Origin of the sequence: Pseudoxanthomonas wuyuanensis (assembly GCF_900215535.1) — a bacterium.
In the GTDB taxonomy this organism is placed as follows: domain Bacteria; phylum Pseudomonadota; class Gammaproteobacteria; order Xanthomonadales; family Xanthomonadaceae; genus Pseudoxanthomonas_A; species Pseudoxanthomonas_A wuyuanensis.
Genome location: NZ_OCND01000005.1, coordinates 56,862 through 107,500 on the forward strand (window position 1 = coordinate 56,862; position 50,639 = coordinate 107,500).

45 protein-coding genes, 1 tRNA gene and 2 rRNA genes (1 of these 48 only partly in view) are annotated in these 50,639 nt (G+C 67.1%); 23 read left to right on the forward strand and 25 right to left on the reverse strand.

The window, feature by feature from the left end; genetic code table 11:
* Positions 1-3 precede the first annotated feature (3 nt).
* The 6 genes from CRO39_RS11330 to dtd form a co-directional block, all read right to left on the reverse strand.
* Positions 4-79 (reverse strand) — tRNA-Ile (locus CRO39_RS11330).
* A gap of 65 nt (positions 80-144) precedes the next feature.
* Positions 145-2,046 carry a glucans biosynthesis glucosyltransferase MdoH gene (mdoH, locus tag CRO39_RS11335; RefSeq protein WP_097122073.1) on the reverse strand — a complete coding sequence of 634 codons (1,902 nt, stop codon included), beginning with the start codon at positions 2,044-2,046 and terminating at the stop codon, positions 145-147.
* Positions 2,043-3,554 carry an OpgD/OpgG family glucan biosynthesis protein gene (locus CRO39_RS11340; RefSeq protein WP_097122074.1) on the reverse strand — a complete coding sequence of 504 codons (1,512 nt, stop codon included), beginning with the start codon at positions 3,552-3,554 and terminating at the stop codon, positions 2,043-2,045. Before CRO39_RS11340 ends, mdoH begins: the two co-directional genes overlap by 4 nt.
* A gap of 108 nt (positions 3,555-3,662) precedes the next feature.
* A complete protein-coding gene (locus tag CRO39_RS11345; RefSeq protein WP_141400779.1) occupies positions 3,663-4,211 on the reverse strand; it encodes a hypothetical protein in 549 nt (182 codons plus the stop codon).
* A gap of 22 nt (positions 4,212-4,233) precedes the next feature.
* A complete protein-coding gene (gene rpoD / locus CRO39_RS11350; protein ID WP_097122076.1) occupies positions 4,234-6,087 on the reverse strand; it encodes an RNA polymerase sigma factor RpoD in 1,854 nt (617 codons plus the stop codon).
* Positions 6,088-6,234: 147 nt separating this feature from the next.
* The gene (gene dtd / locus CRO39_RS11355; protein WP_097122077.1) at positions 6,235-6,675 is read right to left on the reverse strand and encodes a D-aminoacyl-tRNA deacylase; all 441 of its coding nucleotides are present in this window, start codon (positions 6,673-6,675) and stop codon (positions 6,235-6,237) included.
* 149 nt (positions 6,676-6,824) lie between these two features.
* Here dtd and CRO39_RS11360 point away from each other — a divergent pair, with 149 nt between their 5' ends.
* The 6 genes from CRO39_RS11360 to CRO39_RS11385 all read left to right on the forward strand — a co-directional run bounded on the left by CRO39_RS11360 (position 6,825) and on the right by CRO39_RS11385 (position 13,208).
* Complete coding sequence (locus CRO39_RS11360; protein WP_097122078.1) at positions 6,825-7,724, forward strand: lauroyl acyltransferase; 900 nt, start codon at positions 6,825-6,827, stop codon at positions 7,722-7,724.
* A 26-nt stretch (positions 7,725-7,750) separates the two neighbouring features.
* Positions 7,751-9,199, forward strand: a complete 1,449-nt coding sequence (locus CRO39_RS11365) for an SEL1-like repeat protein (protein ID WP_097122079.1) — start codon at positions 7,751-7,753, stop codon at positions 9,197-9,199.
* Positions 9,199-9,738, forward strand: coding sequence for a PH domain-containing protein (locus CRO39_RS11370; RefSeq protein ID WP_097122080.1), 540 nt, complete (start codon positions 9,199-9,201; stop codon positions 9,736-9,738). The genes CRO39_RS11365 and CRO39_RS11370 overlap by 1 nt, the downstream gene beginning before the upstream one ends.
* 8 nt (positions 9,739-9,746) lie before the next feature.
* The gene (locus CRO39_RS11375; protein WP_097122081.1) at positions 9,747-11,246 is read left to right on the forward strand and encodes a PH domain-containing protein; all 1,500 of its coding nucleotides are present in this window, start codon (positions 9,747-9,749) and stop codon (positions 11,244-11,246) included.
* Between the two features lie 86 nt (positions 11,247-11,332).
* Positions 11,333-12,097, forward strand: coding sequence for a glycosyltransferase family 2 protein (locus tag CRO39_RS11380; RefSeq protein ID WP_097122082.1), 765 nt, complete (start codon positions 11,333-11,335; stop codon positions 12,095-12,097).
* Between the two features lie 40 nt (positions 12,098-12,137).
* Entirely contained in the window at positions 12,138-13,208 is a 1,071-nt protein-coding gene (locus tag CRO39_RS11385) for a glycosyltransferase family 9 protein (protein ID WP_162125830.1), read from the forward strand.
* Here the strand turns inward: CRO39_RS11385 and CRO39_RS11390 are convergent.
* The 6 genes from CRO39_RS11390 to def form a co-directional block, all read right to left on the reverse strand.
* Positions 13,184-13,999 (reverse strand): glycosyltransferase family 2 protein, encoded by an 816-nt coding sequence (locus CRO39_RS11390; protein WP_097122084.1) that lies wholly within the window; start codon positions 13,997-13,999, stop codon positions 13,184-13,186. The genes CRO39_RS11385 and CRO39_RS11390 overlap by 25 nt on opposite strands.
* A gap of 175 nt (positions 14,000-14,174) precedes the next feature.
* Complete coding sequence (locus CRO39_RS11395; protein WP_097122085.1) at positions 14,175-15,176, reverse strand: glycosyltransferase; 1,002 nt, start codon at positions 15,174-15,176, stop codon at positions 14,175-14,177.
* Between the two features lie 259 nt (positions 15,177-15,435).
* The gene (locus tag CRO39_RS11400; RefSeq protein ID WP_141400780.1) at positions 15,436-16,731 is read right to left on the reverse strand and encodes an O-antigen ligase family protein; all 1,296 of its coding nucleotides are present in this window, start codon (positions 16,729-16,731) and stop codon (positions 15,436-15,438) included.
* A gap of 220 nt (positions 16,732-16,951) precedes the next feature.
* Positions 16,952-18,244: a 16S rRNA (cytosine(967)-C(5))-methyltransferase RsmB gene (gene rsmB, locus CRO39_RS11405; RefSeq protein WP_097122087.1), complete on the reverse strand. Its 1,293-nt coding sequence runs from the start codon at positions 18,242-18,244 to the stop codon at positions 16,952-16,954.
* A complete protein-coding gene (gene fmt / locus CRO39_RS11410) occupies positions 18,244-19,161 on the reverse strand; it encodes a methionyl-tRNA formyltransferase (RefSeq protein ID WP_097122088.1) in 918 nt (305 codons plus the stop codon). Before fmt ends, rsmB begins: the two co-directional genes overlap by 1 nt.
* 97 nt (positions 19,162-19,258) lie before the next feature.
* Entirely contained in the window at positions 19,259-19,771 is a 513-nt protein-coding gene (def, locus tag CRO39_RS11415) for a peptide deformylase (protein WP_097122089.1), read from the reverse strand.
* 131 nt (positions 19,772-19,902) lie between these two features.
* On the opposite strand from def, the gene CRO39_RS11420 reads away from it, so the two are divergent.
* The 10 genes from CRO39_RS11420 to CRO39_RS11465 all read left to right on the forward strand — a co-directional run bounded on the left by CRO39_RS11420 (position 19,903) and on the right by CRO39_RS11465 (position 30,276).
* Complete coding sequence (locus CRO39_RS11420; protein ID WP_097122090.1) at positions 19,903-21,030, forward strand: LysM peptidoglycan-binding domain-containing protein; 1,128 nt, start codon at positions 19,903-19,905, stop codon at positions 21,028-21,030.
* Positions 21,031-21,116: 86 nt separating this feature from the next.
* On the forward strand, positions 21,117-22,283 hold the full coding sequence (gene dprA, locus CRO39_RS11425; protein ID WP_097122091.1) for a DNA-processing protein DprA: 1,167 nt from the start codon (positions 21,117-21,119) through the stop codon (positions 22,281-22,283).
* Between the two features lie 16 nt (positions 22,284-22,299).
* A complete protein-coding gene (locus CRO39_RS11430; protein ID WP_097122092.1) occupies positions 22,300-22,773 on the forward strand; it encodes a DUF494 family protein in 474 nt (157 codons plus the stop codon).
* Between the two features lie 26 nt (positions 22,774-22,799).
* On the forward strand, positions 22,800-23,516 hold the full coding sequence (locus tag CRO39_RS11435) for a pilin (RefSeq protein ID WP_097122093.1): 717 nt from the start codon (positions 22,800-22,802) through the stop codon (positions 23,514-23,516).
* Between the two features lie 50 nt (positions 23,517-23,566).
* The gene (locus tag CRO39_RS11440) at positions 23,567-24,454 is read left to right on the forward strand and encodes an RDD family protein (RefSeq protein WP_097122094.1); all 888 of its coding nucleotides are present in this window, start codon (positions 23,567-23,569) and stop codon (positions 24,452-24,454) included.
* A gap of 15 nt (positions 24,455-24,469) precedes the next feature.
* On the forward strand, positions 24,470-25,504 hold the full coding sequence (locus CRO39_RS11445; RefSeq protein WP_097122095.1) for an RDD family protein: 1,035 nt from the start codon (positions 24,470-24,472) through the stop codon (positions 25,502-25,504).
* A gap of 189 nt (positions 25,505-25,693) precedes the next feature.
* Complete coding sequence (locus CRO39_RS11450; protein WP_097122096.1) at positions 25,694-28,192, forward strand: DNA topoisomerase I; 2,499 nt, start codon at positions 25,694-25,696, stop codon at positions 28,190-28,192.
* 125 nt (positions 28,193-28,317) lie between these two features.
* Entirely contained in the window at positions 28,318-28,881 is a 564-nt protein-coding gene (gene tsaC, locus CRO39_RS11455) for an L-threonylcarbamoyladenylate synthase type 1 TsaC (RefSeq protein WP_097122097.1), read from the forward strand.
* Between the two features lie 52 nt (positions 28,882-28,933).
* Entirely contained in the window at positions 28,934-29,665 is a 732-nt protein-coding gene (locus CRO39_RS11460) for a DUF4124 domain-containing protein (protein ID WP_238394642.1), read from the forward strand.
* On the forward strand, positions 29,662-30,276 hold the full coding sequence (locus tag CRO39_RS11465) for a DUF4124 domain-containing protein (RefSeq protein WP_238394641.1): 615 nt from the start codon (positions 29,662-29,664) through the stop codon (positions 30,274-30,276). Before CRO39_RS11460 ends, CRO39_RS11465 begins: the two co-directional genes overlap by 4 nt.
* Positions 30,277-30,299: 23 nt before the next feature.
* Here the strand turns inward: CRO39_RS11465 and CRO39_RS11470 are convergent, their stop codons facing one another.
* From CRO39_RS11470 to CRO39_RS11485, 4 genes are all read right to left on the reverse strand, one after another.
* Positions 30,300-31,469 carry a sensor histidine kinase gene (locus CRO39_RS11470; RefSeq protein ID WP_097122098.1) on the reverse strand — a complete coding sequence of 390 codons (1,170 nt, stop codon included), beginning with the start codon at positions 31,467-31,469 and terminating at the stop codon, positions 30,300-30,302.
* Between the two features lie 28 nt (positions 31,470-31,497).
* Positions 31,498-32,208 (reverse strand): response regulator transcription factor, encoded by a 711-nt coding sequence (locus CRO39_RS11475; RefSeq protein WP_162125828.1) that lies wholly within the window; start codon positions 32,206-32,208, stop codon positions 31,498-31,500.
* Between the two features lie 162 nt (positions 32,209-32,370).
* Positions 32,371-33,420: a type 1 glutamine amidotransferase domain-containing protein gene (locus CRO39_RS11480; RefSeq protein WP_097122100.1), complete on the reverse strand. Its 1,050-nt coding sequence runs from the start codon at positions 33,418-33,420 to the stop codon at positions 32,371-32,373.
* Between the two features lie 128 nt (positions 33,421-33,548).
* A complete protein-coding gene (locus tag CRO39_RS11485; RefSeq protein WP_097122101.1) occupies positions 33,549-34,325 on the reverse strand; it encodes an SDR family oxidoreductase in 777 nt (258 codons plus the stop codon).
* Positions 34,326-34,384: 59 nt separating this feature from the next.
* Here CRO39_RS11485 and CRO39_RS11490 point away from each other — a divergent pair, with 59 nt between their 5' ends.
* Positions 34,385-34,618 carry a hypothetical protein gene (locus CRO39_RS11490; RefSeq protein WP_097122102.1) on the forward strand — a complete coding sequence of 78 codons (234 nt, stop codon included), beginning with the start codon at positions 34,385-34,387 and terminating at the stop codon, positions 34,616-34,618.
* A gap of 116 nt (positions 34,619-34,734) precedes the next feature.
* Here CRO39_RS11490 and sppA read toward each other — a convergent pair whose 3' ends face one another.
* Together sppA and CRO39_RS11500 are read right to left on the reverse strand one after the other, a co-directional pair.
* Positions 34,735-36,633 carry a signal peptide peptidase SppA gene (gene sppA / locus CRO39_RS11495; RefSeq protein WP_097122103.1) on the reverse strand — a complete coding sequence of 633 codons (1,899 nt, stop codon included), beginning with the start codon at positions 36,631-36,633 and terminating at the stop codon, positions 34,735-34,737.
* 96 nt (positions 36,634-36,729) lie between these two features.
* Positions 36,730-38,103, reverse strand: a complete 1,374-nt coding sequence (locus tag CRO39_RS11500) for an MATE family efflux transporter (RefSeq protein WP_097122104.1) — start codon at positions 38,101-38,103, stop codon at positions 36,730-36,732.
* Positions 38,104-38,205: 102 nt separating this feature from the next.
* Here CRO39_RS11500 and CRO39_RS11505 point away from each other — a divergent pair, with 102 nt between their 5' ends.
* Complete coding sequence (locus CRO39_RS11505) at positions 38,206-39,426, forward strand: DUF3667 domain-containing protein (RefSeq protein ID WP_097122105.1); 1,221 nt, start codon at positions 38,206-38,208, stop codon at positions 39,424-39,426.
* Between the two features lie 9 nt (positions 39,427-39,435).
* A complete protein-coding gene (locus CRO39_RS11510) occupies positions 39,436-39,750 on the forward strand; it encodes a DUF4286 family protein (RefSeq protein WP_097122106.1) in 315 nt (104 codons plus the stop codon).
* Here CRO39_RS11510 and CRO39_RS11515 read toward each other — a convergent pair.
* Positions 39,744-40,373, reverse strand: coding sequence for a DUF3106 domain-containing protein (locus CRO39_RS11515; protein WP_097122107.1), 630 nt, complete (start codon positions 40,371-40,373; stop codon positions 39,744-39,746). The two genes, CRO39_RS11510 and CRO39_RS11515, sit on opposite strands and share 7 nt — an antisense overlap.
* On the reverse strand, positions 40,360-41,391 hold the full coding sequence (locus tag CRO39_RS11520; RefSeq protein ID WP_097122108.1) for a hypothetical protein: 1,032 nt from the start codon (positions 41,389-41,391) through the stop codon (positions 40,360-40,362). Before CRO39_RS11520 ends, CRO39_RS11515 begins: the two co-directional genes overlap by 14 nt.
* A 27-nt stretch (positions 41,392-41,418) precedes the next feature.
* Here CRO39_RS11520 and CRO39_RS20930 point away from each other — a divergent pair, with 27 nt between their 5' ends.
* From CRO39_RS20930 to CRO39_RS11530, 3 genes are all read left to right on the forward strand, one after another.
* A complete protein-coding gene (locus tag CRO39_RS20930; RefSeq protein ID WP_162125827.1) occupies positions 41,419-41,586 on the forward strand; it encodes a hypothetical protein in 168 nt (55 codons plus the stop codon).
* A gap of 221 nt (positions 41,587-41,807) precedes the next feature.
* The gene (locus CRO39_RS11525) at positions 41,808-43,994 is read left to right on the forward strand and encodes a primosomal protein N' (protein ID WP_097122290.1); all 2,187 of its coding nucleotides are present in this window, start codon (positions 41,808-41,810) and stop codon (positions 43,992-43,994) included.
* 11 nt (positions 43,995-44,005) lie between these two features.
* Positions 44,006-45,307: an NAD(P)/FAD-dependent oxidoreductase gene (locus CRO39_RS11530; RefSeq protein ID WP_097122109.1), complete on the forward strand. Its 1,302-nt coding sequence runs from the start codon at positions 44,006-44,008 to the stop codon at positions 45,305-45,307.
* Here CRO39_RS11530 and CRO39_RS11535 read toward each other — a convergent pair.
* On the reverse strand, positions 45,280-45,747 hold the full coding sequence (locus CRO39_RS11535) for a DUF1203 domain-containing protein (RefSeq protein ID WP_097122110.1): 468 nt from the start codon (positions 45,745-45,747) through the stop codon (positions 45,280-45,282). The two genes, CRO39_RS11530 and CRO39_RS11535, sit on opposite strands and share 28 nt — an antisense overlap.
* A gap of 274 nt (positions 45,748-46,021) precedes the next feature.
* On the opposite strand from CRO39_RS11535, the gene CRO39_RS20935 reads away from it, so the two are divergent.
* A complete protein-coding gene (locus tag CRO39_RS20935; protein ID WP_162125826.1) occupies positions 46,022-46,171 on the forward strand; it encodes a hypothetical protein in 150 nt (49 codons plus the stop codon).
* Between the two features lie 198 nt (positions 46,172-46,369).
* Here the strand turns inward: CRO39_RS20935 and rpoH are convergent, their stop codons facing one another.
* The 4 genes from rpoH to CRO39_RS11555 all read right to left on the reverse strand — a co-directional run.
* Positions 46,370-47,248 (reverse strand): RNA polymerase sigma factor RpoH, encoded by an 879-nt coding sequence (gene rpoH / locus CRO39_RS11540; RefSeq protein WP_097122111.1) that lies wholly within the window; start codon positions 47,246-47,248, stop codon positions 46,370-46,372.
* 108 nt (positions 47,249-47,356) lie between these two features.
* Entirely contained in the window at positions 47,357-48,604 is a 1,248-nt protein-coding gene (locus CRO39_RS11545; RefSeq protein ID WP_097122112.1) for a dipeptidase, read from the reverse strand.
* A 103-nt stretch (positions 48,605-48,707) separates the two neighbouring features.
* A 5S ribosomal RNA gene (gene rrf, locus CRO39_RS11550) occupies positions 48,708-48,822 on the reverse strand.
* 127 nt (positions 48,823-48,949) lie between these two features.
* Positions 48,950-50,639 (reverse strand): 23S ribosomal RNA (locus CRO39_RS11555) (it continues 1,190 nt past the right edge of the window).

The window sequence follows — 50,639 nt, forward strand, 5'->3', positions numbered from 1 at the left end:
TTTTGGTGGGCCCACCAGGACTCGAACCTGGAACCAAAGGATTATGAGTCCTCTGCTCTAACCATTGAGCTATAGGCCCGCGGGTGGGCATTGTAGCGGCAACGCGGGGTTGCCGCTCCCTGGTTGGCCTGCGGTGCGGGACTGTCAGGCCAGGCCGGCGCGCAGTTCGCGGGCGCGGGCCAGTACCGGCGGCGGCGCGGTTTCTTCGGGAATGCGTAGCAGACCGATGCGCTGCAGGAACTGGCCTGCGCGTTGCGAAGAGGTCAGCAGCGTGACCGGAATGGACAGCATCATGCCCAGCGTGACCGGCGCCATCCACGCCGCCAGCGTCGGCGATACCGCGTAGGCGGTGACGGCCATCAGCGCGCCGAACAGGCTCAACCCACCATAGCTGCGGATCAGCCCGCTCAACGGCACGCTGCCGTCGTCGCGGCGCTGGGTTTCCCAGCCCGAATCCTTGCCGGACAACACCTCGGCCACGCCGCGCGACTGCACGTACATGGTCACCGGCGCCATCAACGCGGCCAGCAGCGTCTCCAGCAGCATGCTGGCCAGCGACCGTATGGCCCCGCCGCAGCCGCGGCGGGTGTCGCGGTCGGTCAGCATGGCCAGGAAGCCCATCACCTTGGGCGCCAGCAGCACCGACATGGTGAAGAAGAAAACCCACAGGAAGCGTTCGGGATCGCCGCCGCGCCAGTAGGTGGCCGGCGAAAAATCCTCCAGGCGAAGACTGCTGGGCGAAAGGCCGGCCTCGTGCAGCGGAATGGCCAGGCCAACCAGCATCAACATGCCCCACATGGGCGCGGTGAAATAGTGGCCAATGCCAATCATCAGGTGCACACGGCTGATCCAGTGCAGCCCTTTGGCCATCACCACGCCGCCATGCTGCAGGTTGCCCTGGCACCAGCGGCGGTCGCGCACCAGCATGTCGGTCAGCGAAGGCGGGCCTTCCTCGTAGCTGCCGCCCAGTCCCGGCACCATGTGCAGCGCCCAGCCGCCGCGCCGGAGCAGCGCGGCCTCGACGAAATCATGGCTCAGCACGGTGCCCGCGAACGGCTTGCGTCCGCGCAATTCCGGCAGGCCGGCATAAGCGGCGAAAGCGGCCGTACGGATGATTGCGTTGTGCCCCCAGTAGTTGCTTTCGGCGCCATGCCACCAGGCCACGCCATAGGCGGCCACCGGCCCGTACACGCGGTTGGCGAACTGCTGCATCCGCGCGAACAACGTGCGGCCGTTGACGATCACCGGCAGCGTCTGGATCAGCGCCACATCCGGGTGGCGTTCCATCGCCGCCGCCAGCCGCACGATGGTGGCGCCACTCATCAGGCTGTCGGCATCCAGGATCAGCATCTGCGGATAGGCGGCGCCGAAACGGCGCACCCATTCGCCGATGTTGCCGGCCTTGCGCTCGCTGTTGTCGCTGCGGCGGCGGTAGAAGATGCGCTGGGTGTCGCCAAGCCGTTCGCGCAAGGCATGGAAGGCACGCTCTTCGGCCGCCAGCAGCGGCGCGCGATTGGTGTCGCTTAGCACGAAGAAATCGAACTGCGCCAGTTGCCCGGTGGCGGCAACCGATTCGTAGATCGCCTGCAGCCCGGCCAACAGGCGTTCGGGCTCTTCGTTGTAGGTCGGCATCAGCAGCGCGGTACGCGAACGCAACCGCGGCAGCTCGCCTTTGCTGTTGACGTCGAGGCGGCCATTGCCGCGCGCCACCACCAGCACGAAACCGGCCACGGCACTGATGAAGGAAAACGCAATCCAGCCGAACAACGCAATGAACAGCACCAGCAGCACGCCTTCCAGCACGGAGGTGCCGTTGCCGCGCAGCACCCACCAGATCTGGTAGGCGGCCAGCAGCGTCAGCACCGCGGTGCCGCCGAATACGCAGGCACGCCGCAACGCCATGGCCTGCGGCGAACTGGGCAGTGGCGTCTTTGCCGCACTGGCCGCATGCAGCGGCTGCACCGGCATCGGCAACGGCGATTCGGCCGGCAGCAGGGGGGCCGAATGCTCCAACGGCACGGTAGCCGCCCGTTCGACAGGACTCATGGGGTCCACCGGTACAGCCAGGTTTCCGACAGCGGCCCGCGCGCGTCCTGCGCGCGCGCATGCAGTTCCACGTCGCGCTCGCCTGCCGGCGTGAACTCGAAGCTCAGCCGCCAGCCGCCGGTTTCCGGATTGGCATAGATCACCGGGTTGGCGATGCGGCCGTTGGATGCCCAGACGTCCGCATCCACCTTGGCGGTAGGCGGCAGCTTGGCCAGCCTGCCGCCGGCCAGTTCCATCACCACCAGCCGCGTACCCGGTTGCGGCGCCGCGCCGATACGGGTCATCGCCACGACCGCCAGCTCGGGTTGCCAGCTGTGGTCGCGGCACCAGTGCAGGCGGTAGTCGAAACGGTATTCGCGGCCGGCGGCCAGCGGCGCGGCCGGGCGCCAGAACGCCACGATGTTGTCGTGGTATTCGTCGGCGGTGGGAATCTCCACCAGCGTCACCGCGCCCGCGCCCCAGTCGCCGCGCGGCTCCACCCACAGGCTGGGGCGGTTCTGGTAGCGCGCTTCGGTGTCGGCATAGTCGGTGTAGCTGCGCTTGCGCTGCATCAGCCCGAAACCGCGCGGGTTGCGATCTTCGAAACCGCTGATCTGCACGCCGGCCGGATTGCGCAGCGGCCGCCACAGTTGTTCATCGCGGCCGTTGAGCATGGCCAGGCCATCGGAATCGTGCACCGCGGGGCGGTAGTCGTCCACGCCGACCCGGTCGCCGGCGTCGAACTCGAACATGCTGGTCAGCGGCGCAATGCCGGCGCGGCTCAGCGTCACTCGCGGGTACAGCCGCATGCGCACGTCGAACACGGTTTCCACGCCGGGCGTTATCGCAAAGCGGAACGCCGCCGCCGCGCTGGGACTGTCGAGCAGCGCATGCACGACGATATGGCTGGCGCCGGCGGCCGGCCTTTCAATCCAGAACCGCTTGAACAGCGGAAATTCCTCCGGCCCCGGATCGCCGCTGCCCAGCGCCAGTCCGCGCGCCGACAGGCCGTAACCCAGTCCCTTGGCCACCGCGCGGAAGTAGCTTGCGCCCAGGAAGGCGCACAGTTCGTCGTAGTAGTCCGGCCGGTTCAACGGCGTGTGGATGCGGAAACCGGCAAAGCCCAGGTCGCCGCCTTCCGGCGCCGGCATGTTCTTGAAATCGAACAGCTGCGGCGAATACGCCAGCGCGGTCGCGGCGCCGTTCTCCACCAGCGACACGTCGACACGGTTGGGAAACAGGAAACCGCGATGGAAGAACTGCAACTGGAACGGCAACCCGTCGCCGCGCCAGAGCGCTTGCGCCGGGTCGAAGCGGATGTCGCGGTACTGGTCGTAGCCGACCTGCAGCGTCTCCGGCAACGAGGTGTCCGGCGGCTGGTAGGCGCGGGCCGCCAGCTGCCGCGCCAGCGCCGCAACGGTGTCCGCATCGAAACCTTTGGCGGTTGCGGCCGCAGCGGCGCCCAGCGTTCCCAACCCCCCCAGCAGGGGCAGCGATAAGCCCGCCTTCAGCAGTTCTCGGCGTTCCACAGTCTCTCCGGCAACAGTTCCCCGGGCGAGTCTAGAAAACCGCTTGTGAGCGCCGCGCATACGCCGGAACGGGCGGCCACCCGCCGGCAGACGGATTTACGCCAGGCGTCAGTCCGCGGCCAGAATGGACTGGAAAACGCCCACGCCAAGGGCTTCCCATCCCAGGAACGCGGCGATCGCCAATAGCATCAGCGCCAGGAACACCAGCAGCGAGATGCCGGCTGCGGCCCAGTTGGAGCGCGTGGGGATTCCGCGCATCCTGCGCTCGTTGATCTGCGATTGCTGATACTGCTTGGCCAACTGCACCATCGCCACAACCTGCGGAATGAGGAAAACCACGCCCGGGATCGATTCGGGCAAAACGAACATCACCACGATTACCCCGGCAAAAGCCGCGATCGAATAGAGAATCGTCTTGCGCGCCTTCTCGGGTTGGCCCAGCGCGCGAAAGTTCATGGCCATCAATAACCCGCCCGCCAACAGCGAACCGAGAAAGGTCGCCAGGCCGATGCCCGAGACCTTGAACAACCTGGCCTCCGGGTTTTCCAGGCTGGCCGAACCCAGGCCCGATGCGGGCATCTGGTAAGGGTTTTGCTCGTCCATGCCGATGTTCTCCTCTGCTGGCAAACAAGACAGGCCCCTTTCGGGGCCTGCCAATTCGTTGCATTGCGGCGCAGGTTTACTCGATATCGAGGAAGCTGCGCAGCTGTTCCGAGCGGCTGGGGTGACGCAGCTTGCGCAACGCCTTGGCCTCTATCTGGCGGATGCGCTCGCGGGTGACGTCGAACTGCTTGCCCACTTCTTCCAGCGTGTGGTCGGTGTTCATGTCGATGCCAAAGCGCATGCGCAGCACCTTGGCCTCGCGCGGGGTCAGGCCGGCCAGCACGTCGCGCACGGTTTCGGACAGGTTGATGTTGACCGTGTTCTCGATCGGGGACTCCACGTTGGTGTCCTCGATGAAGTCGCCCAGGTGGGAATCCTCGTCGTCGCCGATCGGGGTTTCCATCGAGATCGGCTCCTTGGCGATCTTCATCACCTTGCGGATCTTGTCCTCGGGCATGTCCATTTCCTTGGCCAGTTCCTCCGGCGTGGCCTCGCGGCCGTACTGCTGGAGCATCTGCCGGGAAATGCGGTTGAGCTTGTTGATGGTCTCGATCATGTGCACCGGGATGCGGATGGTGCGCGCCTGGTCGGCGATCGAGCGGGTGATGGCCTGGCGGATCCACCAGGTGGCGTAGGTCGAGAACTTGTAGCCGCGGCGGTATTCGAACTTGTCCACCGCCTTCATCAGGCCGATGTTGCCTTCCTGGATCAGGTCCAGGAACTGCAGGCCGCGGTTGGTGTACTTCTTGGCGATGGAGATCACCAGGCGCAGGTTGGCCTCGACCATTTCCTTCTTGGCCTTGCGCGCCTTGGCCTCGCCATAGGCCATCGCGCGGCTGATTTCCTTGATGTCGGCCAGGCTCAGGTACATCGCCTGTTCGATGGCGATGGTGGCTTCCTGTTCGGCGATGATCTGATCCTTGACGTCGCGCAGCGCCGAGGACCACTTCTGCTTGCGCTTGAGCACTTCATCGACCCAGCCCAGATTGGTCTGGTTGCCTTCCCAGGCACGGATGAAATCCTTGCGCGGCATCTTGGCCGAGTTGGTCGACAGGTACAGCACGCGGCGCTCGTGATCCTTGATCTGGGCGACCACCTCGCGCAGCTTGCGCACCAGCGTGTCGGTCAGCGCCAGCGGCAGCTTGAGGGTGACGAAGATTTCGCCCAGATCGGTGCGCAACTTGGCCACGGCCTTGTTGTCGGCGCCGTTCTTGGCGTAGGACTTCTTGAACTTGGCGTAGCCGTCGGCCAGCGCCTGCATGCGGCGCGCGACCTCTTCCGGATCCGGGCCGGTCGGGCCGGCTTCTTCGGCAACATCGTCCTCGGCGTCGTCATCGTCGGTTTCGGCGTCGCTGTCGTCGTCCGCCACCGCCGCCACCGGCACTTCCTCGACCGGCTCTTCAATATCGTTGAAACCGACCACGATTTCGGCCAGGCGCTTCTTGCCGGCCTTGTGCAGTTCGTAGTCTTCCAGCAGCAGTTCGATCGACCACGGGAAGTTGCCCAGCGAGGCTTGCACCTGGCCCAGGCCTTCCTCGATGCGCTTGGCGATGGCGATTTCGCCTTCGCGGGTCAGCAGCTCCACCGTGCCCATCTCGCGCATGTACATGCGCACCGGGTCGGTGGTGCGGCCGCCTTCGGTATCGAGCGCGGTCAGCGCGGCGGCGGCTTCTTCGGCGGCGGTATCGTCGACTTCGCGGCCACCGTCGCTGGTACCGGCCAGCAGCAGGGTTTCGGCATCGGGCGCGACTTCGTGCACGTCGATACCCATGCCATTGATCATGCCGATGATGTCTTCGATCTGCTCCGGATCGACGATGTCGTCGGGCAGATGGTCATTGACTTCGGCGTAGGTCAGGTAGCCCTGCTCAAGGCCCTTGCTGATCAGTAGCTTGATGTCGGATTGTTGGGCAGGACGTTCGTTCGCCATGGGGTTTGGGCCACCGGCAGGAATGGAAGAAGGAACCTAGCATTATACCGTGCCACGGGGCTTTTGACCCGCGGCAAGTGCTGAACGCGCCGCGGCGCGCCAGCAAACCGGAGCTTCCATGCCGCCACCGTGGCGGCATTGCGCGCCTCAGGGGCGCAGCAGGAAGGTCACCGGCCCGTCATTGACCAGGCTGACCACCATATGGGCACCGAAACGGCCGGTTTCCACCCCTGGGGCATGTTTTTGCCGGCAGATCTCGAGCAGACGGTTGAAGCCGCGTTCAGCCTCGGCCGGCGCGGCCGCCGAGCTGAAACTGGGCCGCATGCCCGAGGCGGTGTCCGCAGCCAGGGTGAACTGGCTGACCAGCAACAGGCCGCCGCCGGTATCAGTCAAAGATCGATTCATCTTGCCGGCATCGTCGGCGAACACCCGGTAACCCAGCAGCCGCTGCGCCATCCGCTGGAACTGGGCCTCGCCGTCGCCGGGCTCCACCGCCACCAGCGCCAGCAGGCCGGGACCGATGGCGCCGATGGTCCGGTTGTCGACGGCCACCGAAGCCTGGGTCACGCGTTGGATTAGGGCGAGCATGGGGGAGTGAGGAGTGAGGAGTGAGGAGTGAGGAGTGAGGAGTGAGGAGTGAGGAACGAGGAACAGCATCGGGCTTTCGGTGCCGGCTGGGAAGGCCAGGCAACCCAGCGCAAGAGCCCGCTGCGGATTTGGCGGCTAGACTTGATGGCATGAATCCGAAATTTCTTGCTGCCCTGCTCTACCGTTGCGTGTGGCTGGTCGGCCGTCTGCCCTGGTCCTGGCTCAACCGGTTGGGGGATGGGCTGGCCTGGCTGTGGCGCCGCCGCGATGCCCGCGAAAGCCGGGTGGCGCGGCGCAACCTGCAGATCGTCTACCCGGAATGGTTGCCCAGCCAGCGCGAGGATCTGCACCGCGCCATCCTGCGTACCACCGCGCAGCAGGCGCTGGAAACGCTGCGTTTCTGGACCCGGCCGCCGGCCGAAAACCTGGCCCGCCTGCGCGAACGCCACGGCGAGGCGCTGTACGACCAGGCCCTGGCCTCGGGCAAGGGCGTCATCGTCGCCGCGCCGCATTTCGGCAACTGGGAACTGCTGAACCAGTGGCTGGCCTCGCGCGGGCCCATCGCCATCGTCTACGCGCCGCCGAAATCGCCGGTGGGCGATGCCTTCCTACTGCGCGTGCGCGGCGCCGACAACATCCGCCAGGTGCGCGCCGAAGGCCCGGCGGTGCGCCAGTTGTGGAAGGTGCTGAAGGACGGCGGCGCGGTCGGCATCCTGCCCGATCAGCAACCCAAGCTGGGCGATGGCGAATTCGCGCCGTTCTTCGGCAAACCGGCGCTGACGATGACGCTGGTGTCGCGCCTGGCCGAGCGCACCGGCGCCATCGTGCTGCTGGCCTGGTGCGAACGCATCGGCCCCGGCCCGGATTTCGCGCTGCATGTGCAGCCGGCCCCGGCCGCCATTGCCGATCCGGATCCGGCGATCGCCACCGCCACGCTCAATGCCGAGGTCGAACGCATCGCCCGCCGCGATCCGGCCCAGTACCAGTGGACCTACAAACGCTATACCCTGCGTCCTCCGGGCAGCGGCGAGGACAATCCCTACCTCTGACCGAAATGGACATCAGGGGAAACCGAATGCGTGTATGGATATTGCTGGCGGCGCTGGTCGCAGCGCCAGCCTTTGCCGGCGAAGAGCTGGCCGAGATGAACGCGGTCAGCCGCGTATGGGATCGCTATGCGAACCTGAGCAGCCACACCGACTCCATCAGCGTGGATCTGTTCGCCGACTCGAGCGTGAAGCACTTCGGCTTCCTGCGCGATGCGGCCCTGTATGCCTCGCCCGAGCAGCTGCGGCGCATTCCCGCGGCCGACCGGCTGCTGGTGTATCTGCTGCGCTCCAGCCAGAGCGCCGAGGCGTTGCAGGCAATGGAACCGGCCGCGGTCGCGCGGCTGCTGGTGCAGCAAGGTTGGGTCGGCGTCAATTCGCAGGGTTCGGGTCAGCCGCTACCTACGCTGACCCAGGTCACCGTGCTCGATGGGCTGGCAGTTGGCGAGTTTGCGACACCCACCGAATCCCAGTTCCAGTTCGGCCCGGACTTCGTCAAGCAGGAAGACGGCTGGAAATTCCGCTACGAATCGCTGGTGCCCGACGCATCGCTGGGAATCGAGCAGGCCATCCGCAGCTCCGGCCTGGACAGCACGCGCCTGCTCGAAATCACCCTGGCGCGAATGCTCGACGCCGGCGACAACCCGCCCGCGCTGGCGGTCCTGGACCGGCCGTTGCGCGACGACCCCGCGTCGCGCACCCGTCTCAACGAAATCTGGCCCGACTACGATCTGACCTACCGCCATCGCTATGCGGCCGTGCGCCGCAAGGCCGGCGCTGGCGACGGACTGTCCCAGTATGTGATCGGCATGCTGATGGTCAGCGGCAGCCAGCCGCGCTACATCGAACAGGATGAGGCGGCCGGCATCGCCTTGCTGGAGCAGGCCAGCGACAACGGCAACGCCGATGCCGCGGAAGTTCTGGCGAGGTCCCTGTTCTCCGATCCCTCGCAGCTCGACGACGCGCGGTTGCGGCGGATACTGCCGCATGTGCGCCGCGCCGCCGAAGCCGGCAGAGCCGAAGCCATGACCCTGCTGGGCCTGTTCTATCTGGAAGGCGCCGGCGGACTGACCGCCGATTGCCGGCAGGCGGCGGAGTGGCAGGCGCGCGGCGAGGAAGCCGGCATCGCCCATGCCCGCAACGAGCAGGTGTGGACCTGGGCGACCTGCCCGGTGGCCGGACAGCGCGATCCCGGCAAGGCACTGGCGCTGGTCCAGCACATGGTTGCCCAGCGCGACCAGCTGACCGGCGGCGAACTGGACACCATTGCCGCCGCCTTCGCCGCCAATGGCGATTTCGCCCAGGCCATCGACTTTCAGCAACAGGCCATCGCCAAGCTGGGCGCCGAACAGATGGAGAAAAAGGCCCGCACCGCCACACTCAAGCGCATGCGCGCACGTCTGGCCGGTTACCGGCGCGGCCGCGACTACGTGCAGGATTACGACACCTTCGCCGAAATCAGAGCCGGAACCTACTGATGTCCGACACCGCCGCGCCGCCCCCGCTTCCGCCTGCATGGAGCAGCCCCGCCGCACCGGCGGCCGCCAATGCGGACTGGCAGCCGCTGCCGCCGCGCGGCGCCTGGCTGGCCGCACTGGGCGGCGCGCTGGCGACGGCGTTCCCGTTCGGCTTCGGGTTCGGCTTCCTGGCGCTGGTTTCGAAACTGGCTTCGCCGTGGTGGGTCGCGCCGGCGGCGGCGCTGATCGGCGCCGGCCTGGGCGCGCGGCTGGCGGTGAAGCGGCACCGCCGCACGTTCTGGAAACTCGATGAGGAAGGCTTCGCGTTGCGGCGCGGCCGCTGGTGGCAGGTCGAGAGCCGGGTGCCGATTTCGCGCGTACAGCATCTGGATCTGAAACGCGGTCCGCTGGAACGCAGCGCGCGCCTGTCCACGCTGGTCATCCATACCGCCGGCACCAAGCTGGCGGCGGTCTCGGTGTCCGGCCTGGACGTCGACGATGCCGAGCGCCTGCGCGACCTGCTGGCGCGCCAGCTCGACCGCAACGACGACGCGCTGTGAACGCATCGATGCCCGACGCCGGTGCCGCCGCGCCGCAGGAGCGCCGCCTGCATCCGTGGTCGTGGCTGTTCGTGTTGCTGCAGCAGCTCAAGCAGTTCATTTTCCCGCTGGTGGCGCTGCTGGTATTCGGCGGCCGCGGCAGCCGCGGCGGGGAATGGGCGGCACTGGGGCCGGCCATCGCCATCGGCGTGCTGGTCGTCATTTCGGTCGTGCAGTACTTCACCTATCGCTACCGCGTCGGCCGGGACAGCCTGAGCGTGCGCGATGGCCTGTTGCACCGGACCCTGCGCGAAATCCCGTTCGCGCGCATCCACAACGTGGTGGTGCACCAGTCGCTGCTGCACCGGGTGTTCGGGGTGGCCGAAGTGCGGCTGGAGTCGGCCGGCGGACAGAAGCCCGAAGCGCAGATGCGCGTGCTCAGCCTGGCCGATGCGTTGGCGCTGGAGAACCTGGTCAAGCACCGCGGCCGCGCCGCCGAGGCCGGGCAGGCGCAAGCGGCCGACAGCCTGCTGACGCTGCCGCTGCGCGAAGTCGTCCGCCTGGGCCTGATATCCAACCGCGGCATGATCCTGGTCGCGGCGGCCTTCGGCGCCGCCTGGCAGATCCTGCCCGAAGACCGGATGGCGTCGATATTCCGCGACGGCTTCCGCCAGGCCTTCGGCTATGCCAGCCATCTGCAACTGGGCTGGCTGAGCACCGCCGTATCCGTTGCCAGCCTGATCGTTGTCGCGGTGGTGCTGTTGCGCGGGCTGTCGGTACTGCTGGCGCTGCTGCAGTACTCCGGCTTCCGGCTCAGCGAGGAGCAACGCCGGCTGATGGTCGAACGTGGGCTGCTGACGCGACTGCGCACCAGCGTCGCCCGGCGCAGGATCCAGGCCTGGACCCTGCAGGAGGGGCTGCTGCACCGCTGGTTCAAGCGGCGCAGCCTGCGCATCGACACCGCCGTGGCCGAGCAGCAGAACCAGGGCGAACAGCGCGCGTTGAAGGAACTGGCGCCGATCGCCACGCCGGCGGCCTGCGACCAGCTGGTGCAGCATCTGTTGCCGCAGGCGCAGTGGCCGCGCGAAGACTGGCGGCCGCTGCCGGTCGGCGCCTGGTGGCGGCTGTTCCTGCCTACCGCAGCGGTCGTAGCGTTGCTGGCGGGCGTGCTGAGCTGGCGTTTCGGCGCTTGGGGCCTGCTGGCGCTGGCGTGGCTGCCGTGGGGCGTCTACGAATCGCGCCAGCACGCGCGCCGGGCCGGTTATGCGCTGGACACGCAGCTGATCGCGGTGCGCGGCGGCTGGTGGGCGCGCTACTGGCGCTTTGCCGAAATCGACAAGCTGCAGGCGCTGCGCCTGAGCCGTTCGCCTATCGACCGCCGCTGCGGCACCGCCTCGCTGTGGCTGGACACCGCCGGCGCCACCGGCATGGCGCCACCGCTGCGCATCCGTTTCCTGCCCGAGGCCGAAGCGCGGGCGCTGTACGAACAGCTGGGCCGCGCGCTGGCGCGGCGGCGGCTGCGGTGGTGAGCGAAGCGTTCAGCGGCAGCGCCGCTCCTTCTCGTCACCGCACGGCCGGATAGGCGAAAATACCGCCTCTTTCCCCGGTGCCCCGCATGCCGACTCCCCTCCCGCTTTCCGGCGTAGTCATCAGCAAGAACGAAGCCGACCGCATCGGCCGCTGCCTGCAATCGATGCGCAGCGTCTGCAGCGAGATGCTGGTGCTGGACTGCGGCTCCGACGACGATACCGTGGCCATCGCCAGGCAGGCCGGCGCACGCGTCGAGCACCAGGACTGGCTGGGCTTTGCCGGACAGAAGAACGAAGCGATCTCGCGCGCGACCCAGCCCTGGCTGCTGCTGCTGGACGCCGACGAGTGGCTGGCCGACGGCGCCGAACAGCAACTGCGCGAGCTGTTCGCCAGCGGCCGCGTCGAACAGGCCGACGTCTGGCGGCTGCGCCGCAGCAACTGGTTCCTGGGCCGGCGCCTGCACGGCTACGAAAGAACCGAACGCCTGGTGCGCCCGGACCACCGCTACCTGCCGATGCGCGTGCACGAGCGCCCGGATCTGGCCGGCAAACGCGTGCTGGACTGCGATGCCATCATCGAGCACAACACCGCAAGGTCGCTGCAAGCCCACCGCGCCAAGAACGACCGCTATGCGCAGCTGTGGGCCGAGCAGCGCCACGCCGACGGCAAGCGCTGTTCGGCGCTCAGCCCGTGGACGCACGCCGCCGCCTACTGGCTCAAGCAGTACCTGCTGCGCGGCGCCTGGCGCGATGGCCGCCAGGGCTGGCAGTTCCACGCCAGCCACGCGCGCGCGGTGGTGCGCAAGTACCGGCATCTGCACGCCTTGGGCAAGGCCGGAGCCCCGGTATGAACGGCGTGTCCGGCGCATCGTTTCCGTCGGCGGAGGGCCCTTGCCCGTAAGTCCGCGCCCGCTGGTGGTGCGTTGCGGCGCATTCGGCGATGTGGTGATGGTCACCACATTGATCCGGCTGCTGCACGCCCGCTACGGCGCCCCGGTCGATGTGGTCGGCTCCGGCGGCTGGACCGCGCCGTTGCTGCGCAACGAGCCTGCGCTGGGCCACCTGCAGATCGTCAACAGCCGTAACGCGCCGTACCTGCTCTGCCCCAGCCAATGGGCGCTGGTGCGCTGGCTGCGCCGGCGTGGCCGCGGTCCGGTCTATCTCTGCGACAGCGATGAAGCTACCACGCGCCTGATCGCGCGCGCCGGGCTTCCGGAAGAAGACATCGTCCGCCGCACGCTCCAGGATGACGAATCCGACGGCCTCACCCGGTTATGGCCGGACCGCTGGCTGCGGATGGGCATGCGCAATCCCTCCCGGGCCTACCCGGTTTGCGCGGATGTCGATCCCGCCGCTTATCGCTTGCCGGTACTGACCGTCACCGATGCCGACCGCCAGGATCTGGCGCAATGGCGGACGGCCCGCAATATCGCCGGCCCCTGCGTGCTGTTCCAACCCGGCAACAAGCGCACGCACAAGCGCGGCTCGGTGGCGACCCGCTCGCATCCCAAGTACTGGCCGCCGCAGGCCTGGGCGGAAGTCGCCGCGGCGATTTGGCAGACGCTGCCGCAGGCGCAGGTGCTGTTGTGCGGTTCGCCGGCCGAACGCGGTGTGCTGGAAGAGATCCGCCGCGCCACCGGCGATGACCCGCGCATGCGCAATCTCGCCGACGAGTTGCCGGTGCCGCGGCTGTTGGCATTGCTGGAGCGGGCGCACAGCCTGGTCTCGGTCGATACCGGTCCGGCGCATGCGGCGGCGGCGCTGGGTTGCCCGCTGGTGGTGCTGTTCGGTTCCGCCTCACCGGCCAAGTGGCGGCCGATAGGCCCAGGCAGCATCCTGGTCCTGGGCGGCGAGAACGGTGAGGACAGCCGTGTGCGCGATATCGCCGCCGCCGACGTCATCGCCGCCTGGCGGTCGCTGCCGGCGCGGCAGCAAGATCAGGCCAGCTTGTCGATGCCGTAAGGCGTGCGGACGATTTTCTCGTCGCGGGTCTTGGCGCGGATGTCCAGATTGGCCTGCACCGACTCCTGGGTCTTGTAGCCGCGCGCGTGATCCAGATGCACGCAGACCGCGCGATGGCGGATCTGCTTGCCCATCACGCCGTAGTTCTCCAGCCGCTCGCCCAGCTCGCGATCCGGGCCGCCGTATTTCATGCGCTCGTCGTAGCCGTTGATGGCCAGCAGGTCGGCCTTCCAGGCCGACGAATTGCAGTTGTTGAAGCTGGCCCGCGCGGTGGTGATGGAATCGAGCAGGCGGGCGCTGAACTCGCCCGCCCCCAGCTTCAGCGTATTGGACAGCCCCAGTTTGTCCTGCGACTTCAGCCAGGAAAGATCGAAGCAACGGCCGCTGCGGATGTCTTCGGCCGCTATCGCCTTGCTCAGCTTCATGCTCAGCTTGCAGTAGCCGCCGGACAGGAAACGGCCCTTCTCGGCATGGCGGGCATGGACCTCGACGAAATCCTTGCGCGGGATGCAATCGCCATCGGTGAACAGGATGTAGTCGTGCTCGGCGATCAGGATGGCCTGGTTGAGGATCTCCTGGCGGCGGTAGCCCTGGTCCTCATGCCAGATGTGCCGCAACGGCACCGGGTAGTCGGCGGCAAAACGCTCGACCAGCTCCTTGGTGCTGGGTCGGGAGCCGTCGTCGGCGACGATGACCTCGAAGTCCCGCCAGGTCTGGTGCTGGTAACCCAGCAGGACCTTGGTCAGCCACTCCTCGGCGTTGTAGGTGCTGATAATGACCGAAATTTTCATCGTTGCTTCAGGCCGTTTCCTGTCGTTTCCGCCGCCAAGCGCGGCCCGGTGCCGCATTATCGCCGCCAGCGGGCATCATAACGCGACAGCAGCCCCGCTTTGCCCAACGGCAGGACCGTCTGATCCCGCACCAGGGTTATAAATCCGCCGGACTGAACGGCATTTCGCGGAGCTGTCAGCCAGCGATACCGCGGCCCGATGCCTCGCGCACTGCCTGCACCAGGCGGTGGCGGAAGGTCGCATCGTTGTCGATGAAGAACTCGCGCGCCGCGCGTGAGCGGGCCAAGATCTCTTCCGCGGACAGATCCAACGCCGCCTGCACCGCCGCTTCGATCGCCCCGGCGTCCACTTGGTAGCGCGTGGCCAACTGTTGCGAAGCGGTGCGGGCGAAGGGGATCAACAGCCCGCGTTCCGGCGTGACCAATTCGTTCATCGGCGCAGCATCGGTGGTCAACGTCACCGCGCCCACGCTGAGCGCCTCCATCAGGTAATGCCCGAAACCTTCCGTTTCCGACGGACACAGGTGGAAGAGGCTTTCGTTCTGCAGCCGGCGCAGTTCGGCATCGTCCAGGTAGTCGATGCGATGGGCGATGTTGTCCGCCTGCGGCCGGAACTTGGCGCTGCGCGGGTGCTGCACCACGGTCAGGAGCGGCCACTCGGGGTGGCGCGCCCAGGTTTCCAACACCAGTTGCGTCTGCTTGGCACTGCTGCGTCCGGCGAGGTGGAAGAAGGTGCGCAGGCGCGGCACCTCCGGGTCGTGGCGATCCATGCTGGTGAAGCCGATCCGCATCACCGCGCATTCGCGCTGCCGGAAAATGTCGACTGCGTGCCCGGTCTTGGCCAGTACGTGATCCATGCGATGCAGGCGCTTCACGTCCGCCGGCTGGCACCATTCGGGATTAGGAATGAAGGCATTGCGGCGCGCGGCGCCCAGGAGCTCGGGGCGGACGTGCTCCAGCATCAGGTTGAGATCGTAGGCGGGCCCGCTGCGCCAACGCCGCCACTGCACGCGCGCGCGCCGCCACCAGGGGCCCAGCCACTTGCGCAGCTTGCCGCGGCCGCGCGCGGGCTGAATGTCCACGCCGATGCCCGCATCCCGCAGCGTGTCGGCGATCAGTTTCAGGTCGCGGCTCAGCCCCACGCCGTTGTCCCAGGCAATCAGATTGACGCGCAGCATGGGGCGGGGGGTTCCTGGCGACGTTGGGCGGCGATTCTATTGACCGCCGCCCTATGGATCCATGAATTCCGCACACCCTTCCTTTTTTGCATTGTGTGCCGATTCACATTGCATCGATATCCGCCCCGGACGGGGCAATTGCGCATGGATTCGGATGAAGCCGCCCGCACCGGGCGTGTCTGCGCCGTGGCCGCGGCGCAAGCGAACCGGCGCAGTCGGCCATGCGGGCATGCTCAGCTGGCGTTTGCCCCGCTGCGATTCATGAATGTCCGCGATCGGGCAACGGGGATCGTCCTGCCGCTTCGGCCTCCCGCATCGCGATGCCAGAGAGCAGACCGACGAAGACGGCATAGGCGCTGCTGGTCAACGCATGCGCAAACATCGACTGGGTCATGCCCGACAGCGCGTACATGACGATCAGCATCAGTCCGGCCCAGGCCGCGCCTACCGGCGGTCCTGCGCCGGCGCGCCGCAGCAGCCGTACGAACAACAACGCTGGCAGCAGATAGAGCAGCACAATCGCCGCCAGCCCGGGCAGCCCCATCGTGGCCGCCCACTCCGCCAGATCGTTGTGGGCATGGCCGAGCTTGCAGAACGCCAGGTCCTGCTGCCGGCAGACGGGGATCTGCCGGATTTCGCCGCCGAACCGATCGATGCCCACCCCGGTCAACGGATGCCGGGCGAACGCCCTGCCCGCCACGGCCAGGAATTCGATGCGGGCGCCCACCGGGGTGTCGACGTGGCCACGCGAGTAGGCCTGCAGATCGGCGCTTACGTGTTGCAACCGGGATTGCTCGGCCAGCTTCGGCACGCTCCAGAGCACCAACAGTGCCGCCGCCGCCACGGCTGCCGCCGCACCCAGCCGCAGCCAGCCCCGGCGACCGCCTCTGAACATCGCTGCCAGCAGCAACAGGCCCAGCCCCGGCAGCACTCCGCGGCTGCCGGACAACACGATAGCCGTCGTACCCAACGCAAACGCCAGCGTCACCGGCAGCAGCACCTGCCACCGCCGGCTCGCGGGCCGGCAATAGACCGCCAACACCAGCAGCGCCAGCACCGCGTTGGCGAACACCAACGGGTTGCTGCCCGCCCCTGCGCGGTGCAACCCGGACGACGCCTGCGCCAGCGCAAGCAGGAAAGCCAGCACGACGCCGGCCATGGCCCCGCGCCACAGCCACAGCCGCGAGGGCGCCGCAGCGTAGGCGACCAGTGCGCACCATGGCAGCAGCAACTGGCGCGCGATATTGTCGATGGTGCGCCAGCCCTGTCCGGACAGCTGCATCGAAAGCATCGACACGCCCAGCACCAGTGCGGCAAGCAGCAGCAACAGCCGCAACGTGCCACCCGCTTCGCGCCAGGCCGATGGAAACCGGCGCATCAGCAGCAGCGTCATCACCAACAGCAGCGCGCCGAACAATGCCAGGCCCTTCGGCAGCACCAGCAATGCCGGCGCCGCAATAAGCGCCAAAGCGCTGACCGCGGCAATCAATGCATGCCGGTCCAGACGCTCCGGCTCGAGAATTCCCTCTCTCACTTCAGACAGCTTCGTATTCAAGCTCAAGATTTCCTGCGGACGTCGCGATGCCGGCACGAGCAACGTAGCGCAGCGACGGTGGACGGCATCTGCGCCGATTCTGCATGAAGTATCCGCAAAAGCCGGTTCGGCTGCAGTGAACACGGTTGCAACCCGGTTGTCCCGCGTTCACTGCGATGAAGAAGACGCGATGATCTGGCGGGTCCCCGGACTCGCAGGAAAGCCCAGGCACGCGTCGCGCCTAATGTTTGCCCAGGCGCGCATAGAAGAAGCCATCGCCTCCGTCCTCCCCCGGCAGGCGTTGCCGTCCCGGTCCGCTGGCGTGGCCAAAGCCTGCCGCCAGCGGTTGCGCCTGCGCATCCGGCGTTCGCGCCAGGAAGGATTCCATCTGGCGCTGGTTTTCGTCCTTCAGCAGGGAACAGGTCGCATAGACCAGCACTCCTCCCGGCAGCAGTGCCGGCCACAGCGCATCCAGCAATCGCGCCTGCAACGCCACCAGCGCGTCGATGTCGCTGGCACGGCGGTGCAGCAGCACATCGGGCTGCCGGCGCACGATGCCGGTGGCTGAACAGGGCGCGTCCAGCAGGATTGCGTCGAAGCCCTGGCCATCCCACCAGTCCGCGGTCCGGGTGGCATCGCCGACCCGGGTTTGCGCGCGGGCGCCGACCCGCTGCAGGGTCTGGCTGACCCGCGCCAGCCGGCGCTGGTCGACATCCAGCGCCAGCAGCGACAGCGACGGATCGCGTTCCAGCAGGTGCGCGGCCTTGCCGCCAGGGGCAGCGCAGGCGTCCAGCACCCGCGCTCCGGCCGCGGGTGCCAGCGCATCGGCCACCTGCTGCGCGGATATGTCCTGTACGGAAACATCGCCTTCGGCGAAGCCGGGCAACAGCGCAACCGGCACCGGCGCAGCAATGCACAACGCATCGGCGAAGGAAGCCGGCGCCAGCGAATCGATTCCCGCCTCCTGCAGCCGCTGCTGATAGGCCTGACGCGAACCCCGTTGCCGGTTGACCCGCAGCCACAGCGGCGCGGCGTCAGCGCTGGCGGCGAAGATCGCGTCGGCCTGTTGCGGCCAGTCGGCCTGTACGCGCTGACGCAGCCACTGCGGCCAGGCGTCGGCTGCAGCGACGGCGGGAATGCCTTCGCGCTGCGCCCTGCGCAGCACGGCGTTGACCATGCCGGCCTGGTGCGGCCGTCCCAGCGCGCGCGTCGCCTCCACCGTCGCCGACAATGCCGCGTGCGCCGGCAGGCCAAGCGCTCCAAGCTGCGCGAAACCCGCCATCAGCAGCGCGCGCAGTTCGCCATCGCGCGGCCCCAGCGGCTTCTGCAGCCATGCCTTCAGTGCCGCGTCATAGGCCGTGCGCTGGCGCAAGGCCGAAAAACAGATCGCTTCCAGCAGCGCACGGTCGCGCGTATCGGCCAGGCGCGGCACGGCGGCGGACAGCTCGGCTTTCAGCGAACGCCCGCGGTGGATGACCGCATCCAGCACGCGCGCGGACAGCACACGCACGGCAACACCGGCCTGGGTGCTCATCAGGCGCCCAGATCCCGGCGCGCGTTGAGGTAGTCGGCAGCGGTGATCGCCTTGCCGCCGTCGCGCTGCACCACCCGCAGCCGCAGTGCGCCTTCACCGCAGGCGATGTCCAGTCCCTGCCTGCCCGCCGCCAGCAGCGTGCCCGGGGCAGCCGCGCGCTGCGCCGCCACCGCCACCGCGCCGTGGATGCGCAGCCGTTCGCCCGCCACCGTCGCCTCGGCCACCGGCCATGGATTGAACGCACGCACCTTGCGCGCAAGCGCCTCGGCTGGCTGACTCCAGTCCAGCCGCGCCTCGGCCTTGTCCAGCTTGTGCGCGTAGGCCACACCCTGTTCCGGCTGCGGCTGCGGCACTGGCCGGATGCCGGCGCGCAGCAGGCCCAACCCGTCGCTCAGCACCTGCGCGCCCAATTCGGCCAACCGGTCATGCAGTTGTCCGCCGGTTTCTTCGGCGCCGATCGGGGTGGTTTGCGACAGCAGCACCGGGCCGGTGTCCAGCCCGGCCTCCATCTGCATCAGGCAGACGCCGGTTTCGCTATCGCCGGCCTCGATGGCGCGCTGGATCGGCGCGGCGCCGCGCCAGCGCGGCAGCAGCGAGGCATGTACGTTCCAGCAGCCGTAGCGCGGAATATCCAGCACCGCCTGCGGCAGGATCAGGCCATAGGCGACGACGACCAGCAGGTCCGGCGCCAGTTCGCGCAGCGCCTCCTGCGCGGCCTTCTTTTTCAACGAAACCGGCTGCAGCACCGGAATGCCGCGCTGCACCGCTTCCAGCTTGACCGGCGATGGCGTCAAGCCGCGACCACGGCCGGCGGGCCGGTCGGGCTGGGTGTAAACGGCGACGACCTCGTTGCGCGCGTGCGCGGCGCGCAGGCAGGGGACGGCAAAAGCCGGCGTGCCGGCAAAAACGATTCTCATGGGGCGGGAATGGGGAATGGGGAAACGGGAATGGTAAGGGTGCCAGTGACGAACTGCTTCCACTATTCCCTATTCCCTATTCTCCATTCCCGGGCCGTCAGGCCACTTGCCGGCGCTGCTTGGCCAGTTTCTTGCGCACCATCTCGCGCTTGAGCGGAGACAGGTAATCGACGAACAGCTTGCCGTCCAGGTGATCCATTTCGTGCTGGATGCAAACCGCCAGCAGGCCATCGGCATGGAGTTCCTGCGCCTGGCCGGCACGGTCGACGAAGCGGACGGTGATTTCGTCGGCGCGGGTCACATCGGCAAAGATGCCCGGAACCGACAGGCAGCCTTCCTGATAGACCTGTTCGCCGGCCTTCTCGAGGATTTCGGGGTTGATGAACACCCGCGGCTCGTTCTTTTCCTCGCTGACGTCGATCACCATGAAGCGCTGGTGCACATCGACCTGGCTGGCAGCCAGGCCGATGCCGGGCGCGTCGTACATGGTTTCGAACATGTCGTCGAGCAGGCGCTGGAAGTCCGGTTCGGCCACCCGGGCAACCTCCACCGGGACCGCCTTGGTGCGCAGCCGGGGGTCTGGAAATTCGAGTATGGGGAGCAGTGCCATCGCGTTCACAACGTGGGGACGCCGGTGGAATCCGGCAGGACCTCACGAATTCTAACGCGGACGCTTGCTTTGCGCTCCAATTTCTGGACTATAGTCGTGACCACCTGTCGGGGAATCAGGTAGATACCGCCATGTTCAAAAGTTTTCGTACGGTTTTCGCCGTTGCGGTCTTCACCGTCGCGACCTATTCAGCTGCCGCCGAAATGGCGGGCAGCCATCCTGATACCTATGTGGTCAAACGGGGGGATACGCTGTGGGACATTTCCGCGCGTTTCCTGAAAAAGCCGTGGCTGTGGCCGGAAATCTGGCAGGCCAACCCGCAGATCAAGAACCCGCACCTGATTTACCCGGGCGATGTGATCAGCCTGGCCTACCTGGACCGCGTGGCGGTGCAGCCGGGTCCGCGCGAGGAAGCGCCGCTGAACGCGATTCCGCTGGCGGATATCGAACCGTTCCTGAAGAACCGGCGCGTGGTCGACAGCTTCGAGCATCTGCCGCATGTGGCCGGGCTTGAGGAAGACCGCTCGCGCGCTTCTGCCGGCCATGCCATCTATGTCCGCGGCCTGGAAGGCGCCCAGGTCGGCCAGCGCTTTGCGGTACTGCGCCCGACCGCCCGCTTCACCGCCAACCCGCGCGCCCAGGATCTGGATTTCCGCGGCCGCACCATCCCCGGCGAAGTCGACGTCTGGCGCGACATCGTGCCGCAGACCGGCAACAGCGACTTCCTGGGCTACGAACTGGTCCAGGTCACCGTTGCCACCTTCACCCGCGACGTCGTACCCGGCACCGAGGTCAGCACGCTGGTGGTGGAAAAGGGCGGTCATGAGGTCCGCGTTGGCGATCGCATCATCCCGGTCGACCCGCAGCCGTACGATCTGCACTTCTTCCCGCATCCGCCGGCCACCCAGGCGCCAGAAGGCAAGCTGCGGGTGCTGGCGGTGGCCGATGCGCTGACCTCCGGTGGCCCGCGCGATGTGGTGGCCATCTCCGGCGGCAGCCTGGACGGACTGGACAACGGCACCGTGCTGTCGGTCTGGCGCAGCGGCAGCCATACCGCCAACCGCATGCAGTACCCCAACTCCTCGCGCATCAGCGAATCCACCAAGAGCGGCGCCGGCCGGGTGGCGCTGCCCGATGAATACGCCGCCCACGTCATGATCTTCCGCACCTTCGACAAGGTCAGCTACGGCCTGGTGATGGAAGGGACCAAGGCGGCCATGGTCGGCTACGAACTCAAGCATCCGGATGCCGCCTACTGAAGCGGCAGCGAAGTTCGGGTTTTTCCTACAGTTCACCGCGACGGCGCCTGAGGGCGCCGTCGCCGTTTCCGGATTAGGCTGCATGCATGACTGACGGGCAACAAACTGCAGCGCTGCTGAAACTGGTCCTGGCCGGCGGGCCGGCCGCGCCGCGGCGGCAACTGCTGGACGGCCTCGGTTCGCCGGCGAAGGCGGTGGCTGCCGGCAGTCGGGCCTGGCGGGCAGCCGGGCTGAACGATGCGCAGATCCAGGTCCTCGGTCACCCCGATGAGGAGGCGCTGCAGCGGTCGCTGCAGTGGCTGGCGCTGCCTCGGCATCACCTGCTCGGCTGGCACGAGCCGGACTACCCGCCGCTGCTGCGCCGGATTCCCAGCCCGCCGCTGGCGCTGTTCGTCGACGGCGATCCGGGCCTGCTCTGGCACCCGGGCATTGCCGTGGTCGGCAGCCGCTCGCCCACCGCCGGCGGACGCGACAACGCCCATGCGTTCGCGCGGGCGCTGGCGGCGGCAGGCATCGCCGTGATCAGCGGCATGGCCGCCGGCGTCGATGCGGCCGCGCACGAGGCGGCCCTGTCGTTGCCCGCCGGCTCCACCATCGCGGTGCTGGGCTGCGGTCCCGATCTGGCCTACCCCAGCAGTCACCGCGGCTTGCGCGACCGTATCGCCGAACGGGGCGCGGTGGTCAGCGAGCACCCTCCCGGCACCGGTGCGTTGCCGACCCACTTCCCCAGCCGCAACCGCATCGTGGCCGGACTGGCGCTGGGCACCCTGGTGGTGGAGGCGGCCGAACGCTCCGGCGCGCTGATCACCGCCCGCCAGGCGGCCGAAAGCGGCCGCGACGTGTTCGCCGTGCCCGGCTCCATCCACAACCCGCTGGCACGCGGTTGTCACCGGCTGATCCGCGAGGGCGCCGGCCTGGTCGAAAGCGCCCAGGAGGTGCTGGCCGCCGTCGGGCCGATGGCGGCCGAGCTGGCACGCGCCTTGCACCATCGGTTGGGCGGCGATGAAACTGAATCAGGAGCGGTACCAGAACGGGAAGAGATCACCGAGCCGGAGGACCCCGACTACAAGAAGTTGTGGGAAGCGCTGGGTCATGACCCTACCCCTATGGATCTGCTGGTCGACCGCACCGGATTGACGGCTGCCGAACTGTCCTCCATGCTGCTGGTCATGGAACTGGATGGACGGGTATCGGTCGAACATGGCCGCTACACGCGAAAGACCCGGTTTCTTTCCTCCACAGCGTCGCTTTGACGCAGGCCGAGGGGCAATGAAAGAGAGCATCCTGGATGTACTGCTGTACCTGTTCGAACACTATTTCACCGAAGACGCGGACCCGGTCCGCGACCGCGATTCGCTCCAGAACGGCCTGATCCAGGCCGGTTTCAGTCCGGCGGAAATCAGCAAAGCCTTCGACTGGCTCGATGCCCTGGCCGAACAGCGGCCCAGCGCGTCGGAACCGCGCGTGGGCGGTCCTACCCGCATCTACCACGGTCCGGAACTGGAAAAGCTGGACGTGGAATGCCGCGGCTTCGTCCTGTTCCTGGAACAGCACGGCATCCTCGACGCCGCCCAGCGCGAGCTGGTGCTCGACCGCGCCATGGCGCTGGATCAGGACGAGCTGGACCTGGACGACCTGAAATGGGTCGTGCTGATGGTGCTGTTCAACCAGCCCGGCTCGGAAGCGGCCTACGCCTGGATGGAAACGCAGATGTTCGCCGACGAACCTGAACCGGTACACTGAGTCGTCGAAACGCTTCTGGGGGAAGCATGACGCAGTGGTATTACGCCGACCGCCAACGGCAGCGGTTCGGCCCTGTCTCCAGCGCCGAACTGGCCGCGCAGTTCCAGGCCGGCCGCATCGGGCTGGACGCCCTGGTCTGGCATGAAGGGCTGAGCCAGTGGCAATCGCTTGGCGACTTTGCCGCCGAGCTTGGCCTGCTGGAAACGCCCGCTTCCGCCGCCGGCAGCGCCGGTCCGCCACCGGTTCCCGGCGCGCAGCCGCAACAGCCTCCGGTCTACGCCGCCGCTCCGGTGGCCAAGCCCGGCATGTCCGGAGGCAAGATCGCATTGATCGTCGCAGCCGTGCTGGTTCTGCCGGTGCTGGCCGTGCTGGGCATCCTGGCGGCCATTTCCATACCCGCCTACAACGACTACAGCGTGCGCGCCAAGGTGGCCGAGACCATGGCGCAGGCGTCGCCGCTCAAGGCCATGGTCACCGAATACCGCTATGCGGAAGGCACCTGCCCGCGCAACGGCGATGCCGATTTCGGCGAACCGGAAAGCTATGCCAGCCGTTATGTGGCCTTGGCCCGCATCGGCGAGTTCGACGACGGCACCTGCGGCGTCGAACTGCGCCTGCACAATACCGGCAACGCCCAGATCGACGGCAAGCACGTCTGGCTGGCCTTCGATGCCGACGAAGGCGACTGGACCTGCAGTTCCGAGGTCGACGACCGCTACCTGCCGGCGCTCTGTCGCGGTTGATGGCCTGACCCGCCTGCCCTGGACGGGCAGGCCAAGCACCGGGGAAATCGATGCCGATCTGGTACTACGCTGACGCCCTGCGGCAACGGCAGGGGCCCTTTACCGCCGAGGAACTGGCCCAGCGCCTACGGCGCAGCGAACTGAACGCCGACACGCTGGTCTGGCGCGACGGCCTGCCGCAATGGCAACCCTTGCGCGAGCGGATGGCGGAGCTGCCGCCGGACGCGCTGGCCGCAACGGCAACGGATTTCGCCTACACCGCGGTCGACGCCGATTCCTCCCCGTACGCCGCGCCCGCCGCCGCGATCGCCTCCGACGAGCGCTATGTCGCCCAGGGCGAAGTCGTCGACGCCGGCTTCTGGAAACGTGCGGCGGCACTGCTGATCGATTCGATGGTGGTGGGCTTCGTCTACTACATGGCGTTGATTGCCGCGGTGATCGTGCTTGGCATCGGAGCCGCGGCCGCCGGCAGCCGGCAGGGCTCCGGATTGGGCGATGTCGCCACGTTCGGCATCGGCGTGCTGGTGTACCTGCTGTATCCGCTGGTCAGCGCGCTGTACTACGCCGGTTTCGAGTCCTCGACCCGCCAAGCCACGCTGGGCAAGATGGCGATCGGCATCAAGGTCACCGGCCTGGACGGGCGCCGGTTGAGCCTGGGCAGAGCGCTGGGGCGCTGGGCTGCCACGCTGTTGAACTACCTGACCTTGATGATCGGCTTCCTGATGGCCGCCTTCACTCAACGCAAGCAGGGACTGCACGATCTGGCCGCCGGCACGCGCGTGGTCGACCGCTGGGCGTACACCGCGCACCCGGACTGGCAGGTGCGCGGGCTGGGCACCGCCGCCAAGGTCGTATTGATCCTGTTTGGCATACTGTACGGGCTGGCGTTGCTGGGCATCCTGGCCGCCATCCTGATTCCCCTCGCCACCCAGAACTGACCCGCAAGGAACCGCATGAACCAGTGGTACTACGTCGATACCGCGCAGCAGCGGCAAGGCCCGATCGATGCGCCAGGATTGGCCGCACTGCACCGCTCCGGACAGATTGCGGATGACACCCTGGTCTGGCGCGATGGCATGGACCAGTGGCAGCCGCTCGCGGGGCGTGCGACGGAACTGGGACTGGCGGCAGTCGCCGCCCCGGCTGCCGCTGCACCAGCGGCGCCACTGGCCACTGCCGGCACAGAAGCTGCCGGCGACAACGCCGCCGAAGAACGGCCACTCACCGGGCGCGCGGTATTCACGGCGCAGGAACCGCGCCAGGGCCAGTACGTCCCACCGCAACTCGAGCCCGCCTTGGCCGCCGGAACCGCCTATGGCGGCGGCTCGGCCGGCGATGCGCCGTATGCGCCCCCGCAAGCGCCGGTCAACACCGGGACCCGCGTGGTTACCGGTGGCGAGGTGGTCTATGCCGGCTTCTGGAAGCGGGTCGCGGCAAGCATCATCGATGGCGTGGTGGTCGGCATTGGCGGCAGCATCCTCAGCTTCATGGTGATGGCGCTGCTGGGCCTGGGCCTGTCGGTCAGTTTTGCCGACATCGCAATGGGCACCGCGCCGATCGTGCTGCAGCTTGCCAACTATGCGGTGTCCATGGCCGTGGCGGTGGCCTACTTTGCCGGCTTCCATGCCTCGCGCATGCAGGCCACACCGGGCAAGATGGCGGTCGGCATCAAGGTGGTACGCAGCAATGGCGAACCGATTTCGCTGGCGCGCGGCGTCGGCCGCTACTTCGGCTACCTGCTCAGCTACCTGCTGCTGCTGATCGGCTACCTGATGGCCGCCTTCACCGAACGCAAGCAGGCCTTGCACGATTTCATCTGCGATACCCTGGTCGTGGACAAATGGGCCTACACCGACCACCCGGAATGGCAGCGCCGCGAACTGGGCGTGGTCACCATCGTCGTGCTGGTGCTGGGCGGATTGCTGCTGCTGGGTCTGATTGTGATGATGATTGCAGTCTTCGGCATCCTGTTCGCCTCGTTCAGGTAACCGCCGCCCTTTGGCAGGGGCTGCGGACCTGGCTGGCTTGACAGCGCCCCCCCTGCCGTGATTCCTCTATTAATAGGGAAAACCTGAACGCCCGGAGCTTCGGCCCCGGGCGTCGGCTTCTCCAGCCGGCGCATTTGCGCCACCCTAGCCGGCCCTGACGGGCCGCACCGCCCTCCCAAGCCGAGAAACATGTCCAAGCACCTGCTCATCGTCGAATCGCCGGCCAAGGCCAAGACGATCAATAAATACCTCGGCAAGGACTTCCACGTCCTGGCTTCCTACGGTCACGTGCGTGACCTGGTGCCGAAAGAAGGCGCGGTCGATCCCGAGCAGGGCTTTGCGATGTCCTACGCGCTGATCGAAAAGAACGAGAAGCATGTGGACGCCATCGCCAAGGCGGCCAAGGTGGCCGACGACATCTATCTGGCCACCGACCCGGACCGCGAGGGCGAGGCCATCAGCTGGCACATCGCCGAGATACTGAAGGAGCGCGGCCTGCTGAAGAACAAGCCGCTGCACCGGGTGGTGTTCACCGAAATCACCCCGCGCGCGATCAAGGAAGCAATGAACCATCCACGCCAGATCGCCGGCGACCTGGTCGACGCGCAGCAGGCGCGGCGGGCGCTGGACTACCTGGTCGGCTTCAACCTGTCGCCGGTGCTGTGGCGCAAGGTGCAGCGCGGACTGTCGGCCGGTCGCGTGCAATCGCCGGCGCTGCGCATGATCGTCGAGCGCGAGGAAGAGATCGAAGCCTTCGTCGCCCGCGAATACTGGTCCATCGAGGCCGAGTGCGCGCACCCGCGCCAGGCCTTCACCGCCAAGCTGACCAAGCTGGACGGACAGAAGTTCGAGCAGTTCACCATCACCGACGGCGACACCGCAGAGGCCGCCCGCCTGCGCATCCAGCAGGCCGCGCAGGGCGCGCTGCACGTCACCGACGTGACCAGCAAGGAACGCAAGCGCCGCCCGTCGCCGCCGTTCACCACGTCCACGCTGCAGCAGGAAGCCTCACGCAAGCTGGGCTTCACCACCCGCAAGACCATGCAGGTCGCGCAGAAACTGTACGAAGGCGTCAATATCGGCGACGAAGGCACGGTCGGCCTGATCAGCTACATGCGTACCGACTCGGTCAGCCTGTCGGCCGAGGCGCTGGGCGAGATCCGCGATGTCATCGCGCGCGACTACGGCACCCAGGCGTTGCCGGACAAGCCCAATGTCTATGTCACCAAATCCAAGAACGCGCAGGAAGCGCATGAAGCCGTGCGCCCGACCAGCGCGCTGCGCACGCCCGCGCAGGTGTCGCGCTACCTGAGCGACGACGAGCGCAAGCTGTACGAATTGATCTGGAAGCGCGCGGTCGCCTGCCAGATGGTCCCGGCCACGCTCAACACCGTCAGCGTCGATCTGACTGCCGGCAGCGCGCACAGCTTCCGCGCCAGCGGCACCACCGTCATCGACCCGGGCTTCCTGGCCGTCTACGAGGAAGGCAAGGACAGCAAGGGCGCCGAAGACGACGACGAAGGCCGCAAGCTGCCGGCGATGAAGCCCGGCGACCGCGTGCCGCTGGATCGCATCCACACCGACCAGCATTTCACCCAGCCGCCGCCGCGCTTCACCGAAGCGGCGCTGGTCAAGGCGCTGGAGGAATACGGCATCGGCCGCCCTTCCACCTATGCTTCGATCATCCAGACGCTGATCTTCCGCAAGTACGTGGAAATGGAAGGCCGCGCCTTCAAGCCCAGCGATGTCGGGCGTGCGGTTTCCAAGTTCCTGTCCGGCCATTTCACCCGCTACGTCGATTACGACTTCACCGCCAAGCTCGAGGATGAGCTGGATGCGGTGTCGCGCGGCGAGGAGGAGTGGATCCCGCTGATGGAGAAGTTCTGGGGGCCGTTCAAGGAACTGATCGAGGAGAAGAAGGAATCGGTCGACCGCTCCGAAGCCACCGGCGCGCGCGAACTGGGCACCGACCCCAAGACCGGCAAGCCGGTCAGCGTGCGGCTGGGGCGCTTCGGTCCCTATGCGGCGATCGGCAGCACCGCCGAGGATGCCGAGGACAAGCCCAAGTTCGCCTCGCTGCGGCCGGGCCAGAGCATGCATACGATCACGCTGGAACAGGCGCTGGAGCTGTTCCTGATGCCGCGCAAGCTGGGCATGGCCGGCGAGGACGAGGTCTCGGTCGGCATCGGCCGTTTCGGCCCGTTCGCCAAGCGCGGCAGCGTATACGCGTCGCTGAAGAAGGAAGACGACCCGTACACCATCGATCTGGCGCGCGCGCTGTTCCTGATCGAAGAGAAGGAAGAGATTGCGCGCAACCGCATCATCAAGGAGTTCCCCGGCAGCGACATCCAGGTGTTGAACGGCCGCTTCGGGCCTTATCTGTCCGATGGCAAGCTCAACGGCAAGATTCCCAAGGACAGGGAACCGGCTTCGCTGACGCTGGAAGAGGCGCAGAAGCTGATGGAGGAAACCGGCAAGCCGGCCCGTCGCGGTTTTGGCGCCAAGAAGGCGGCCAAGAAAACCGCGGTCAAGAAGGAAACCGTCAAGAAAGAAGCCGCTCCCAAGAAGGCCGCCAGCAAGAAAACGGCCGCAAAGAAGGCGCCGGCCAAGAAGGCGGCAACGAAGAAGACGGTCAAGAAAGCGGCGAAGAAAACCGCTGCCGGTGCCGGCGGCGACGCCCCGTTCTGAACCCGCTGCGGCAATGAATCGCAGGTCGGAGCCGCCGCTCCGACCCATGCCCACCTGTCGGACATGCAGGCCCGCCCATGCATCGGGCCTGGATAGGCCGCAGCGCTGCTGTACAGTCTCCCGACATGCCCAGCGAACTGTCCATCGCCGAAGCCGCCCAAGCCATCCGACAGGGCGGCGTTGTCGCCTATCCGACCGAAGCGGTCTGGGGGCTGGGCTGCGATCCGTTCGCCGAAGCGGCCGTGTCGCGCCTGCTGGCCATCAAGCAGCGGCCGGTGGAGAAGGGCCTGATCCTGATTGCCGCCAACCTGGAGCAGTTGCGCCCGGTGCTGGAACTGAATGCGCTGCCGACCGACCGGCTGGCGTTGGTTCTGGCCAGCTGGCCCGGTCCGCATAGCTGGGTGATGCCGGCCAGCGAACACGCACCCCGGTGGATTACCGGCACGCATTCGGGCATCGCGGTGCGGGTCAGCGCCCATCCCGAGGTCGTCGCCCTGTGCCAGGCCTTCGGCGGCCCGCTGGTTTCGACCAGCGCCAATCTGAGCGGGCAGCCGCCCGTGCGCACGCGGGATGCGCTGAGCGCCGGATTGTTGGCCCTGCTGGACGGCGTGGTCGCAGGCGAAACCGGCGCCCTGGAACGCCCTACCCCGATCAAGGACGCGCTCAGCGGACAGCCGCTGCGCGAATGAATCCGTGGTGGCCGTACTTTCCCGTAGCCGCCGGCGCGCGCAAGATAGCCGGATGTCGCGCGCCTGCCTGTCCGCCGCTTTGGTCGCCCTGACGGCTGCACTGTCCGCGGCCGTCATGCCTGCCGCGTCGGCGCAGTCGTTGACCATCTATCGTTGCGTGGGCGCCAACGGCGAGCTGACGTTGCGCGATTCCCCCTGCGAGAAGGGCCAGACCCAGCAAACGCGCGCGATGCAGCGGCCGCGCGATCCGCCCCCCGTACCGCAACCGCCACCGGTTGCGCAGCCGCCTGCCGAACAAAAGCCGGCGACCGTCCCTTCGCCGCAGTTGGTCTACCTGACGCCGCCGCAGCCGATGTACGAATGCATCACGCCCGACGGCGAGCGCTATACCAGCGACAGCGGCGAAGGCAATCCGCGCTGGGTGCCGTACTGGATGATCGGCTATCCGGCCTGGCCGCGCGGCGGCGGCGCCAGCGTGTCCGGCAGCGTCTCGATCGGCAATGGCAATCTGTCTTTCCACAGCGGCGATCCCACCCCCTTGCCGCCACGTCCACCGCATCCGCACCCGCCGGCGTCCGGGGTGGTCCTGCCGGCCGGCGGCACCTGGGTACGCGATACCTGCCATCGCCTGCCGCAGCAGGAAGTCTGCGCCCGCCTTTCGGACCGGCGCTACGAAATACTTCGCCGCTACGGCAGCGCCATGCCCAGCGAGCGCCGCGAACTGGATCTGGAGCAGCGCGGAATCGATGCGCGCATCGCCAACGACTGCAGGAACAACCGATGATGCGATCGCTGCCGTTGCTTTGCCTGTTGCTGTTGCCTTCGCTCGGGCATGCCGATGGCAGGGTGATCTACCGCTGCACCGACGCCACCGGCGCGGTAACGCTGCAGAACGCGCCCTGCCCCAAGGGCATGACCGAGGAAAAGAAGGTCATGCAGGAGCTCAACACCGTGCCGATGACGGCGGCGCCGGCCAGCGCGGCGCCGGCGCGCGTGCCCGCGCCGGAGCCTGCCCCCCAGGCTGCGCCCGCCAAGCCATCGGTGCCGGATCCGCAGCCGGACGCGAAGCGGCTGCCGCCTCCGGATCTGTTCCAGTGCATCACCCACGACCAGGGCAAGTACTTCACCGAAGACAGCGAACCGGCCGCACGCTGCGTGCCGTTGCGCACGGTCGGGCTGGACGGCAATCCGCAGGCCGGCGCCGGCCAGGCCTGTGAGGTCAAGCACGATCAATGCGCCCGCGTGCCCGACGAAGGCCTGTGTGCGGCGTGGAAGCAGCGCCGCGACGCCGCCGAAGTGGCCTGGCGCTTCACCCGCCCGGAGAATGCGGACAGGAACAAGGCCGAGTTCGAACGCGTGCAGCGCATCGTCAGCGAAGGCGGCTGCGGAAGATGACGGCAGGGCACGGCCCCGCATGATCACGCATGCACGGACGCCGCGTCCCAGCGTACCGTGAACGATGCGCCATCGGCGTGGCGGGAGAACGCCACCTGCCAGCCGATACGCGCCGCCAGGCGCCCGACGATGCGCATTCCCAATCCGAAACCGGTCGCTTCGGCGGCAGCGCGCGGATTGCGCAGCACCAGTCCGTCCGCATCCGCGGCGATGGCGATGGTTCCCGGGCCACCATGCTGGATCGCATTGAGCAGCAGGTTGGCGAGCACCGTCTCGACTATTTCCTGCGGCCGCGCCCAGCGCAGTTCCGGGTCGATCGTCAGCGCGAACGCCTGCCCCCTGGCCGCGGCCATCGGCGCCAGCTCTTCGACCAGTGCCTGCATGCAGGCCGCGGCATGGGTGCTCCCATCCGCCGTAGCGGGACTCTCGCTGGCCAGCCACAAGACGGCATTGCTGGCCCGGGTCAGGCGTTCGATCGCCCGTTGCAGCCGGCTCAATGCCGCCGCGTGGCCCGGGTCCGCGGCCAACAGCGACAGGCTGGTGCGCGCGGACTGCAGCGGCGTGCGCAGTTCGTGGCCCAGGAACGCCAGGGTCTCCCGCTCGCGCTCGACCGCGGCCAACTGGGCGCGCCAGACCCGCGCATGCAGGCGCGCCAGATCGCCGAATTCCCGCACCGGTTCCTGCTGCGCCAACGCCTCCAGCGCTTCCGGATCCGGGCTGTCCAACACTTGCCGGAACAGCGCCTGCGCGCGCTGCACCATCCTGCCGACGAAGGCCCGCGACAGCAGATAGGCGCACAACGTCAGCACCGCCAGCAGCAACGCGACGTACGCCAATCCGCGTGCGAGTCCCTGGTTGACCGTCAGCTCGTCGGTGACATCGTAGACCAGCGCGTACGGCTGCCCGGCGGCGGTGCGCGCCGCGAGCACATGCACATAGCGGCCGTTGCCGCGACGGAACTCCACCAGCCGGCCGGTCCTGTCGCCACCGAGCCTGGCGCGGATATCGTCCGGCAAGCTGGCCATCGGCAACACCTGGAACTGGCTCGGCAACGCCGCCGGTGGCGCTTGCGGATCGGTCACCGTCGCGGCGACCGCATGCAGGCGCCGGTCGATGAAGCTGTCCTCCAGCACGAACAGCAACAACAGCCCGGCGCCGACGAACAGCAGCGACAGCACTGCGGTGAACAGCATCCACCGGTGCGCAAGCGCCTGCCGCAGACTATGCCGAGGCATCGTCGGCGCCGGATACGAAGCGGTAGCCGACACCACGCACCGTGGCAATCGGCGCGGTCCCCAAACCGCGGTTGCACGCCCGCCTGAGCTGGTAGACGTGCATGCGCAGCGGGTCGCTGCCGGGAATCGCGTCCGCCCACAACAACGCGCAAAGCTCGTCATGGCCAACGCAGGCCGGACTGGCCTCCATCAGCCGACGGATCAGCGAGAACCCGGCCGCATGCAGCGCGATGGCGCGGCCGGCCCGTTGCAGCAGGTGGCCCTGCAAATCCAGCACATACGCTCCCACCCGCAGTTGCGCGCCGCCGCTGGCGGGCGCATGCGCGGCTATCGCCCGCACCCGCGCCAGCAACTCCTCCGGTGCGAACGGTTTGACCATGTAGTCCACTGCGCCGGCCTCGAATGCCTGCAGCTTGTCGCCCAGTCCGCCGCGCGCGGTCAGGAACAGTACCGGCGACCGCAGCCCTCCATCCCGCTTCAGCGACCGGCACAGCTCGATGCCGTCCTGGTCCGGCAGTCCGGCATCCATCACGACCATGTCGAAACTGCCTTCCTGCAGGCGTGCTGCCGCCTGCGCTGCGGTGTAGGCGAAATCCAGTTCCAGCCCCTGCGCCGCCAGGTAGTCGCCAATGCCAGCCGCGATATCGGTATCGTCTTCCACCAGCAGCAGTTTCAGCGGCCGCGCGTCTTTTCGCATCGCAGTTCCCGTGATTGACGGCCGACCGGCGCCAAGCCGACGGTCGCCGACAGTGTAGTCGTCCGCACATCCTGCAATCGCAAGCCGGGTGCCTGCCGCCATCGTTGGCGACAAGCGGGTCGCACGTTGCTCATCTGAACCGGTCGCCCTCCGCCGCACCCGTCAATGGGCCAGCCACTGCAGTCGGTATGCATCGCCCCAGCGCCCCTGCATGCCAGCCACCACGGCGTGCATCAGCAGCAGCCGCTTGTCCGCCTGCGGCAGTCGCGCTTTCAACTGCCTTGCCGCGCTCGCCCCGTGACGGTGATACGCATCCAGCACCTGCACCGCCAGCTCCTCGGCGGTCGGTTCGCGCGCGACCGGCACATGCCCCAGCGCTGTCACCATGGCCTCGGCCACCGACCAGGCCGACCATGGGTTCTGTCCGGTGACCAGGCGGCCGTCGACGATGGTGTTGTCCAGGTACAGCGGCCCTTCGACGAACCGCGCGCCCGCCTGGACCATCCGGTCCTGCAACAGATAGGGAAACAGTTCGCGGGCGTCCTTGAGCAGAAACAGTTCCTCGGCATTGGTGAAACCGGTTGCGCGCCGGCCGCGCAGCAGCGGACTGCCGTCGGCCAGCCGGACGTTGAGCAGGGCCGCCGGTCCATGGCACACCGCACCGACCACGCCGCCGGACCGGTAGATGTCGCGGACGATGCGCTGGATGGCCGGATTATCGGGAAAATCGAACATCGTGCCCTTGCCGCCGACAAAATAGACCGCCGCATACCGGCCCGGCTCGATGTCCGCCACCGGCAGGCTGTTGTCCAGCTTGTGCTGGGCGAGTGGGTCGTTGAGGAAGGCATGATCAGCGGCAACCAGTTCGTCGTCCTTGCGCATCGGCGGCCGTCCGCCCAACGGGCTGGCGATATCCACCGCGTAGCCGTTGGCGAGGAAGACGTAATACGCCCGCGACAGTTCGGTCAGTTCGAAGCCGGCCCGCTTTTCGCTGCTGCCGATGCGTTCGGTGCTGGTCACCACCATCAGTATCTTGCCGCGCGACTCGGTCGTGCCGTTGCGAAGGAACTCCAGATCCACCGTGGTGCTGCCCGGGTCCGCCAGCGGCTGGCTATCCAGATCCAGGCTGCGCATGTAGGCATAGCCGGCGACGGACAGCAGTGCCGCCAGCAGAACGAATCCGGTGGCCAGTCGTGTGAGCCATTGCAACATGGTTGGTTCCTTCGGCAGGCGCCATCAGCAAGATGACCCGCACTCTAGGCAGCCCATGTAGAACGAATATCAGCTGCGCCGGCGCCAGCGCTAGGGGCTATTGACCCATTCCAGCAGGTTTGACGGGCTTAGAACCCGTAGCGCAGGAAGCCGCCATCGACGGCGATGCACTCGCCGGTGATGTAGCTGGCCGCCGGCAGGCACAGGAATCCGACCGCGGCGGCGACCTCCTCCGGTTCGCCGATGCGGCGCATCGGGGTACGGTCGATGACCTCTTCGTAATAGTCCGGGTCCGACAGCGGGCCGGAGGTGCGGCGGGTGCGGATGTACCACGGTGCCACCGCATTCACGCGCACGCCGTCCTCGGCCCATTCGGCGGCCAGGTTGCGGGTCAGCTGGTGCAATGCCGCCTTGGTCATGCCGTAGGGCGCGCCGCTGCGCACGGCAGTGATGCCGGACACGCTGCCGACGTTGACGATGCTTGAGGCCGCATGCTGGGTCAGCAACGGATGCGCATAGCGCGAAAGTTCGAACGCGGAGAACAGGTTGCTCTCGAAGATGCCGCGCCATTCGTCCTCGGTGTAGTCGATGGCCGCCTTGGTGATGTTGCCGCCGGCATTGTTGACCAGGATGTTGAGGCCATCGCTGTGGTCCTCCACCCAGTCGAGGATTTCGCGGCGGTCCTCGTCATCGGCCACATCCGCCGCCAGCGCGCGGATGTCGCGGTGCGGGAACTCATCCAGCAGATCGTCGCGCGCCAGCTGCAGCAGGTCGGCATCGCGCGCGACCAGCAGCACATCGGCGCCGAAATCCAGCAGTTCGCGCGCGATGGCCAGGCCGATACCGGCGCTGGCGCCGGTCACCAGCGCGATTTGCCCATCCAGCCGCCAACGATTCGCCGTCATACGCCCTCCCTCGCCGTTGGGCGTAGGATACCGCCATGCCAACTCTTCGGGTTCGCGCCATGAATGCGATTCGCCTTGCCGCAGCCGCCGCCGGCATCCTACTGGCGGCCAGCGCTTGCCGCCCGCCGCAACCGCCGCCGACCGACGAGCCGCCCAAACCGCAGACCGGCGCGCGCGCCACCGAACTGCGCGATGCCATCCAGGCGCCGATCGACAAGGCCAAAGCCGCCGGCGATACGGTGCAGGAAGCGGCAGAGCGCCAGCGTGCGGAAATCGACGCGGCAACGCAATAAGCCGGCGACGCCCGGCAACCAGCGGCCGCCATAACGACAAAGGCCATCCCGCCTGCGCGTGGATGGCCTTCGAAGGTCGCTTTCCGCTTACGGCCGAGGCGGCGCGCCGGGCGGAACTACAGCCCGCAGAAGCAGTACACCAGCGTCTTGACCGGCGCGCCCTCGCGGTTCTTGACCGCCTCGTCGACGAAGCGCAGCTGCGTATCCATCTCCGGCAGCGAACGCGCCAGCATCGCGCGGGCGATATCCGAATCGCTCAGCAGCAGCATGCCGATGCGGCTGCCGGCCAGGTCGCTCATGAACTGCGCGAACGGCGACGGCGCCTTCTCGATGTAACGCACGCGGTACTTGCCGGCTTCGCCCAGCTTGGCGCGCTTGGCGGCATCGGCCAACGCGGTTTCCAGGCCGCCCAGGTCGTCGACCAGGCCGCGTTCCCTGGCCTGCGCACCGCTCCACACGCGGCCGCGCGCGACCTCGTCGATTTCTTCCACCGACTTGTTGCGCGCATCGGCGACCTTGCCGGTGAAGTCCGCATAGCCCTTGTCGATGATCGACTGGATCACGTTGCCGACCGCCGGGTCCAGCGGACGGGTGATATCGAACGCGCCGGCAAAACGCGACGTGCCCACGCCATCGGTGTGCACGCCGATCTTGTCCAGCGTGCGGGTGACGTTGGGAATCATGCCGAAGATGCCGATCGAACCGGTGATGGTCGAGGGATCGGCATAGATGCGATCGGCGTTCATCGAGATCCAGTAGCCGCCGGATGCGGCCAGATCGCCCATCGACACCACCACCGGCTTGCCGGCCGCCTTCAGCGCGGCCACCTCGCGGCGGATCTGCTCGGACGGGTAGACGCCGCCGCCCGGGGAATCCACCCGCAGCACCACCGCCTTGACGTGGTCGTCGTCGCGCGCTTCGCGCAACAGCGCCGAGGTCGACTCGCCGCCGACCCGGCCGGCCGGTTGATCGCCGTAGGTAATTTCGCCTTCGGCCACCACCACCGCCACCTGCGGGCGCTTGTCCAGCGGCATCCGCTTGCTGTCCAGCAGGGCCAGGTAGCCGCCCAGACCGACGTAACGGAAACCGGTTTCCGAATCCTCATCGGCCACGCCGCGTTCGGCCAGCAGATCCTCCACTTCCTCCTGCGTCTTCAGGCCGTCCACCAGTTTCTGCTGCAGCGCGAACTTGGCCAGATCGCCGCCGGCGGCCGCCACGCCCTCGGGCAGCGTGTCGATGCCCGCGGCCAGCTGCGCGACAGTCAGTTTGCGAACCTTGGCGATGTCTTCCAGGTAGCGCTGCCAGACATCGTTCATCCAGTACAGATCGGCTTCCTTGGCTTCGGCCGAGGCCGCATCCAGGATGTAGGGCTCCACCGCCGATTTGTATTCGCCGACCTTGAATACATGCACGTCGACGCCGAGCTTTTCCTGCAGGCCCTGGCGGTAGTACTGGCGGTAACGGCCAAGGCCTTCCAGCACCAGGCTGCCCATCGGGTCCAGATAGACCTCGTTGGCCTGCGCCGCCAGCAGGTACTGGCTCTGGCTCAGGTTTTCGCCGAAAGCCACGATCTGCTTGCCGGATTCGCGCAGCCTGGCCAACGCCGACGCGACCTCGCGCATCGATGCGTAGCCGCTGGGCTGCAGCTTGTCCATGCGCAGCAGCACGCGCTCGATCTTCTTGTCCTCGCGTGCGGCGTCGATGGCGCGCAGCAGGTCGCGCAGCTGGATTTCCTCGGCGCCCTTGTCGCCGCTCAGCTTGGCCAGCGCGCGCATCGCCGGGTCGGTGCTGTATTGCTCGACCAGCCTTCCTTCCGGCGCAATCACCAGCGTGGTGCGGTCGCGCAGGGGCTTGATGCCGCTGCCGCTGCCGGCCGCGATCGCGAACAGGATCACCAACAGCAGCAGCAGACCGAAGAACAGCAGGTTCACGATCAGCCTGCGGGTGAAATTCATCACGTCCCACAGGCCGACGAAGAAGGACGCGATGGGGCCGCGGCGGACGGGTTGGTTCATGTTGGAGCTCCGGATAACTGCGGTCAGCTTAACGGTTAACGGCCAGGGTTTGCATGCCCCGGAAGTCACCGCAGGCAAGCCGGCGCCGTGCCGCCTTCATGCCGCCGAATGCGGGATGGACAGCTCGCGCCGGCTGCTGCTGCGGAAGCGCCAGCTCATCAGCACGGCAGCGGCGGTCAGCCCAAGGATCAGCCCCAGCCACATGCCCTGCGGCCCCCAGCCCAGGCCCAGGCCCAGCCCGGCCCCCAGCGGCATGCCCAGGCCCCAGTACGAAAACGCCGCCAGCCACATCGGTACCCGCGTGTCCTTCAGGCCGCGCAGCGCCCCGGCCGACAGCACCTGGATGCCATCGGGAAACTGGAACGCGGCCGCAAACAGCAGCAAGGTACCGGCCAGCGCCGCCACCGCCGCATCGCGGGTGTACAGCGACACCACCGCATCGTGGCCCAACAGCAGCGCCAACGCCGACAGCGCCTGCGTAGCCAGCACGATCAGATAGCCGGCATGCGCGGCGCGGCGTACGCCGAGCGCGTTGCGCTGGCCGACCGCATGGCCAACCCGTACCGTGGTGGCCTCAGCCACGCCCATCGGAATCATGAAGCACAGCGCCGATACGTTGATCGCGATCTGGTGCGCCGCTGCCGGTATCGCGCCCAGCCGCGCGATCAGCAGCGCGGTGGCGATGAACAGCCCGCCTTCCATCAGCACGGTGATGCCGATCGGCAGACCGGTCCTCAGCAGTTGCCGGATCGGCGCCCAGCGCGGCCGCTCGAAATGCGAGAACAGGCGTAGCGCGGCGAACCGCTTCGCGTGCCAGAGGTAGACGGCGAATGCCGTGGCCTGCAGCCACATCGTGATCGCCGAAGCCACGCCCAGTCCGCCGGCGCCCATTTCGGCGAATCCCAGCTTGCCGAAGGTCAGCACGTAGCCAATCGGCCCCAGCACCAGCAGGCCGCCGAAGCCCAGCAGCATGGTCGGCAGCGTCCAGTGCATGCCTTCGCTCAGGTAGCGCATGCAGAAATACAGCGTCAGCGCCGGCACGCCCCAGCGGATCCCATGCAGGAATGCCTTGGCGCCGGGAATGATCTCCGGCGCAATGCCGAACGCAGCCAGCGCATAAGGCGCCAGGCTCAGGAACGCGAACATCAGCGTGCCCAACGCCAGCGACAGCCACAGCGCCTGCCGGAACAGCGGGCCGATTTCGTCGCGGCGGCCGGCGCCGTTCAACTGCGACACCGATGCGGTCAGCGAAATCAGCGTGCCGATCGGCACCATCATCGGCAGCCACAGCAGCGCCGTGCCGACCGTCACCGACGCCAGCGTCTGCGTGCCGTGATGGCCGGCGATGACGTTGTCGACGAAACCGATCAGTCCGGTCGACACATGGCCCAGTACCAGCGGCAACGCGAGAGTGGCCGTGGCCCGCACTTCAGCGCCGAAGCGCGCAGGCGAAACAATCGAGGAAGACATGGAATGCAGGCACCGGACTACGGCCGCGCAGTCGTGCGCTGGCACCGGGTCGGGGAAGGCCGGTATCTTACCTGCTCACCAACGGGGAACCCACAACCAACGATGAGCGAAGTCGCCGGCCCGCACCCTACTGCCCAGTGCGAAAACTGCGCCACGCCACTGCAGGGCGACTTCTGCCATCGTTGCGGACAGACTGCGCACAGTCCGCTGCGCAGCTTCGGCCACGCCATCGAGGACTTCTTCGAATCGTTCTGGCATCTGGACGGGCGCGTGTTCCGCACCCTCAGCGAGCTGTTGTGGCCTGGACGCCTGGCCAACGCCTATCTGGCCGGCCACCGCGCCCCCTATGTGCCGCCGCTGCGGCTGTTCGTCATTCTCAGCGTGCTGACGTTCTTCCTCGCCAAGTACGCATTGCAGTTCGGCGATATCCCCAATCCGCCCGCGGTTCCGGCCACCGCCGGGCAAACGGTATCGGTGGCCGCCGATGACCCCGCCGCTGCGGGCGGCGTCGATTTCCAGCGCGTGCAGACCGCCGAAGCGGTGATCCGGCTACGCGATGAAACCATCGAAGGCCTGTTCACTGCGCGCGCCGCCATCCCGGCGGCGTTGGCATTCCCTCGGCAGAAGATCGAGGAGAACATCCGCGCCACCCAGGCGCGCGCGCGCCTGCGCATCGCCGCATTGCAACCCGACCACCCGGCGCTGTCGCAACCGGATCCGTTTCCGGAAGCAAAGCCGTTGCCTGACCCGGCAGCAGGTTCGCTGTTCTCCCATCGCGGCAAGCCATGGGATCCTGTCGGCAACCCGGTGCGGCTGCGCTGGCTGCCGGAATTCGGCAACCGCTGGTTGAACAAGAAGATCGCGCGGGCCGAAGAAAACATTCCGCGCATGCAGAAGGATCCGGAACTGTTCAAGCATGCGTTCCTGGGCGCCATCCCTTCGGCGCTGTTCGTGCTGGTGCCGGTGTTCGCCTTGCTGCTGAAACTGGGTTACCTGGAAACCCGCCGCCTCTACCTGGAGCACCTGGCGGTGGCGTTGTACAGCCATGCCTTCCTGTGCGTGGCGCTGCTGGCGTTCTGCCTGCTGGCCATGCTGGATGGCTGGCTCGGCCCGCACGCAGGCTGGTCCGGTTACCTGACCGTGGCACTGGAGATCCTGATTGTGCTGTGGATGCCGGTCTACCTGCTGCTGATGCAGCAACGGGTCTATCGCCAGCACCCGCTGCTCACGCTGTTCAAGTACGTGGTGCTGGGCAGCCTCTATTTCTTCCTGGTGATGATGGCCGCCATGTTTCTGATGGTCACCAGCATCGTCAACGCGTGAGTGCCTGACATGGAAGCGATTTACGAAGTGAGCCTGGAAATCGATCTGGCGCTGCGCGACGAATATCGTCCGTGGCTGGAGGAGCACGTTCGCCAGATGCTGGCGCTGCCCGGCTTCCTGGGTGCGGAAATCCACGAACTGAGCGAACCGCCACCGCCGCCCGGACGCTGGCGCTACTGCGTGCCCTACCGGTTGCGCGACCGGGCCGCGCTGGACGCCTACCTCAGCGAACACGCTGCGCGGATGCGTGCCGACGGCGTTGCGCGTTTCGGCGACCGGTTCAGCGCCAGCCGCCGCATCCTGCAGCTTGTCGCGCGCTACTGACCGCGCTGCTGCTTGAGCCAGGCAGCCCTCTGCCCGGGTGCCACCTGCAACAGGGTCCGGCGGAACGCCGCGCGCTCCTGTGGCGGAATCCGTTGCGCCAGCACCGCCAGATCGTCGCGCTGTTCGGCATTCAACTGGCGCAGCAACGCCAGCAACGGTTCGCGTTCGTCCTCGGCAACGAAACCGAACAGCGGTTGCAGGCGCGGGAAATCCGCCCCCAGATCCGGGCCAAGCCGCCAGCCCAGGCGCTGCATCCGGTCCAGCGCGTCGTAGCGGTCGCGCAGCAGGCGCTGGCGTTCCGGCGGCAAGGAAGCGAAGCGCTCGGCGGCGGCGCGCAGCCGCGCGCGCGCCGGTTCGTCCAGCGCCCGCCAGGCCGCATAGCGCGCACGGCGTTCCTCGCGTTCGTCCGCCGGCAACGCGTCCCACAACATCGCCCGCTGCCGCAGTTGTGCGCGCTGCTCCGGCGTCAACGACTGCCAGCGTTGCTGTTGCCGTTGCAACTGGGCCTGGACAGATGCCGGCAGCGAAACGGTCGGCGCCGGCGCCGCCGGCAACACGCTGGCCCCGGCCAGCGCGGCGCAGCTCGCCAGCAACAGCGCAATACGGCGGCTAGCGCGGCGCATCGGTCGGCTCCTGTCCGGTCACCGCTGCACCGGGAACGGCATCGTCCTGCGCGGCCTCACCTTCGGCCTCGTACCAGGCCAGAAAGCCGGCCTGTTGCACAAGGCCATCGGCTGCGTCATCCAGCAGCAGTTCCAGATCCGGATGGGTCAGCAGCGCGGTCTGCGCATCGTAGGTCGCCCCCGGCGCGGCTGCCGGCAGTGCCTCGACGGCAATCTCCACCGTTTCGCGCAGACCCGGGGCGGGCGCGGGCTCTCTCGTTGCCGGGACCGCCGCCGCATTGGGCTTGAACAACAGGTACCGGTTCGGCCACTGCCAGGCAACGGCCGCGGCCAGGGTGGTCAGCGTCAACAGCGCCAACAGCCACGCCCGCTTCCGCTGCGGCCGCGGCGGTGCCGGCCGCGGCTGCCCTGCCGCGAGCGGCGCCGCGGCACGCCCGGCCTGGGTTCCGGCAATGGCTTCCTCACGCAAGCGGGCCAGCCGCGCCAACCGCTCCGGTGGCAGCTCCCGCAGCCGCTGCTGAATGGTTTCGGCCAGGCGCCGCCAGGCATCGGCGTCGGGTTGCCCGTCGGCATCGCGCGGGCAGGCTTCACCCAGTGCGCGCCGGTAAGCGGCCCCGTCCAGCGCCATCGCCGCAGCGGCCTCGTTTTCCCCCAGCCCCGCCGTCAGCCGCAGCAGCAGGGCCAGTCGCGGCTGCGCGGGCAGGCTGGCCAGCTGGGCCAGCGAGGCCGGCCAGCGCGCCTGCGCCGCGTCCTGGCGCAACTGCGGGGCGGCCGCCAGCAGGCTCCAGAACCGCTGCGGCCATTCGGCCATCGGCAAACCGGCGGCGGGAAGACGGAAGGCGCGCATCGCCGCCGCCAGTGCGATGTCGCCGTGGGCGGCATCGCCGCACTGCAACTCCGCCAGCAATGCGCCGCGACGTTCGACCCCGCGCAGGAAGGCCGACAGGGCCGCCGGTGCGCTGGCGGCATCTTTCAGGTACTGGGGCATCGGGAAACCGGCATCATCGCGCCGGATCATAGCGATCCCGCCGTGGCGCCGGCGTGCTTGACATCATCCAAAAACCTGCTCTCCAAGGCAGCGCAAGGCTTTCGGCCAAAACAGGTTGTGCACAGCGGTCACGCGATTGTCACCAACGCGGCCGTGGAGCAGCGCATGGGTTTTGCCGGATCTGCGTTTCACGCCCAAGCCTTTGAAAACAAAAAGAAATATTAGTGTGGCGTTTTTTTAGCCAACCCGGAAGCCAGGCCGGTATTTACGTCCCGGCGGCAGCCGGAAAAGCATTCATGCACATATTTATCCACAACTTGTGTGGATAAATCGGAATTCCTTTCTGCAACGGTAGCTTGCGTGATTTTCGTCATTTTTTTGACAGCTTCTTGACGCAACCGCACACAAGCCGAACCAGACTTGCGCGCATCGCTAAACTGATGGCGATGCCCTCCGCCCCGATCCTGCAAATCGCCCTGCCCGTGCCGCTGCCGCGCGCGTTCGATTATCTGCCGCCCGCCGGTCACGACGCGTGCGCCAGCGATGTGGGGCGGCGGGTGCGGGTGCCGTTCGGCAATCGCGAACTGGTCGGCGTGGTGGCCGGAACCGGCCCGGCCGCGGCGCAGGCCAGCGACCTCAGGCAGGCAATCGCCTTCCTGGACCAAGCGCCGCTGCTGCACGGCGAATTGCTGGAGTCGTTGCGTTGGCTGGCTCGCTACACCCACGCACCGCTGGGCGAGGTGTTTGCCACGGCGCTGCCAGCGATCTTGCGCCATGGCGAACCACTGCCCGAAACCCACACCCCCGCGTGGCGGTTGACCGCCGCCGGTCAGGCCGGCGTCGTTCGCCTGCGCGCCGGAACCCGGCCGCGGCGACTGGCCGATCTTCTGGCTCCGGCGCCCATCAGCGAAGACAGCCTGGACCTGAAAATGGATCAGTGGCGCAGCGCCGCGCGAGCGCTGGGCAAGCGCGGCTTTGCCGAACGCATCGCACTGCCGGCGCACGGCCTGGTGGCGGACCGGCTACCGGGACCTGTGCTGAACCCGGAGCAGCAGGCCGCGGTGGACGCCGTGCGCGCCAGCGAAGGCTTCGCCGCGTGGCTGTTGGATGGCGTCACCGGCAGCGGCAAGACCGAGGTCTATCTGGCCGCCATCGCCGATTGCCTGGCGCATGGCCGCCAGGTGTTGGTACTGGTGCCGGAAATCGGCCTGACCCCGCAAACGCTGGCGCGTTTTCGCAGCCGGCTGGGCGTGCCGGTGCACGCGTTGCACTCTGGCCTCAACGATGGCGAGCGTGCCCGCGCCTGGATGGCGGCCGCCCGCGGCGAAGCGCGGGTGATCGTCGGCACGCGTTCGGCGGTATTCGTGCCGCTGCCGGAACCGGGGCTGATCGTCATCGACGAGGAACACGACGGCAGCTACAAGCAGCTCGACGGCATCCGCTACCATGCCCGCGATTTCGCTCTGGTCCGCGCCAAGGCGCTCGACGTGCCGGTCCTGCTGGGCAGCGCCACGCCGTCGCTGGAAACGCTGCACAACGCCAATGGCGGCCGCTACGGCTACCTGCGCCTGGGCCAGCGTGCCGGCGACGCCCAGCCGCCGCAGGTACGGGTGCTGGACGTGCGCAAACGCGCGCTGGTCGCCGGGCTCTCGCCGGAAATGCTGCAGGCCATCGGCAACGCGCTGCAGGCTGGCGGACAAGTGTTGGTATTCAAGAATCGGCGCGGCTACGCCCCGGTGCTGCTATGCCACGACTGCGGCTGGACCGCGCACTGCCGGCGCTGCGACAGCGCCATGACCGTTCACGCCGGCGGCCGCCGGCTGCAATGCCACCACTGCGGCGCCCGCCAGGCGGCGCCACCGGCCTGCCCCGATTGCGGCGGACTGGCGCTGCAACCCCAGGGCATCGGCACCGAGCGGCTCGAAGAAGCCCTGCGCGAACGGTTTCCGGACGTACCGGTGGTGCGGATCGATCGCGGCACCACCCAGCGCCGCGACGGCCTGGGCAAACTGCTGGCCAGCGTGGGCCAACTGCCCGCGATCCTGATCGGCACCCAGATCCTGGCCAAGGGGCACGACCTGCCTCACCTGACCCTGGTCGTCGTAGTGGGCGTCGACGAAGGCCTGTTTTCCTCCGATTTCCGCGCCGGCGAAAAACTCGTGCAGCAGCTGATCCAGGTCGCCGGTCGCGCCGGCCGCGCCAGCAAGCGCGGCGAAGTCTGGCTGCAGACCCATCATCCTGAGCATCCGCTGCTCAACACCTTGATCGCCGGCGGCTATCGCGCCTTCGCCGAAGGCGAGCTGGCGCTGCGCGAAGCGGCCGGATTCCCGCCCTACGCGCATCTTGCGCTGCTGCGTGCCGAAGCCCAACGCGTCGAAGCCGTGCAGGCCTTTCTCAGCGCGGCCCGGCGCGCACTCGCTGCCGCCGGCAGCGACGGCATCGAACTGCACGGCCCACTGCCGGCGCCGATGCCGCGGCGCGCCGGCATGCAACGGATGCAACTGCTGTTGTCGGCCCCGCAACGGCGCGGCCTGCACCGGCTGCTCGACGCCGCGCTTCCGGCCGTCTACGAACTGCCGGAAGCGCGCAAGGTGCGCTGGTCGCTGGATGTGGACCCGGTGGATCTTTACTAGAAGGACAATCGATGACATCACAGCCTCTCCCCGCTGTTCCCCATATCGTCATCGTCGGCGGCGGATTCGCCGGACTCTGGGCCACCCGCGCGTTGGCCAACGCGCCGGTGCGCATCACCCTGATCGACCGGCGCAACCACCATCTGTTCCAGCCATTGCTCTACCAGGTGGCCACCGCCGGTCTGTCGGCACCGGATATCGCCGCGCCGCTGCGGCACATCCTGCGCAGGCAGCGCAATGTGGAAGTGCGGCTGGCGGAAGTCGAACGCATCGACGCCGCGGGCAAGCATCTCGAGCTGGCCGGCGGCGAGCGCATCGGCTTCGATTTCCTGCTGCTCGCCAGCGGCGCCACCCACGCCTATTTCGGCCACGACGAATGGGCCGCGCACGCACCCGGCCTGAAGACGCTCGATGATGCGTTGCAACTGCGCCGCCACCTGCTGCTCGCGTTCGAGCGCGCCGAAGCCGAACCGGATCCCGCACGGCGTGCGGCCTGGCTCAACTTCGCCATCGTCGGTGGCGGACCGACCGGCGTCGAATTGGCCGGCACCCTGGCCGAGATCGCCCGCCATACGTTGAAGAACGAGTTCCGCAATATCGACCCGGCCCAGGCGCGGGTGCAATTGATCGAAGCCGGGCCGCGGGTGCTGTCCTCGTTTCCCGAAGACCTGTCGGAAAAGGCGCGCAAGCAGTTGCGACGGCTGGGCGTGGAGGTGTCGACCGGAACGCCGGTCAGCGCCATCAGCGCCGAAGGCTATCGCCTTGGCGAAGCGTTCGTACCCGCGCGCACTGTCGTCTGGGCGGCCGGGGTCGCGGCCTCGCCGCTGGCGCGCACGCTGGGGGCGCCGCTGGATCGCGCCGGCCGCGTGCTGGTGCAAGCCGACCTCAGCCTTGCGGAGCACCCGGACATCTTCGTTGCCGGAGACCTGGCATCGGTACAAAGCGATGGCCGGCCGGTGCCGGGCGTCGCCCCCGCCGCCAAGCAGATGGGACGCCATGTGGCCGAAGCCATTCGCGCGCGCCTGCGCGGCACCCCGACGGCGCCGTTCCGCTATCGCGACTTCGGCAACCTGGCGACCATTGGCCGGATGGCCGCCATCGTCCATCTCGGCAGGCTCAAGCTCTCGGGGCTGCTGGCCTGGTGGTTCTGGCTGGCTGCCCATGTGTTCTTCCTGATCGGCTTTCGCAACCGGCTGGTGGTGCTGCTCAACTGGGCCTGGGCGTACTGGAGCTACCAGCGCGGTGCACGCATCATCCTCGGCGACGACGACAGCGACCAAAGCGATCAGTCGCGGTCCACGCGGCAGGCATAGCACCCCGGACGCGCGTTGTGGATGTGCAGGTAGGCGACGCCGGCGTCGGCCAGCATACGTTCGATGATGGGTCGCGCCGCCTGACCTTCCGCCACGTCCGCCTCGCGCATCCAGCCCTCGCCATCGTAGGCGCGCAGCGACAGCAGGCGGCGCGGGAACGACGGCGGCAGTTCATCGCGGAACAGCGCGGGCGCGGCGGCCAGCTCGCGTATGTAGATGGGCCCGCTGGCGCGGTACGGTCCCGCCACGTCGTGGTGCAGGTAAGGCAACAGCAGCAGTCTCTCGCCGACCGCCGCATCCTGCAGCGAAACGCGGCAGGGATAGCCATGAGCGGCATCGGCAACCACGCGGCGGATGTTGCGCGCGGCCAACGCCTCATCATCCAGCGCCAACAACGGGCGGAAGTGTTCGGCGGAAAGACCGCGGATCACGAACGGCATGACGTCACTCCAGTGGGAAGCTGGCGCCAGCATCGGCGCTCGCGACGCGCGCCGCTATCCGGATCCTGCGCCGCGCGGGGCATCCGCGCGGGCGCGCCTTGCGGGCGCCTGTCCTCCGTCCCGGCCCAAGCCGGAACGACGACGGACCCTCTCCAGCGAAGCGTCCGATGCAACCCGTGCGGCGAGCGCCGCTTCCGGGATCAGTCCCGCCACCGCGCCTCGACTTCCTGGACCAGGGCGCTCATCAAAGCAGACGCCGTTCGGTGCCTAAGCAATGGCGACGATTGCGCTGCCGGCGTTCTCCGGACGAACGCGGGTCTTCTCGTTGCTCTACCCGGCCAATCGGCACATGCCGCTGCGTGTACGCGTGCTGGTGGACTTCCTGCTCGAACAGATAACCGGCCCCGATGCGCTCCGCGCCTGATGAAAACGCTCTATCAGGCGAGTGAATGCCGCTGCCCGATAGTCGAAAGCAGGGGGCGTCGCCGGACGCTTACGCACCGGGCAGGCGTCCGCAGACCGGAACCGGCGAAGCCGGGCGCGCGCGCCGCAACCGGGCCGCCGGAAAACCAGAAGAGGCCCCTTCCGGGGCCTCTTCTGTGGCGTCAGCGACGGCGTCCGATCAGGCTGCGAACAGCGCCTTCATCTTCTTCAGCGCATTGGCTTCGATCTGTCGGATGCGCTCGGCGGATACGCCGTATTCGTCGGCCAGTTCCTGCAGCGTGATCTTGCTGTCGGCGTCCAGCCAGCGGCGCTTGACGATATCGCGCGAGCGCTGATCCAGGCCAGCCAACCCCTCGCGCAGCAGCTCCAACTGGTTGTCTTCGCTATCGGCGCGCTCGTAGGCCTGCGACGGATCTTCGTCGTGGGCTACCAGGTAGTTGACCGGCGATGGCGGCGCATGTTCCTCGTCCTCATCGGCCGGCGCATCGAAGCCGATATCGCGGCCGGACAGGCGCGATTCCATCTCCAGCACTTCGCGCTCGGAAACGTTGAGATCCTTGGCCACGGCAGTGACTTCGGCCGCGTTCAACCAGCCCAGCCGGGTCTTGGATTTGCGCAGGTTGAAGAACAGCTTGCGCTGGGCCTTGGTGGTGGCGACCTTGACGATGCGCCAGTTCTTCAGGATGAACTCGTGCATCTCGGCACGGATCCAATGCACCGCAAAGCTGACCAGGCGCACGCCCATGTCCGGGTCGAAACGCTTGACCGCCTTCATCAGACCGATATTGCCTTCCTGGATCAGATCGCCCAGTTGCAAACCGTAGCCACTGTAGCCGCGGGCGACATGCACGACGAAGCGCAGGTGCGAATGCACCAGCTCGCGTGCCGCATCGAGATCCTCGCCGTCGCGGAAGCGGCGCGCCAGTTCCTGTTCCTCATCGACCGTCAGCACCGGAATCTGGTGCACGGCACCGATGTAGGCGTCCAGCGAGCCGAGCGCACTGGGAATCGGGAGATTGTTGGCCACCAGAGCGGTGGTAGCGGGGTTCTGGTTCATAGGCTTCATCTTAGCAGTCGCTGGCTTCGACTGCTAACCGGTGGCGGAGTTCCTTATTGTTCTGGGGATGGAACAACCTTCCGTTCATATTTTACGTAACTTATTGAATTATTTGATATCTCCAGCGGCACCCGCAACTTGCTGCGCCTGCCGCAAGACCCTCAACAGATTGCCACCCCAAATATTGGCGATGTCGGTTTCGCTGTAGCCGGCGGCGATCAATGCGGCGGTGATCTTGGGCAGCTCGGCGACGCTTTCCATCCCGGTGACGCCGCCACCACCGTCCCAATCGGCGCCGATGCCGACATGTTCGGGACCGGCGATTTCAAGGATGTGCAGCAGATGGCGCAGATAGTCGTCCAGGCTTGCGCGCGGCACCGGGTATTGCCGATCGATGCGCTCGCTTTCCTGCAGATATGCCTGTATCTGCGCCGCGTTCATCCCGCTGTCCGGACCGTACTTTTCGGAAAGCGCAGCCAGAGCGGCCTCGCGCTCGGCCAGCTTCGGTACCGGAATCAGGTAGCCGCCATATGCGTTGACATGGATTACGCCGCCTTTGGCGGCCAATCGGCGGATGCGTTCGTCATCGATATTGCGGGGGTGATCGTAGATGGCATCGGCGCTGGTGTGCGACAGCACGATAGGCGCCTGCGACAGCGTGAGCAACTGATCGAATACCGCATCGCTGGCGTGCGAAGCATCCAGCACGATGCCCAGGCGATTGGCCTCGGCCACCAGGGCCCGGCCGGCCGGGCTCAAGCCGTTCCATTCGGCGCCTTTGGGGTCGGTGGACGAATCGCCGAAATCGTTGTTCAACGTATGGGTGATGCCGAGCATGCGCAGGCCCGACTGGTGATAGGCGCTCAGCAGGCTGGGATCGGCAGCCAGCGGCGAGGCGTTCTCCATGCTGAGGAAGACCACCCGCTTGCCGCTGGCGGCGATGCGTTCGGCATCGTCGGCAGTCAAGGCCAGTTCGAAATCGCCGGCATGGGCAGCCAGCATTTCGCGGATGGCCAGCAGCCGCTGCAGGCCGTGATCGCGCGCGGCCCGGTTGCCGGCGGCATCGCGCGCGCCCTGCCCGGTGTAAATCACCCAGAAACCGCCGTCCAGGCCGCCTTCGCGCATCCTTGGCAGGTCGACCTGGGAAAAAGCGCCATCATGATCGTGGCGATCGGCGATGCTCCAGCCGGGCCGGCGCAGGTTGGCCGGCGTATCCAGATGGGTATCCAGTACCAGGATCCGCTCATGCAGTTGCACGGCCTCCGGCGATACTTCCGCCGCCTCCGCGGGAAAGCCGGCCAGCGCCACAGCGGCGAATGGGATGCAAAGCCAGGTCGGCAACATAGTCCGCTTCATGAGTCGCGATTCCCCGTGCGGGAGTGATCCAGCCGCGATTGTTTTCCATTCGCGCAAAAGAAGAAACCCCACCCTCTTACGAGGATGGGGTTTGGGGTAAAGCCCCTGGCGATGACCTACTCTTGCATGGCTTGAGCCACACTACCATCGGCGCGGCTGCGTTTCACTTCCGTGTTCGGGATGGGAACGGGTGGGACCACAGCGCTAATTTCACCAGGGAGACGGTTGGAGCGTCGCCATCCAAGTAACGGATTGAGGCGCCTGTCTCTCATAGGGTCTTGTGACGTAGCTTGCGTATTGGATTTCATCGACGTGTTCGTCGAGACCAAGGCAACTTGAGGTTATATGGTCAAGCCGCACGGATCATTAGTATCAGTTAGCTCAACGCCTTGCAGCGCTTACACACCTGACCTATCAACCACGTAGTCTTCATGGTTCCTTTAGGGGACTTGTGTCCCGGGAAGTCTCATCTTGAGGCGCGCTTCCCGCTTAGATGCTTTCAGCGGTTATCGCTTCCGAACATAGCTACCCGGCAATGCCACTGGCGTGACAACCGGAACACCAGAGGTTCGTCCACTCCGGTCCTCTCGTACTAGGAGCAGCCCCTCTCAAACTTCCAACGCCCATGGCAGATAGGGACCGAACTGTCTCACGACGTTCTGAACCCAGCTCGCGTACCACTTTAAATGGCGAACAGCCATACCCTTGGGACCGACTACAGCCCCAGGATGTGATGAGCCGACATCGAGGTGCCAAACACCGCCGTCGATATGAACTCTTGGGCGGTATCAGCCTGTTATCCCCGGAGTACCTTTTATCCGTTGAGCGATGGCCCTTCCATACAGAACCACCGGATCACTAAGTCCTACTTTCGTACCTGCTTGAGCCGTCGCTCTTGCAGTCAAGCACGCTTATGCCTTTGCACACAGTGCGCGATGTCCGACCGCGCTGAGCGTACCTTCGAGCTCCTCCGTTACTCTTTGGGAGGAGACCGCCCCAGTCAAACTACCCACCATACATGGTCCCCGCTCCGGATGACGGAGCTAGGTTAGAACGTCAAGCACGACAGGGTGGTATTTCAAGGTTGGCTCCACGACAGCTAGCGCCATCGCTTCAAAGCCTCCCACCTATCCTACACAGACGAACTCAACGTTCAATGTAAAGCTATAGTAAAGGTTCACGGGGTCTTTCCGTCTTGCCACGGGAACGCTGCATCTTCACAGCGATTTCAATTTCACTGAGTCTCGGGTGGAGACAGCGCCGCTGTCGTTACGCCATTCGTGCAGGTCGGAACTTACCCGACAAGGAATTTCGCTACCTTAGGACCGTTATAGTTACGGCCGCCGTTTACTGGGGCTTCGATCAAGAGCTTCGCCTTGCGGCTGACCCCATCAATTAACCTTCCAGCACCGGGCAGGCGTCACACCCTATACGTCCACTTTCGTGTTTGCAGAGTGCTGTGTTTTTGATAAACAGTCGCAGCGGCCTGGTTTCTGAGGCCCTCGACAGCTCAGCTGCGCATGCAGCCACCATCAAGGGCGCACCTTCTCCCGAAGTTACGGTGCCATGTTGCCTAGTTCCTTCACCCGAGTTCTCTCAAGCGCCTGAGAATTCTCATCCTACCCACCTGTGTCGGTTTACGGTACGGTCTGCGTGAGCTGAAGCTTAGGAGCTTTTCCTGGAAGCGTGGTATCGGTGACTTCGCCCTAATGGGCTCGTCTCGGTGCTCGGTGTTAAAGGAACCCGGATTTGCCAAAGTTCCACACCTACCGCCTTTCCCCCGGACAACCAACGCCGGGTACACCTAACCTTCTCCGTCCCTCCATCGCACTCACGCGAGGTGCAGGAATATTAACCTGCTTCCCATCGACTACGGCTTTCGCCCTCGCCTTAGGGACCGACTAACCCTGCGTCGATTAACGTTGCGCAAGGAAACCTTGGGCTTTCGGCGTGCGGGCTTTTCACCCGCATTATCGTTACTCATGTCAGCATTCGCACTTCCGATACCTCCAGCAACCTTCTCAAGTCACCTTCA

Bases quoted from the DNA above. Each gene is read 5' to 3' on its own strand.
- mdoH (WP_097122073.1), bottom strand. From the start codon at position 2,046: ATGAGTCCTGTCGAACGGGCGGCTACCGTGCCGTTGGAGCATTCGGCC.
- rpoD (WP_097122076.1), bottom strand. From the start codon at position 6,087: ATGGCGAACGAACGTCCTGCCCAACAATCCGACATCAAGCTACTGATC.
- dtd (WP_097122077.1), bottom strand. From the start codon at position 6,675: ATGCTCGCCCTAATCCAACGCGTGACCCAGGCTTCGGTGGCCGTCGAC.
- CRO39_RS11360 (WP_097122078.1), top strand. From the start codon at position 6,825: ATGAATCCGAAATTTCTTGCTGCCCTGCTCTACCGTTGCGTGTGGCTG.
- CRO39_RS11365 (WP_097122079.1), top strand. From the start codon at position 7,751: ATGCGTGTATGGATATTGCTGGCGGCGCTGGTCGCAGCGCCAGCCTTT.
- CRO39_RS11370 (WP_097122080.1), top strand. From the start codon at position 9,199: ATGTCCGACACCGCCGCGCCGCCCCCGCTTCCGCCTGCATGGAGCAGC.
- CRO39_RS11375 (WP_097122081.1), top strand. From the start codon at position 9,747: ATGCCCGACGCCGGTGCCGCCGCGCCGCAGGAGCGCCGCCTGCATCCG.
- CRO39_RS11380 (WP_097122082.1), top strand. From the start codon at position 11,333: ATGCCGACTCCCCTCCCGCTTTCCGGCGTAGTCATCAGCAAGAACGAA.
- CRO39_RS11390 (WP_097122084.1), bottom strand. From the start codon at position 13,999: ATGAAAATTTCGGTCATTATCAGCACCTACAACGCCGAGGAGTGGCTG.
- CRO39_RS11395 (WP_097122085.1), bottom strand. From the start codon at position 15,176: ATGCTGCGCGTCAATCTGATTGCCTGGGACAACGGCGTGGGGCTGAGC.
- rsmB (WP_097122087.1), bottom strand. From the start codon at position 18,244: ATGAGCACCCAGGCCGGTGTTGCCGTGCGTGTGCTGTCCGCGCGCGTG.
- fmt (WP_097122088.1), bottom strand. From the start codon at position 19,161: ATGAGAATCGTTTTTGCCGGCACGCCGGCTTTTGCCGTCCCCTGCCTG.
- def (WP_097122089.1), bottom strand. From the start codon at position 19,771: ATGGCACTGCTCCCCATACTCGAATTTCCAGACCCCCGGCTGCGCACC.
- CRO39_RS11420 (WP_097122090.1), top strand. From the start codon at position 19,903: ATGTTCAAAAGTTTTCGTACGGTTTTCGCCGTTGCGGTCTTCACCGTC.
- dprA (WP_097122091.1), top strand. From the start codon at position 21,117: ATGACTGACGGGCAACAAACTGCAGCGCTGCTGAAACTGGTCCTGGCC.
- CRO39_RS11430 (WP_097122092.1), top strand. From the start codon at position 22,300: ATGAAAGAGAGCATCCTGGATGTACTGCTGTACCTGTTCGAACACTAT.
- CRO39_RS11435 (WP_097122093.1), top strand. From the start codon at position 22,800: ATGACGCAGTGGTATTACGCCGACCGCCAACGGCAGCGGTTCGGCCCT.
- CRO39_RS11440 (WP_097122094.1), top strand. From the start codon at position 23,567: ATGCCGATCTGGTACTACGCTGACGCCCTGCGGCAACGGCAGGGGCCC.
- CRO39_RS11445 (WP_097122095.1), top strand. From the start codon at position 24,470: ATGAACCAGTGGTACTACGTCGATACCGCGCAGCAGCGGCAAGGCCCG.
- CRO39_RS11450 (WP_097122096.1), top strand. From the start codon at position 25,694: ATGTCCAAGCACCTGCTCATCGTCGAATCGCCGGCCAAGGCCAAGACG.
- tsaC (WP_097122097.1), top strand. From the start codon at position 28,318: ATGCCCAGCGAACTGTCCATCGCCGAAGCCGCCCAAGCCATCCGACAG.
- CRO39_RS11460 (WP_238394642.1), top strand. From the start codon at position 28,934: ATGTCGCGCGCCTGCCTGTCCGCCGCTTTGGTCGCCCTGACGGCTGCA.
- CRO39_RS11465 (WP_238394641.1), top strand. From the start codon at position 29,662: ATGATGCGATCGCTGCCGTTGCTTTGCCTGTTGCTGTTGCCTTCGCTC.
- CRO39_RS11470 (WP_097122098.1), bottom strand. From the start codon at position 31,469: ATGCTGTTCACCGCAGTGCTGTCGCTGCTGTTCGTCGGCGCCGGGCTG.
- CRO39_RS11475 (WP_162125828.1), bottom strand. From the start codon at position 32,208: ATGCGAAAAGACGCGCGGCCGCTGAAACTGCTGCTGGTGGAAGACGAT.
- CRO39_RS11480 (WP_097122100.1), bottom strand. From the start codon at position 33,420: ATGTTGCAATGGCTCACACGACTGGCCACCGGATTCGTTCTGCTGGCG.
- CRO39_RS11485 (WP_097122101.1), bottom strand. From the start codon at position 34,325: ATGACGGCGAATCGTTGGCGGCTGGATGGGCAAATCGCGCTGGTGACC.
- CRO39_RS11490 (WP_097122102.1), top strand. From the start codon at position 34,385: ATGAATGCGATTCGCCTTGCCGCAGCCGCCGCCGGCATCCTACTGGCG.
- sppA (WP_097122103.1), bottom strand. From the start codon at position 36,633: ATGAACCAACCCGTCCGCCGCGGCCCCATCGCGTCCTTCTTCGTCGGC.
- CRO39_RS11500 (WP_097122104.1), bottom strand. From the start codon at position 38,103: ATGTCTTCCTCGATTGTTTCGCCTGCGCGCTTCGGCGCTGAAGTGCGG.
- CRO39_RS11505 (WP_097122105.1), top strand. From the start codon at position 38,206: ATGAGCGAAGTCGCCGGCCCGCACCCTACTGCCCAGTGCGAAAACTGC.
- CRO39_RS11510 (WP_097122106.1), top strand. From the start codon at position 39,436: ATGGAAGCGATTTACGAAGTGAGCCTGGAAATCGATCTGGCGCTGCGC.
- CRO39_RS11515 (WP_097122107.1), bottom strand. From the start codon at position 40,373: ATGCGCCGCGCTAGCCGCCGTATTGCGCTGTTGCTGGCGAGCTGCGCC.
- CRO39_RS11520 (WP_097122108.1), bottom strand. From the start codon at position 41,391: ATGATCCGGCGCGATGATGCCGGTTTCCCGATGCCCCAGTACCTGAAA.
- CRO39_RS11525 (WP_097122290.1), top strand. From the start codon at position 41,808: ATGCCCTCCGCCCCGATCCTGCAAATCGCCCTGCCCGTGCCGCTGCCG.
- CRO39_RS11530 (WP_097122109.1), top strand. From the start codon at position 44,006: ATGACATCACAGCCTCTCCCCGCTGTTCCCCATATCGTCATCGTCGGC.
- CRO39_RS11535 (WP_097122110.1), bottom strand. From the start codon at position 45,747: ATGCCGTTCGTGATCCGCGGTCTTTCCGCCGAACACTTCCGCCCGTTG.
- CRO39_RS20935 (WP_162125826.1), top strand. From the start codon at position 46,022: ATGGCGACGATTGCGCTGCCGGCGTTCTCCGGACGAACGCGGGTCTTC.
- rpoH (WP_097122111.1), bottom strand. From the start codon at position 47,248: ATGAACCAGAACCCCGCTACCACCGCTCTGGTGGCCAACAATCTCCCG.
- CRO39_RS11545 (WP_097122112.1), bottom strand. From the start codon at position 48,604: ATGAAGCGGACTATGTTGCCGACCTGGCTTTGCATCCCATTCGCCGCT.